Source organism: Agromyces agglutinans, assembly GCF_009647605.1.
GTDB lineage: Bacteria > Actinomycetota > Actinomycetes > Actinomycetales > Microbacteriaceae > Agromyces > Agromyces agglutinans.
Genome location: NZ_WJIF01000008.1, coordinates 114,044 through 168,772, shown reverse-complemented (window position 1 = coordinate 168,772; position 54,729 = coordinate 114,044). Strand labels below are relative to the sequence as shown.

At 71.9% G+C, this 54,729-nt stretch carries 58 protein-coding genes and 1 tRNA gene (1 of these 59 running past the window's edge); 21 read left to right on the top strand and 38 right to left on the bottom strand.

Annotated features, from left to right (window positions below; all coding sequences use genetic code 11):
- Positions 1-172 precede the first annotated feature (172 nt).
- Positions 173-832: a phosphoribosyltransferase gene (locus GE115_RS13935; protein WP_153685372.1), complete on the top strand. Its 660-nt coding sequence runs from the start codon at positions 173-175 to the stop codon at positions 830-832.
- Positions 833-853: 21 nt separating this feature from the next.
- On the opposite strand, the gene GE115_RS13930 is transcribed toward GE115_RS13935, so the two are convergent.
- Positions 854-1,654 (bottom strand): putative protein N(5)-glutamine methyltransferase, encoded by an 801-nt coding sequence (locus GE115_RS13930; RefSeq protein WP_153685371.1) that lies wholly within the window; start codon positions 1,652-1,654, stop codon positions 854-856.
- A gap of 132 nt (positions 1,655-1,786) precedes the next feature.
- On the opposite strand from GE115_RS13930, the gene GE115_RS13925 reads away from it, so the two are divergent.
- The gene (locus GE115_RS13925; protein ID WP_153685370.1) at positions 1,787-2,305 is read left to right on the top strand and encodes a hypothetical protein; all 519 of its coding nucleotides are present in this window, start codon (positions 1,787-1,789) and stop codon (positions 2,303-2,305) included.
- Between the two features lie 25 nt (positions 2,306-2,330).
- On the opposite strand, the gene GE115_RS13920 is transcribed toward GE115_RS13925, so the two are convergent.
- Together GE115_RS13920 and GE115_RS13915 are read right to left on the bottom strand one after the other, a co-directional pair.
- On the bottom strand, positions 2,331-3,209 hold the full coding sequence (locus tag GE115_RS13920) for an Fpg/Nei family DNA glycosylase (RefSeq protein ID WP_153685369.1): 879 nt from the start codon (positions 3,207-3,209) through the stop codon (positions 2,331-2,333).
- 33 nt (positions 3,210-3,242) lie between these two features.
- On the bottom strand, positions 3,243-3,968 hold the full coding sequence (locus GE115_RS13915; RefSeq protein WP_153685368.1) for a Pr6Pr family membrane protein: 726 nt from the start codon (positions 3,966-3,968) through the stop codon (positions 3,243-3,245).
- A 260-nt stretch (positions 3,969-4,228) separates the two neighbouring features.
- Here GE115_RS13915 and GE115_RS13910 point away from each other — a divergent pair, with 260 nt between their 5' ends.
- Positions 4,229-6,142 (top strand): anthranilate synthase family protein, encoded by a 1,914-nt coding sequence (locus GE115_RS13910; protein ID WP_246190793.1) that lies wholly within the window; start codon positions 4,229-4,231, stop codon positions 6,140-6,142.
- A gap of 54 nt (positions 6,143-6,196) precedes the next feature.
- Positions 6,197-6,412 (top strand): hypothetical protein, encoded by a 216-nt coding sequence (locus tag GE115_RS13905; RefSeq protein WP_153685367.1) that lies wholly within the window; start codon positions 6,197-6,199, stop codon positions 6,410-6,412.
- Between the two features lie 9 nt (positions 6,413-6,421).
- On the opposite strand, the gene GE115_RS13900 is transcribed toward GE115_RS13905, so the two are convergent.
- Together GE115_RS13900 and GE115_RS13895 are read right to left on the bottom strand one after the other, a co-directional pair.
- Entirely contained in the window at positions 6,422-7,327 is a 906-nt protein-coding gene (locus tag GE115_RS13900; RefSeq protein ID WP_153685366.1) for a DNA-formamidopyrimidine glycosylase family protein, read from the bottom strand.
- Between the two features lie 31 nt (positions 7,328-7,358).
- Positions 7,359-7,940: a GNAT family N-acetyltransferase gene (locus tag GE115_RS13895; protein WP_172979929.1), complete on the bottom strand. Its 582-nt coding sequence runs from the start codon at positions 7,938-7,940 to the stop codon at positions 7,359-7,361.
- Between the two features lie 107 nt (positions 7,941-8,047).
- Here GE115_RS13895 and GE115_RS13890 point away from each other — a divergent pair, with 107 nt between their 5' ends.
- The gene (locus GE115_RS13890) at positions 8,048-8,632 is read left to right on the top strand and encodes a 1-acyl-sn-glycerol-3-phosphate acyltransferase (protein ID WP_153685364.1); all 585 of its coding nucleotides are present in this window, start codon (positions 8,048-8,050) and stop codon (positions 8,630-8,632) included.
- A gap of 13 nt (positions 8,633-8,645) precedes the next feature.
- Here the strand turns inward: GE115_RS13890 and GE115_RS13885 are convergent, their stop codons facing one another.
- The 4 genes from GE115_RS13885 to GE115_RS13870 all read right to left on the bottom strand — a co-directional run bounded on the left by GE115_RS13885 (position 8,646) and on the right by GE115_RS13870 (position 13,109).
- Positions 8,646-9,962: a hypothetical protein gene (locus GE115_RS13885; RefSeq protein ID WP_153685363.1), complete on the bottom strand. Its 1,317-nt coding sequence runs from the start codon at positions 9,960-9,962 to the stop codon at positions 8,646-8,648.
- A 93-nt stretch (positions 9,963-10,055) separates the two neighbouring features.
- Positions 10,056-10,631, bottom strand: a complete 576-nt coding sequence (locus GE115_RS13880; RefSeq protein ID WP_312855184.1) for an RNA polymerase sigma factor — start codon at positions 10,629-10,631, stop codon at positions 10,056-10,058.
- Between the two features lie 94 nt (positions 10,632-10,725).
- The gene (locus GE115_RS13875) at positions 10,726-12,405 is read right to left on the bottom strand and encodes a substrate-binding domain-containing protein (RefSeq protein WP_153685362.1); all 1,680 of its coding nucleotides are present in this window, start codon (positions 12,403-12,405) and stop codon (positions 10,726-10,728) included.
- Positions 12,406-12,596: 191 nt separating this feature from the next.
- Positions 12,597-13,109, bottom strand: coding sequence for a winged helix-turn-helix transcriptional regulator (locus GE115_RS13870; protein ID WP_153685361.1), 513 nt, complete (start codon positions 13,107-13,109; stop codon positions 12,597-12,599).
- A gap of 88 nt (positions 13,110-13,197) precedes the next feature.
- Here GE115_RS13870 and GE115_RS13865 point away from each other — a divergent pair, with 88 nt between their 5' ends.
- Positions 13,198-13,851: a dihydrofolate reductase family protein gene (locus GE115_RS13865; protein WP_153685360.1), complete on the top strand. Its 654-nt coding sequence runs from the start codon at positions 13,198-13,200 to the stop codon at positions 13,849-13,851.
- Between the two features lie 47 nt (positions 13,852-13,898).
- On the opposite strand, the gene rhuM is transcribed toward GE115_RS13865, so the two are convergent.
- The 6 genes from rhuM to GE115_RS13835 form a co-directional block, all read right to left on the bottom strand.
- Positions 13,899-14,267, bottom strand: coding sequence for a RhuM family protein (rhuM, locus tag GE115_RS13860; RefSeq protein ID WP_312855183.1), 369 nt, complete (start codon positions 14,265-14,267; stop codon positions 13,899-13,901).
- Positions 14,268-14,371: 104 nt separating this feature from the next.
- The gene (locus GE115_RS13855; RefSeq protein WP_216648844.1) at positions 14,372-14,764 is read right to left on the bottom strand and encodes a VOC family protein; all 393 of its coding nucleotides are present in this window, start codon (positions 14,762-14,764) and stop codon (positions 14,372-14,374) included.
- 69 nt (positions 14,765-14,833) lie between these two features.
- Positions 14,834-15,907 (bottom strand): redox-regulated ATPase YchF, encoded by a 1,074-nt coding sequence (ychF, locus tag GE115_RS13850; protein WP_312855182.1) that lies wholly within the window; start codon positions 15,905-15,907, stop codon positions 14,834-14,836.
- A gap of 59 nt (positions 15,908-15,966) precedes the next feature.
- Positions 15,967-17,229 carry a glycosyltransferase gene (locus GE115_RS13845; RefSeq protein ID WP_172979928.1) on the bottom strand — a complete coding sequence of 421 codons (1,263 nt, stop codon included), beginning with the start codon at positions 17,227-17,229 and terminating at the stop codon, positions 15,967-15,969.
- Between the two features lie 2 nt (positions 17,230-17,231).
- Positions 17,232-17,822 (bottom strand): TetR/AcrR family transcriptional regulator, encoded by a 591-nt coding sequence (locus GE115_RS13840; protein WP_216648843.1) that lies wholly within the window; start codon positions 17,820-17,822, stop codon positions 17,232-17,234.
- A 76-nt stretch (positions 17,823-17,898) separates the two neighbouring features.
- Positions 17,899-18,630: a class I SAM-dependent methyltransferase gene (locus GE115_RS13835; RefSeq protein ID WP_153685358.1), complete on the bottom strand. Its 732-nt coding sequence runs from the start codon at positions 18,628-18,630 to the stop codon at positions 17,899-17,901.
- A gap of 65 nt (positions 18,631-18,695) precedes the next feature.
- Here GE115_RS13835 and GE115_RS13830 point away from each other — a divergent pair, with 65 nt between their 5' ends.
- Together GE115_RS13830 and GE115_RS13825 are read left to right on the top strand one after the other, a co-directional pair.
- Positions 18,696-19,313: a 3'-5' exonuclease gene (locus GE115_RS13830; RefSeq protein WP_312855181.1), complete on the top strand. Its 618-nt coding sequence runs from the start codon at positions 18,696-18,698 to the stop codon at positions 19,311-19,313.
- A gap of 98 nt (positions 19,314-19,411) precedes the next feature.
- Positions 19,412-20,830, top strand: a complete 1,419-nt coding sequence (locus tag GE115_RS13825) for a DNA recombination protein RmuC (protein WP_153685357.1) — start codon at positions 19,412-19,414, stop codon at positions 20,828-20,830.
- A gap of 70 nt (positions 20,831-20,900) precedes the next feature.
- Here GE115_RS13825 and GE115_RS13820 read toward each other — a convergent pair whose 3' ends face one another.
- The gene (locus tag GE115_RS13820; protein WP_153685356.1) at positions 20,901-21,386 is read right to left on the bottom strand and encodes a VOC family protein; all 486 of its coding nucleotides are present in this window, start codon (positions 21,384-21,386) and stop codon (positions 20,901-20,903) included.
- A 104-nt stretch (positions 21,387-21,490) separates the two neighbouring features.
- On the opposite strand from GE115_RS13820, the gene GE115_RS13815 reads away from it, so the two are divergent.
- The gene (locus GE115_RS13815; RefSeq protein WP_153685355.1) at positions 21,491-22,501 is read left to right on the top strand and encodes a helix-turn-helix transcriptional regulator; all 1,011 of its coding nucleotides are present in this window, start codon (positions 21,491-21,493) and stop codon (positions 22,499-22,501) included.
- Here GE115_RS13815 and GE115_RS13810 read toward each other — a convergent pair.
- From GE115_RS13810 to GE115_RS13795, 4 genes are all read right to left on the bottom strand, one after another.
- Entirely contained in the window at positions 22,488-22,877 is a 390-nt protein-coding gene (locus GE115_RS13810; RefSeq protein WP_153685354.1) for a VOC family protein, read from the bottom strand. The two genes, GE115_RS13815 and GE115_RS13810, sit on opposite strands and share 14 nt — an antisense overlap.
- Positions 22,878-23,000: 123 nt before the next feature.
- Positions 23,001-24,362 carry an MFS transporter gene (locus tag GE115_RS13805; RefSeq protein WP_153685353.1) on the bottom strand — a complete coding sequence of 454 codons (1,362 nt, stop codon included), beginning with the start codon at positions 24,360-24,362 and terminating at the stop codon, positions 23,001-23,003.
- A gap of 45 nt (positions 24,363-24,407) precedes the next feature.
- Positions 24,408-25,406 (bottom strand): class II fructose-bisphosphatase, encoded by a 999-nt coding sequence (gene glpX, locus GE115_RS13800; RefSeq protein ID WP_153685352.1) that lies wholly within the window; start codon positions 25,404-25,406, stop codon positions 24,408-24,410.
- 221 nt (positions 25,407-25,627) lie between these two features.
- On the bottom strand, positions 25,628-26,629 hold the full coding sequence (locus GE115_RS13795) for a fructose-bisphosphatase class II (RefSeq protein ID WP_153685351.1): 1,002 nt from the start codon (positions 26,627-26,629) through the stop codon (positions 25,628-25,630).
- Positions 26,630-26,753: 124 nt separating this feature from the next.
- On the opposite strand from GE115_RS13795, the gene fbaA reads away from it, so the two are divergent.
- Positions 26,754-27,785 (top strand): class II fructose-bisphosphate aldolase, encoded by a 1,032-nt coding sequence (gene fbaA / locus GE115_RS13790; protein WP_153685350.1) that lies wholly within the window; start codon positions 26,754-26,756, stop codon positions 27,783-27,785.
- Positions 27,786-27,793: 8 nt separating this feature from the next.
- On the top strand, positions 27,794-28,432 hold the full coding sequence (locus GE115_RS13785; protein ID WP_153685349.1) for a DUF6264 family protein: 639 nt from the start codon (positions 27,794-27,796) through the stop codon (positions 28,430-28,432).
- 58 nt (positions 28,433-28,490) lie between these two features.
- Here GE115_RS13785 and GE115_RS13780 read toward each other — a convergent pair whose 3' ends face one another.
- Positions 28,491-29,534 (bottom strand): 4-hydroxy-3-methylbut-2-enyl diphosphate reductase, encoded by a 1,044-nt coding sequence (locus GE115_RS13780; protein ID WP_153685405.1) that lies wholly within the window; start codon positions 29,532-29,534, stop codon positions 28,491-28,493.
- An 85-nt stretch (positions 29,535-29,619) separates the two neighbouring features.
- Here GE115_RS13780 and xseA point away from each other — a divergent pair, with 85 nt between their 5' ends.
- The 5 genes from xseA to GE115_RS13755 all read left to right on the top strand — a co-directional run bounded on the left by xseA (position 29,620) and on the right by GE115_RS13755 (position 34,028).
- Complete coding sequence (gene xseA, locus GE115_RS13775) at positions 29,620-30,951, top strand: exodeoxyribonuclease VII large subunit (protein WP_246190792.1); 1,332 nt, start codon at positions 29,620-29,622, stop codon at positions 30,949-30,951.
- Position 30,952: 1 nt separating this feature from the next.
- Positions 30,953-31,216, top strand: a complete 264-nt coding sequence (locus tag GE115_RS13770) for an exodeoxyribonuclease VII small subunit (RefSeq protein WP_153685347.1) — start codon at positions 30,953-30,955, stop codon at positions 31,214-31,216.
- Positions 31,216-31,857 carry a DUF4245 domain-containing protein gene (locus GE115_RS13765; RefSeq protein ID WP_153685346.1) on the top strand — a complete coding sequence of 214 codons (642 nt, stop codon included), beginning with the start codon at positions 31,216-31,218 and terminating at the stop codon, positions 31,855-31,857. Before GE115_RS13770 ends, GE115_RS13765 begins: the two co-directional genes overlap by 1 nt.
- Positions 31,858-31,881: 24 nt before the next feature.
- Positions 31,882-32,535, top strand: a complete 654-nt coding sequence (locus GE115_RS13760; protein ID WP_312855180.1) for a carbonic anhydrase — start codon at positions 31,882-31,884, stop codon at positions 32,533-32,535.
- Between the two features lie 80 nt (positions 32,536-32,615).
- Positions 32,616-34,028 carry a class II fumarate hydratase gene (locus GE115_RS13755; RefSeq protein ID WP_312855179.1) on the top strand — a complete coding sequence of 471 codons (1,413 nt, stop codon included), beginning with the start codon at positions 32,616-32,618 and terminating at the stop codon, positions 34,026-34,028.
- Between the two features lie 86 nt (positions 34,029-34,114).
- Here the strand turns inward: GE115_RS13755 and GE115_RS18400 are convergent, their stop codons facing one another.
- The 5 genes from GE115_RS18400 to GE115_RS13735 all read right to left on the bottom strand — a co-directional run bounded on the left by GE115_RS18400 (position 34,115) and on the right by GE115_RS13735 (position 39,229).
- Entirely contained in the window at positions 34,115-34,327 is a 213-nt protein-coding gene (locus tag GE115_RS18400) for a KTSC domain-containing protein (RefSeq protein WP_172979925.1), read from the bottom strand.
- 53 nt (positions 34,328-34,380) lie between these two features.
- Positions 34,381-35,463, bottom strand: coding sequence for a hypothetical protein (locus tag GE115_RS18395; RefSeq protein WP_172979923.1), 1,083 nt, complete (start codon positions 35,461-35,463; stop codon positions 34,381-34,383).
- A 186-nt stretch (positions 35,464-35,649) separates the two neighbouring features.
- Complete coding sequence (gene phoH2 / locus GE115_RS13745; protein ID WP_153685344.1) at positions 35,650-36,987, bottom strand: RNA 5'-3' helicase PhoH2; 1,338 nt, start codon at positions 36,985-36,987, stop codon at positions 35,650-35,652.
- 283 nt (positions 36,988-37,270) lie between these two features.
- Positions 37,271-38,389: an aminotransferase class V-fold PLP-dependent enzyme gene (locus tag GE115_RS13740; RefSeq protein ID WP_312855178.1), complete on the bottom strand. Its 1,119-nt coding sequence runs from the start codon at positions 38,387-38,389 to the stop codon at positions 37,271-37,273.
- 54 nt (positions 38,390-38,443) lie between these two features.
- Positions 38,444-39,229, bottom strand: coding sequence for an isoprenyl transferase (locus GE115_RS13735; RefSeq protein ID WP_312855177.1), 786 nt, complete (start codon positions 39,227-39,229; stop codon positions 38,444-38,446).
- A 59-nt stretch (positions 39,230-39,288) separates the two neighbouring features.
- Between GE115_RS13735 and trhA the strand changes: the two genes are divergently transcribed.
- Positions 39,289-40,095 (top strand): PAQR family membrane homeostasis protein TrhA, encoded by an 807-nt coding sequence (gene trhA, locus GE115_RS13730; protein WP_153685342.1) that lies wholly within the window; start codon positions 39,289-39,291, stop codon positions 40,093-40,095.
- Between the two features lie 13 nt (positions 40,096-40,108).
- Here the strand turns inward: trhA and GE115_RS13725 are convergent, their stop codons facing one another.
- Positions 40,109-40,459, bottom strand: a complete 351-nt coding sequence (locus GE115_RS13725) for a hypothetical protein (protein WP_153685341.1) — start codon at positions 40,457-40,459, stop codon at positions 40,109-40,111.
- Between the two features lie 90 nt (positions 40,460-40,549).
- On the opposite strand from GE115_RS13725, the gene GE115_RS13720 reads away from it, so the two are divergent.
- Positions 40,550-40,957, top strand: coding sequence for a DUF4307 domain-containing protein (locus GE115_RS13720; protein ID WP_172979922.1), 408 nt, complete (start codon positions 40,550-40,552; stop codon positions 40,955-40,957).
- Between the two features lie 74 nt (positions 40,958-41,031).
- On the top strand, positions 41,032-41,523 hold the full coding sequence (gene greA, locus GE115_RS13715; RefSeq protein WP_153685339.1) for a transcription elongation factor GreA: 492 nt from the start codon (positions 41,032-41,034) through the stop codon (positions 41,521-41,523).
- A 61-nt stretch (positions 41,524-41,584) separates the two neighbouring features.
- On the opposite strand, the gene ilvA is transcribed toward greA, so the two are convergent.
- Complete coding sequence (gene ilvA, locus GE115_RS13710) at positions 41,585-42,832, bottom strand: threonine ammonia-lyase (protein ID WP_153685338.1); 1,248 nt, start codon at positions 42,830-42,832, stop codon at positions 41,585-41,587.
- Positions 42,829-44,085: an AI-2E family transporter gene (locus tag GE115_RS13705; RefSeq protein WP_153685337.1), complete on the bottom strand. Its 1,257-nt coding sequence runs from the start codon at positions 44,083-44,085 to the stop codon at positions 42,829-42,831. Before GE115_RS13705 ends, ilvA begins: the two co-directional genes overlap by 4 nt.
- A gap of 87 nt (positions 44,086-44,172) precedes the next feature.
- Between GE115_RS13705 and GE115_RS13700 the strand changes: the two genes are divergently transcribed.
- A complete protein-coding gene (locus GE115_RS13700) occupies positions 44,173-45,396 on the top strand; it encodes a winged helix-turn-helix domain-containing protein (RefSeq protein ID WP_153685402.1) in 1,224 nt (407 codons plus the stop codon).
- On the opposite strand, the gene GE115_RS13695 is transcribed toward GE115_RS13700, so the two are convergent.
- The 6 genes from GE115_RS13695 to GE115_RS13670 all read right to left on the bottom strand — a co-directional run bounded on the left by GE115_RS13695 (position 45,393) and on the right by GE115_RS13670 (position 51,403).
- Positions 45,393-46,271 carry a M48 family metallopeptidase gene (locus GE115_RS13695; protein WP_153685336.1) on the bottom strand — a complete coding sequence of 293 codons (879 nt, stop codon included), beginning with the start codon at positions 46,269-46,271 and terminating at the stop codon, positions 45,393-45,395. The genes GE115_RS13700 and GE115_RS13695 overlap by 4 nt on opposite strands.
- 23 nt (positions 46,272-46,294) lie before the next feature.
- Positions 46,295-46,861 (bottom strand): LemA family protein, encoded by a 567-nt coding sequence (locus GE115_RS13690; protein WP_153685335.1) that lies wholly within the window; start codon positions 46,859-46,861, stop codon positions 46,295-46,297.
- A 126-nt stretch (positions 46,862-46,987) separates the two neighbouring features.
- Positions 46,988-48,301 (bottom strand): D-arabinono-1,4-lactone oxidase, encoded by a 1,314-nt coding sequence (locus GE115_RS13685; protein ID WP_172979916.1) that lies wholly within the window; start codon positions 48,299-48,301, stop codon positions 46,988-46,990.
- Positions 48,298-49,539 carry an amino acid deaminase/aldolase gene (locus tag GE115_RS13680; RefSeq protein WP_153685334.1) on the bottom strand — a complete coding sequence of 414 codons (1,242 nt, stop codon included), beginning with the start codon at positions 49,537-49,539 and terminating at the stop codon, positions 48,298-48,300. The genes GE115_RS13685 and GE115_RS13680 overlap by 4 nt, the downstream gene beginning before the upstream one ends.
- Positions 49,536-50,810, bottom strand: a complete 1,275-nt coding sequence (locus GE115_RS13675) for an MFS transporter (RefSeq protein ID WP_153685333.1) — start codon at positions 50,808-50,810, stop codon at positions 49,536-49,538. The genes GE115_RS13680 and GE115_RS13675 overlap by 4 nt, the downstream gene beginning before the upstream one ends.
- Entirely contained in the window at positions 50,807-51,403 is a 597-nt protein-coding gene (locus tag GE115_RS13670) for a TetR/AcrR family transcriptional regulator (RefSeq protein WP_153685332.1), read from the bottom strand. The genes GE115_RS13675 and GE115_RS13670 overlap by 4 nt, the downstream gene beginning before the upstream one ends.
- Before the next feature lie 86 nt (positions 51,404-51,489).
- Here GE115_RS13670 and GE115_RS13665 point away from each other — a divergent pair, with 86 nt between their 5' ends.
- Complete coding sequence (locus GE115_RS13665; protein WP_153685331.1) at positions 51,490-52,416, top strand: Ppx/GppA phosphatase family protein; 927 nt, start codon at positions 51,490-51,492, stop codon at positions 52,414-52,416.
- A 30-nt stretch (positions 52,417-52,446) separates the two neighbouring features.
- On the opposite strand, the gene GE115_RS13660 is transcribed toward GE115_RS13665, so the two are convergent.
- The 3 genes from GE115_RS13660 to GE115_RS13650 all read right to left on the bottom strand — a co-directional run.
- Positions 52,447-52,519, bottom strand: a tRNA-Leu gene (locus GE115_RS13660).
- A 100-nt stretch (positions 52,520-52,619) separates the two neighbouring features.
- Complete coding sequence (locus tag GE115_RS13655) at positions 52,620-54,062, bottom strand: NAD(P)/FAD-dependent oxidoreductase (RefSeq protein ID WP_312855175.1); 1,443 nt, start codon at positions 54,060-54,062, stop codon at positions 52,620-52,622.
- Positions 54,063-54,095: 33 nt separating this feature from the next.
- Positions 54,096-54,729 carry the 3' portion of a S8 family serine peptidase gene (locus tag GE115_RS13650; RefSeq protein WP_312855174.1) on the bottom strand. It continues 626 nt past the right edge of the window, so 634 of the gene's 1,260 nt are visible here — the last part of the coding sequence; the start codon falls outside the window, past its right edge; it ends in the stop codon at positions 54,096-54,098.

Genomic DNA, 54,729 nt, shown 5'->3' with positions numbered 1-54,729 from the left:
GCCGAGCCGGTCCCCCGACCGGCTGCCGCGGGCCTCGAGCGCCGATCGAACCCCCGTACGTTCGGCCTCTGGTGTCCACGTTCCGATTCCCGTGCTGTTGCGACATTACTCCGTCCGAGCGCGTGGCGACAGGGCCTTGACGATTCGAATCCGGTGGGGTCGGATGCCCCGCATGGAGCGGTTCCGAGATCGGCGGGAGGCCGGACGCCGGCTGGGCGCGACCCTGCGCGATCGCAGTTCCGAGCTCGGCCTCGACCGGCCCGTGGTGCTGGGACTGCCGCGCGGCGGCGTGCCCGTCGCGGAGGAGGTCGCACTGGCCCTCGGCGCCCCACTCGACGTGCTCGTCGTGCGCAAGCTCGGACTCCCCCACGCGCCGGAGGTGGCGATGGGGGCGGTCGGTGAACGGGAGGCGATCGTCTGGAACGAGGACGTACGCCGGCGATCGGATTCGGCGGCCGAGGTCGACCGGATCGAGCAGCGGGAGCGCGCCGAGGTCACGGCGCGCGTCGCGCGCTTCCGCGCGGGTCGCAGCGCGGTAGACGTCGCCGGCCGGACCGCAGTGGTCGTCGACGACGGCGTCGCCACCGGCGCGACCGCGCGGGTCGCGTGCCGGGTCGTGCGTGAGCTCGGTGCAGCCGCAGTCGTCCTGGCAGTGCCCGTCGGCCCGGCCGACGTGGTGGCCCACGTTCCGGAGGCCGACGCCGTCGTATGCCTGGCCACGCCGCCCGGGTTCATGGCCGTCGGCATGCACTACCGCGACTTCCGCCAGGTCGAGGACGACGAGGTCGTCGCGATCCTCGCCGGTACACGACCCGCGGCGGAACAAGGCTGAGGTCGGCGCCGCGCCGCGGGATCAGAAGGCGCGCCCGGCCCGCACACCGACGACATACGTGGAGCCGACTTCCTCGTCGCCCTCGATGCGCACCGCCAGGCCCGCGGCGCGCAACACCGCGGCCGTCGACGGGGCCTGGCGCTCGCTCGTCTCGATGAGCACGCAGCCGCCCTGGGCCAGCCATCGCGGGGCATCCGCGGCGATGCGGCGGTGCAGCCCGAGGCCGTCATCGCCGCCGTCGAGCGTGTGCCGGGGCTCGTGGTCGCGCGCTTCGCGCGGCATGAGCTCGATCTCGGCCGACGGCACGTACGGCGCGTTGACCGCGAGCACGTCCACCGAGCCCACCAGTTCGACGGGCAACGCCGCGTACAGGTCGCCCGCATACGCCCGCCCGCCGTATGCCGCGAGATTGCGTGCCGCGTATCCGACGGCGACGGGGTCGAGATCCGCCGCCACCACCCAGGCTGCCGGCACCGACGCTGCGACCACCGCCGCGATCGCGCCGACACCGCAGCAGAGGTCGACGACGACCGGGGCATCCACTCGACGGCTCGCCGCCCGTGCCGACTCGGCCGCGGCAGCGGCGAGCGCCTCGGTGCGCCGGCGCGGTACGAAGACGCCGGGGCCCACCTCGAGTCGAAGACCGGCGAACTCGACCCAGCCGAGCAGCGGTTCGAGGGGTTCGCCGGCGACGCGGCGGGCGACGAGCCGCTCGAGCGCGTCCGGGTCGGCGGCCGCTGCCCGGAGCAGTGCGGCCTCCTCCTCGGCGAACACGCATCCGGCCGCGCGGAGGCGGGCGACGAGTGCGTCGGCGCCGGTCATCGGCCTCGCCCGTCGCTTGATGCGGTCGGGCGCGCAGGATCATGGCGCGGGTCCGGCGATTCCGCAACCCGTTGCCGGCGACGCGCGGACTGCGCTCGACTGGGGCATCCCGACCGAGGAGGCGGACACCCCATGGACACCAGCACCGTCATCTGGATCATCGTGGCGATCGTCGTCGTGATCGCCGTCATCGCGATCGTCGTGGCCATGTCGTCGCGTCGAGCCCGCGAGGCTCGGGCGCAGCAGCAGCGGCATCGCGCCGCGGAGATCCGCGAGAAGGCCGAGGTCGGCCAGGAGCGGGCGGCCTCGCACGACGTCGCGGCCGCACAGGCAGCGGCGTCGGCCGCGCAGGCGGATGCCGACGCGCGAGCCGCCCAGGCGAACGCCGACCGCCTCGCCCGCGAGAGCGCCGCGCGCCAAGGCGAGGCGGACTCGCTGCGCGCCGAGACCGCCGAGCAGCTCCGCGAAGCCGATCGCGTGGACCCCGATGTCGACACGAAGGGCGATCGCATCGACCGCACGCCCGACGACCGCACCGCGGACCGTCCGGACGACGCGCGCACGACGGACGACCGCACCGGTGCCGACCGCACGGTCACCGACCCCGCGACCACGGATCGCCGTCCGCGCGACGACCGCCCGCTGACCTGACCCGCCGGCGCCGCGCCGCCGCGCCTCACTTGACGAGCCGCGACAGCACGCGATCGGCCAGCGGCTTGCCGCCGGTCTGGCAGGTCGGGCAGTACTGGAACGTCGAGTCCGCGAAGATCACCTGGCGCACCGTGTCGCCGCACACCGGGCACGGCTCGCCGGTGCGGCCGTGCACCTGCATGCCGCGCCGCTTGGCGTCCTTCAGGTCGGCGGGTGGGCGACCGGATGCCGCGTCGACGGCCTCGGCGAGGGTGTCGCGCATCGCCCGGTACAGCGTCTCCACCTGCTCGGGCGTGAGCTTCGCCGCGAGCGCGTACGGCGACATGCGCGCCGCGTGCAGGATCTCGTCGGAGTAGGCGTTGCCGATGCCCGCGAACACCGTTTGGTCGCGCAACACGCCCTTCACCTGGGTACGCCGGCCGGCGAGGATCGCCGCGAAGTCGTCGAGCGAGAACTCGGCGGCGGTGGGGTCGGGGCCGAGCCGTGCGATGCCCGGGACCTCCGCCGGATCACGGACGACGTAGACCGCGAGCGACTTCTTCGTGCCCGCCTCGGTCAGGTCGAACCCGGAGCCGTCGTCGAGCCGCAGCCGGAGCGCGAGCGGCGACTTGCCGGGCTTGACCGGGGTCTTGGGGACCTCGTCGTACCAGCGCAGCCAGCCGGCCCGGGCGAGGTGGAACACGAGGTGCACTCGGTCGCCCGGCGCCGGGGCATCGGTTGCGAGATCGACGAACTTGCCGTGCCGGCTCGCCGTCGCGATGCGCGCACCCTCGAGCGCCTGCACCGGAGGATCGAAGGTCTTCAGGGCCGAGATCGACGCGAGGCGCACCGACGAGATCGCGCGACCGACCGCGCGCTCACGCAGGAACCGCGTGAGCGCCTCCACCTCGGGCAACTCGGGCATGCCTCCATCCTGCACCCGCGCGCCGACATCCGGTCAGTCGAGTCGGCGGAGCATCCGGTCGACCGCGACGAGCACCGCACCGATCACCGCGACCCCGACGCCGAGCGCGAGTGCGCGCAGTCCGACGCCGACGAAGCCGGCGTCGCCCGGGTCGAGGAACCCGTACGGGAAGCGGTCGGGCGCCTCGGGCAGCAGCAGCGCGCGGCCGACGGCCATCACGACGTACCCCGCCGGGAACGCCAGCCACAGCGGCAGGTCGCGCAGCCGCGTCGCGCCGTGCGGCCGGAACACGACGAAGTCGACCAGTGCCAGGACGGGCACGGCGTAGAGCAGCAGGAAGACCGAGCGGTTCGCGAGCAGCTCGGCGGGGGTCGACGCATCGAGCAGCCCGGGGATCGGGTTCTCGCCGCCCCGGTCCACGACGTGCGAAACGAGCATCGTCGCGACGAGCCACAGCACGATCGCCCCGCGAAGGCGCGGCGCCGGCGCCGCGCCGGTGCGGCGGACGACCATCAGGTGAAGCGATACCGCGAAGTACCCGAGCGCGATCACGCTCACCTGGGTCGTGAAGAAGTGCAGCGGGTGCGCGTCGCTCACGAGCCCGGCGACGAGGGCGAGCACCATGACCAGGCGCCACGTGAACGCGGCGCGGCCGACCTCGTCGTCGGCGGCGATCGGCGCAATGCTCCCGGCCGCAGGCGCGGCGTCGATCGCGGACGGGGCATCCACGGAACCGGCGGCGGTCGGCGCGGCGCTCATCAGGGTCTCCTCGTCGGGCCCTCCCCCGCGGGCGCTCCTCGCCGGACCAGCCGGCCGCCCGCGATGCGGGCGCCACCATCGTAGTGACTTGACTCGCCCTCCTGCGCGTGCGTTACGCTGCTCAGCATGCAGACCTCGTCGACCCGCAGCTGGTGGCCCGCCTCCTAGGCGGACCGCTGCGACCTCGACGCACGACGACCGCCCCGTGGCGGTCGTCTCGTGTTTCCGGCGACTCCCTCGGGGCCCGACCGGAGAACGACATGACGATCAACGCCGGCCCGATGGGCCACCGCCCTGAGGCCACCCGCCCCGAGTCCACCCTCCTCGGCCGCTGCCTCGCGGGCGAGGCATCCGCGTTCGCGATCATCCGACGCGAACAGGAGCCGACGCTCGACGTGCTGGTCGGCGACATCGTCGAGGTCGATCGGCTCGCCGACATCCCGCTCGACGGTCGCGAGGTGCTGGCGCTCGTGCCGTTCCGGCAGGTGCGCGAACGCGGCTTCGACGCGCTCGACGACGGCGCCCCGCTGCGCTGCCTGGTCGTGCGCGAGCGCCAGGAGATCGAGGTCGAGCGTGCCCTCGAGCTCCTGCCGGGGCATCCGCCGGCCGTCGCCGATCTCGCGGTCGACCTCGACGACGACGCGTACGCCGACGTCGTGCGCCGTGTCATCGACGAGGAGATCGGGCGCGGCGAGGGTGCGAACTTCGTGATCCGGCGCGAGTTCACCGGCGTGACGGATGCCTCGCCCGCGGCCGCGGCGACCGCCTGGTTCCGGGCACTTCTCGAGTTCGAGCGGGGCGCGTACTGGACGTTCGCTTTCGTCTCGCCCGGCCTCGCCGCCGTGGGCGCGACGCCCGAACGGCACGTGAGCTCGCTCGACGGTGTGGTCTCGATGAACCCGATCAGCGGCACCTTCCGCCACGTCGACGGCGCGCCCGGCGCAGACGAGCTCGACGCGTTCCTCGCCGACGTGAAGGAGCGCGAGGAGCTCGTCATGGTCGTCGACGAGGAACTGAAGATGATGAGCGCGGTGTGCCCCGACGGCGGCCGCATCCGCGGCCCCTTCCTCAAGCGGATGTCACGGCTCACGCACACCGAGTACCTGCTGGAGGGGCGCAGCGACCTCGACCCGCGAGAGGTGCTGCGCCTGACCATGTTCGCGCCCACCGTCACCGGTTCGCCCATGGGCAACGCCTGCGCCGTCATCGCGCGTCGCGAGACCACCCCGCGGGGGTATTACGCCGGCGTGCTCGCCCGGTTCACGCCGACCGCGCGCGGGTACGACCTCGACGCGCCCATCCTGATCCGGACCGCGTATGTCGGCGACGCCGGCCACGTGCGCGTGCCGGTCGGGGCGACGCTCGTGCGCCACTCGTCGCCGGAGGCGGAGGTCGCCGAGACCCATGCCAAGGCGGCCGGCGTGCTCACGGCGATCGGCGCGCTGCCGCGGCAGGCGACGCCCGGCGCCCCCACGATCGAACCGGTCGACGCGGAGCATCCGCGTCTCGCCGATCGGAACGCGGGGCTCGCCGCGTTCTGGCGCACCCCGCAGGGCGGCGCCCGCGCCCCGCGCGCGACCGCGCTGCTCGTCGATGCCGGCGACGACTTCACGACGATGCTCGCCCACCAACTGCGCCACCTCGGCGTCGCGGCGCGCATCGTCGCCTGGTCGGATGCCCCGCTCGAGCCCGCTGAAGACCTCGTCGTCTTCGGTCCGGGCCCCGGGGATCCTCGAGCGATGACGGAACCGCGCATCTCGCGGCTGCACCAGCTCGTCGCGGCCCGGCTCGCATCGGGACTGCCGATGCTCGCGGTGTGCCTGAGCCACCAGGTGCTCGCCCGCACGGCGGGGCTCGCGATCGCGCCGCTGCCGGCGCCGCATCAGGGCGTGCAGCTCACGGTCGACCTGTTCGGCGATCCGCGCGTGGTCGGCTTCTACAACACGTTCGCCGCCTACGACGCCGGCCATCGCGTCACGCCGCGACACGACCTCGAGGTCGCCGCGGACCCGGTTTCGGGCGCCGTCCACGGCCTGCGAGGAGCGCGCGTCGCGTCGATGCAGGGGCACCTCGAGTCGGTCCTGTCGCTCGACGGGCTCGCGGTGCTGGAACGCCTCGTCGACGACGTCCTCGCGGATGCCTCCGCCGAGGTCGGCGCCTCGCTCTCGGCGTGAGTCGCGAGCCTCGATCCGGAACCGGATGTCGGTGGGTGCTGAGAGACTCTCAGCATGGAGGTCATCGAGCTGCGGCAGACGCGGCACCTGCGGGCGGGCGACACGCTGGTCAGCGCGAGCGGGCGCACCTACGAGGTGACCAAGGTCGCGCGCGTCGGGCGCGGCATCCGCGTCGAGTACCTGACGCCCGACGGCATCGCCGGCCGGTTCACCGCGGCCCCCGAGGCCATCAGCCGGGTTCGCGGCGGTGGCGAGTCCCGCGTGGCGTGAGGGGGCCGGTCAACCCTCGCCGCCCTTGAGCGGCAGCAGCTCGCCGCCGGTCTGGCAGGTCGGGCAGTACTGCGCCGTCGTGCTCGCGAACGAGAAGTCGCGGAGGTCGTCGCCGCACACCGGGCACGCCTCACCGGCGCGCCCGTGTGCACGCATCGCCGCGACCTTCGCGGCCTTCAGCTGAGCGATCGGCACCCCGCGGCGGGCCTCGATCGCTTCGCGCACCACGCCAGTCGTCGCCGAGAACAGTCGCGCCAGCTCAGCTTCGTCGAGCGCCGCCGCGTGCACCACCGGCGAGACCTTCGCGCGATGCAGCACCTCGTCGGAGTAGGCGTTGCCGATGCCGGCGAGCGATTCCTGCTCCTGCAGCACGGCCTTGACCTGCTTGCGCCGCCCGGCGACCGCCGCTTCGAACCGCTCGCGCGAGAAGTCGGCATCGGCCGGATCGGGCCCGAGCTTCGCGACCGCCGGAACCTCATCGGGGCGATCGACCACCCAGGTGCCGAGCGAGACCCAGTTGCCGGCATCAGTGAGCTCGAGGGTCGCCCCGTCGTCGAAGGAGAGCGACACGAGTGCCGGGGGTGGGTCGGCGGGAGCCGCGGCATCGGGAGCGGCCGATTCGGGGCCTGTCGCGGCCGCTGCGGCCGCTTCGGCTCCGCCGGAGGCATCCGCCCACCTGGCCCAGCCGTGTCGGCCGAGCGAGATGACGAGGTGGCCCGCGTCGCCGAACGCGAGGTCGACCAGCTTGCCGTGACGAGCGACGCCCGACACGGTCGCCGCGATGAGCGAGGCGGGCAGGCGGGATCGGCTCTTGGTCGTGCGGAACTCGAGCACGTCGACCCCGGTGAGCGCGCGGCCGGCCAGTCGGGCGTCGAGCTCTTCGACGAGTGCCTGCACCTCGGGAGATTCCGGCATGACGCCAGCCTCGCACAACCCGCCGACGTCGTCAGCCCAGCGCGATGAGTCGCTCGAGCAGATCGGCATCGACGGGGCGGTCGGTGAACACGAGCCGCTCGAGGTGCGTCGTGCGGCCGTCGCCCTCGGGGGTCTCGGCCGACCGGCCCCGCCATCGGAGTTCGAGCCCGATGCGCTCCAGCACGCGCACCGACGCCGGATTGCCCGCGAGCACGCGAGCGGTGACGGGCACCTCGGGGTGGGCCGTGCGCGCCGCGGCGAGCGCCGCCGCTGCCGCCTCGGTCGCGTACCCGCGACCCCACGCCCCGGGTGCGAACCGGTAGCCGAGGTTCCACGCCGGGAAACCGAGCATCGTCACGCCGGCGGTGCCGACGAGCACGGGCTCGCCGTCGGGCTCGGCAGGCGCGAGCACCGCCCACGTACCGAGGCCGTGTTCGCGCCGGCTCGCCTCGGAGCGCGCGATCATCCCGGCCGTCATCTCGGGCGAGCGGTGACGGCCCTGGGGCAGGTGCCGCCAGGTCTCGGGATCGGCGTAGATCGCGTGGACGGCGTCGAGGTCGGAGGGATCGAGCGGGCGGAATCGAAGGCGCGTGGAGGTCGAACCATGGTGCATCCATCCATCTTCGCCGCAGCCGGCGACATCGACCGCGGCCGGAATCGGTTGCGCCGTTCGTCCGACGTATGCATTCGAGTGCATCGAACATGACATACGGTGGCCGGATGCTTCGAGGACTCGTCTCCCGCGTCTACTGGACCTGCAGCCGCTGGACGCTCACCGGCGAGCCGGCGCCGACGCGCCCGACCGTGCTGATCGGCGCACCGCATACCTCGAACTGGGACTTCGTGCTCATGCTGGCCATCGCGTGGCGTCTCGGCATGGACTTCCGCTGGCTCGGCAAGAAGAGCCTGTTCGCCGGATGGCGGGGGCCGATCATGCGTGCGCTCGGCGGCATCCCCGTCGACCGCGCCGATCCCGGCCGCGTCGTGGCCGAGGTCGTCGAGCGGGTGCGCGGCGGCGAGGTCTTCGGCCTCGTCGTGACGCCTGACGGCACACGCGGGTCGAACGAGTACTGGAAGTCGGGCTTCTACCGCATCGCCCGCGAGACCGGGATGCCGGTGACCCTCGGCTTCGTCGACCGCACCACGATGACGACCGGGCTGGGCCCGACGATCGAGCTCACCGGCGACGTCGCCGCCGACATGGACCGTATCCGGGCCTTCTACGCCGACAAGGCGGGCCTGCGTCCGCAGTTCCGCACCGAGCCGCGCCTGCGCGACGAGAGCGGGTCGCAGGCGACCGCCTGACCTGGCGGCCTCTTCACTTCGTCGAGAGGTCGAGGTGCGAGTCGGCGATCGCGATCACCGACCAGGTGCCGCCGTCGGCGTCGGTGAATCGGTACGACGGCGCGATGATCACGCTGCCGTCGGGCTGCCACTGCGTCGACGGCATGAGCTCCGCCGCGACGATCTCGACGTCGTTCACCGGCCACGAGACCGGCGCGCCCGGCTGCGGAGTGGTCGGCGGCTCGGTCGGCGGCACCCACTCGACCGGGGCGTCGGCGACGTCGACCATCGCGTCCTCGGCCAGCGGCACCGGGCCGCCCGATATCCGGGCTCCGAACCGCGGGTCGGACAGGCGCTCGAACGCGGCCTGCGCACTCACCACGGGGTAGTCGCCGAGCGGAACGATCGGCGCGAGGTTGCCCGACGCGCTGTACACGCCCTCATCGGTCAACTCGAGATACCACGACTGGTCGAACCGGTGCCCGTCGAGCATCGGCCAGGCCTGGGCCATCCGCGTGACCGCACCCTCCCAGGTCTCAGACGTGTACTCGAAGTCGGCCGGGTCGAAGCCGGCACCGGCCACCAGCGCGCGGAGCGCGTCGACCGCCGCGGCTTCGTCGGGCTGGGTGCCCGTCGACGTGCACCCGTTCGGGTCGTCGCAGGACCACGGGTCGAGTGCCGGATTCACATACGAGAACGCCATGGTGCCGCTGAGCCCGACCGTCACCGACGGGCCGCTGCCGTCCTGCGGGCCGACGACCCAGGCCCCGTCTCGCAGTTCGGGTACACCCTCGACGCCGAGTGCGGCTGCCACGGCGCCCACCGACTCCGCGTTCGAGACGGCCCGCGCATCGTAGGTGTAGGCGGCTGCCGTGCCCTCGGCCGTGTCGAGACCCGCGGCGTGGAAGCTGTTGCCATTGCCGCCCCAGGGCATGGAATCGGCCGCGAACTTCGATCCACCGAGGTCAGGGGTGATCGGCACGGGCGACCCCGAGGCGTCCCGTGCCGCGCCGACCGCGCCGTCCTCCATCGTCTGGTTCGCGGGGGACGTCCGGCTCGCGGTGACGCCGCTTCCGGCGTTCGCGGCGCCGATGCCGTAGCCGACCGCGCCCGCCACGATGGTCGCGGCAGCCGCGGCCGCCGCGACGGGCAGCCATCGACGCCGGCGGCGCGCACGCTCGCCCGCCAGGTCGGCCACCGGCGCCGAGGCATCCGGCTGCTCATCGGTCGCCATGGCGACGACCTCGTCGGCGAACCCGGCGCGAGGCTCGACTCCGGCGGCCGGATCCGCGTCGCGGAGTCGTTCGACGGCGTCGCGTTCGGGCTCGTCGTGCCCGCTCTGGTCCTGCATGTCGTCCACCTTTCGAAGCACCGGTTCACCCTGCCTGTGTGGCGAGGCGGGCGCATCTTGCACCGCGGGCATCGGTGCGCTGCACGCCATCGCTCAGAACGTGAGCCGCTCGCCCCAAGCCTCGCGGAGGCGCTTGCGCGCCCGCGAGAGCGCGGCATCCGCCCCGGACCGGGAGATGCCCAGTACCGCCGCCAGTTCCGCGCCGTCGAGCCCCTCCCAGGCGTGGAGCAGCAGGATGCGCCGGTCGCGATCACCGACGCTCGCGAGCGCCCCGCGCAGTTCGGCGTCGAACAGCGCGCTCAACTCGGGATCGTCGGCGACGCGGGCCGGTCCCGAATCGGGCACGTGCTCCACGGGCACGTCGCCGAGCTTCCGGCGATGGTTGGCGAGGATGAAACCGGCCGTCCGGTACAGCCACGGCAGCACCGCCTCGCGTGGTACGTCGTCGCGGCGGCGCCAGGCCGTCGCGAACACGTCGGCCGCGAGATCCTCGGCATCCTGTCGCGGGCCGCGGCGGGCGAAGTAGCGCACGAGCGCAGTCGCGTGCTCGTGCACCACGTGCGTGAACCACTCGGCATCCGCGCCGGCGTCGGGCATCGTCACCCCCAGGGTCGGCTCGGCATCGGCGGCATCCGTCGCAGTCGTCACATCGAGTCTGTGTCGCGACATCCGCGAGTCTTGCAGGTGCGCCTGCATCCCGCTCGTCGACGAGCGCCCGCGGGCACGATCGCGGTAGCGGACGCGGGCGCCGTCGCCGAGGCGTTCACCCGCAGTCGGGTCGGCAGCCGCGCTGGAAGAGCGCGTCGACGAGCACCGCGCTGAGGTCCTCGGGCCGGTGCGCCGTGTAGGCGGCCCCTCCGGTCGCCTCCGCGATCCGCTGCATCGCGCCGAGGTCGGTGTCGGGGCCGAACCCGACGAGGATGACCGGTACGGGCTTCGCGGGGTCGGCCTGCTCGTTCAGCTTCGCGATCAGCGTGTCGAGGTCGATGCCGTTCTCGTCCTCGTTCTTGCCGTCGGTGATGAGCAGCACCGAGTTGACCATCTCGGGGTCGTACCCCTCGCGCACGCGCTGGACCGCCGCGAGCGTCGTGTCGTAGAGCCCGGTCGCGCCGCCGAGTCGGGCCGGCAGCGAACCCACGACCTGCATCACCTGGGCGGTGTGCGCGGAGTCCACCAGCGGGGCGATGGGCGCGGCCTCCTCCCAGTCCTGTTCGCCCGCCCTGGCGGTCGAGAAGAGCCAGACCCCGAGCTCGACCTCGCCCGACATCTGCCCGAGCGCGCCGCCGGCCGCCTGCTGGAAGATGTCGATGCGACGAAGTCCGTTGCCGGCGGGTTCCTCCATCGAGCCCGACACGTCGATGACGGCGAGCATGCGCGAGCGCAGCGTCATCGTGCCCCAGAGCCGGAGGATGTCCAGTTGCGCGGCGCCGATCTCCTGCGCCTTGAGCAACGTGGCGAGGGCATCGTCGGCGAACGGCAGGACCGCCATGACGCCGCCCGCGTTGGTGAGCGTGCCGGATCCGTCGGGTCGGCGCAGGCCGGCCTCGACGATCGGGTTCGCGTCGACGCGGAGCGCTCGTTCGAACGCGGTGACCAGGCGCGCGCGCGCCTGGCCGGCCTCGTCATCGGAGACCGGCATCGCGACGAACGGGTACTCGAGGGCGACCGACGCGTCACCGGGATACTCGGCGACGAGCCGGTCGTCGGGATTGTCTCGATTGTGCTCGACGATCTCCACCTCGGTGAGGATGACCGCCGTCGGGGTCTCGGCCGTGAGCGCCGACGCGATGGCGGCCTCGGTCGACGCCGGGATCTGCTTGCCGAGCGCCATCATCGCGCCCGCGAACTGTCGCGGGTCCGCCGTCGACGACACGCTGCGGACGGCGTACAGGCCCGCAACGCTCGCCGCGGATGCCTCGGGGTCGGGCAGGATCGTCGGCAGCTGCCGATCGCGCACCCGAGCCCAGGTGACCGGCTCGACCTCGACGGCATCGGCATGCTTCTCGGGCACGCCGAGCACCACCGGCGAGACGGCGATCGACCCGCGATTGTCGATCTCGGGCATGGACTGTCCCATGAACGAGGTCAGCGCGGCGAGTCGCTCGACCCAGACGCTCGAGCCCGGGATCCACGCGTCACCGTCGAAGGCCCCGGCTGCGATCTGGGCCACGCTGTCGGCCGACGCCTGTGTCACGACCTGGGCGTCGAGGCAGTCCTCGCCGCTCGCGGGCGACCTGAGGCGGTCGGCGATGACGCCGACCGCGGTGGCGATCGACGGGTCGACCACGACGACGAGCTGTTCGGTTTCCTCGCACGACGCACCGGAGGCCGCTGCGGGCTCGGAGCCGCCGGTGTTGCCGATCCAGACGATGCCGACGGTCACGAGGAGGGCGATGACCGCGGCACCGGCGGCGATGCCGATGATCGCGCCTCGACGGGCCATGAATTCGCCGACGGTCGGGAGTCGGCGGCCGGGCGATGGGGTCGGCGAAGGAGCCGGCGTGCTGTGTCGTCCCACGGGCACTCCAGGGTCGGGAGCGACGACAGCGCCATCGCTTCACGGAAACGGCCCCGGGGGTGGGCCGCCCGGTCAGTGTAGAGGGTTCGGCGTCCGCGCGCGACGCGAACGCGTGATCACCGCGGCCCGTGGGACCCGGTGCGACGCGTCGCGGCGTCGACCGCCTGGCGCAGGACCTCGCTCGGTCGCGGCGCATCCGGATCGGGACGAGGCACGCCGAGGTGACGCTCGCGCAGCTCGTCCATCATCGCGTCGACCAGTTCGGGGTCGCCATCGCGCAACACCTCCGCGCGAACGCGGAGCCGCGGCTCGCCGTCGCGGAAGTCGAGCCCCCAGGTGCCGAGCGCGACCATGACGGGCAGGGTGCGGATGCCGGCTTCCGTGAGCGCGTACGCGGCGCGCTGACCGCGCCGTGCCGTCGCGCGCGTGAGCAATCCGCCCTCGACGAGGCGCTTCAACCGGCTCGCGAGGATGTTGCTGGCGATGCCCTCCTCGGAGCCGGCGAGCAGTTCCCGGAAATGGCGCCGGTCGCCGAACATCACGTCGCGCAGCACGAGCATGGACCACGGGTCGCCGAGCACCTCGACGGCCGCGTTGATCGCGCATCCGGAACGAGGGGCGGCATCCATGTGGCTCAGCCTAGTGCTTGCGGATTGCAATCACTCGCGATACGTTCGCGACGGTCCCGAAATCGGGTCGCGAACACGAGGAGCATCCATGTCGCAGGTCGTCGTCCAGAACTTCTCCATCTCCCTAGACGGGTTCGGCACCGGCGAGGGCATCTCGTTCGACGCGCCGTTCGGACACGCCGGCGAGCGCCTGCACGAGTGGATGTTCGCCACGCGGTTCGGCAGCTCGATGTTCGGCACGCCCACCGGCGGCCAGGGCGTCGACCACGCCTTCGCCGCGCGGCACGACGTCGGCATCGGCGCCGAGATCATGGGGCGCGGCAAGTTCGACTACCGCACGGGCCCGTGGGAGGGGCTCGGCACCGACGAGGAGTGGCGCGGGTGGTGGGGCGACAACCCGCCGTTCCACACCCCGGTGTACGTGCTGACCCACCACCCGCGGCCGTCGATCGAGATGGAGGGCGGCACCGTCTTCCACTTCATCGACGCCGCACCCGAGGCCGCGCTCGAGCTCGCCCGCGAAGCCGCGGGCGACCTCGACGTGCGCATCGGCGGCGGCCCGTCGATGGTTCGCGACTTCCTCGCGGCGGGCCTCGTCGACGTCCTGCACGTCGTGATCGTGCCGATCGTGCTCGGCCGCGGCACACGGCTGTGGGACGGCCTCGAGGGACTCGAGCAGCGCTACGACGTCGAGGCGGTCTCCTCGCCGAGCGGCGTCGTCCACCTCGTGTTCAGCCGCTGAGCGGCAGGCATCCGATCAGTCGAGGATGCCGCGTCGGCGCCCTGCGGTCATCGCCAGGATGCCTCGTCGGTCAGCATGCTGACGAGCAGGGCGACCATGAGGTCCTTCTCCTTCGGGCGCTCCAGGGCTGTGCGCTGCGTTTGTTGCCGTCGGTGAGCGGCTGGTCCTTCACTGTGCTCGTTGAGAGCGTATCCGTTGAGCATGTAGCGCTTCACAACGTCGTTCGCCCACCGGCAGAGGTGCACGCCTTCGGCGGACTTGACGCGGTAGCCGACCGACAACACCATGTCGAGGTTGTAGTGCTCGGTCAGGTAGCTCTTGCCATCTGCGGCAGTTGTCGCAAATTTTGCGACAACTGGAATATCGACCAACTCCTCGCGTCGCGCGTTCGCAACGTGCTTGCCGATGGTCTTCACCTATACAAGTCGCGGCTGCCCTGATCCTGACATGCGTACTGACTCAGATACTGGGGCATCAGCGTTGCGTGACGGGCCGCCGTCGGGGCGGCAATGCCTCCCGGTCACGTGTCGGCGAACAGCGAGTGGATGTTCCCTTCCGGGTCGGCAAAGAAGCCGGCGTACTGGCCCCATTCTCTGAGCGCCGGTCGCCCCGCGGGCGTCGCTCCGGCCGCGAGAATCTCGTCGTACCGCCGCACAACCTCGACAGGATCGTCACACTGGAAGTTCAGCTCGAACGCCTGTCCGCTGAATCGAGTTGTGTAAGACGGGTGCCCGTCGGTGTTGCCACCCATGAGCGGGCGCGAGAATATCGCGAACCGAATGTCCTGGCCACCAAAAGCGACGTACGCCTCTTCGCGCACGATGACCTGGAGACCGAGCGCTCGTTCGTAGAAAGCGGCGAGCTCGGCGACGTCATCGGCGAGCACCGTGATTCCTTCGAGGCGAACCGTCACGTCATCAGGCTAGCGGCCAGCCCCGACACGATGGCAGACCCCGCTTACCCTTCGGCTCGGCGCAGCGCGTCACACGTTGAACCGGAACTCCACCACGTCGCCGTCCTGCATCACGTAGTCCTTGCCCTCCATGCGGGCCTTGCCCTTGGCGCGGGCCTCGGCGACCGAACCGGTTGCGACGAGGTCGTCGAACGAGATCACCTCGGCCTTGATGAAGCCGCGCTCGAAGTCGGTGTGGATGACGCCCGCGGCCTGCGGCGCCTTCGCGCCCTGCGGGATCGTCCACGCACGCGACTCCTTGGGGCCGGCGGTGAGGTAGGTCTGCAGGCCGAGCGTTGCGAATCCGATGCGCGCGAGCTGGTCGAGGCCCGACTCGTCTTGACCCGTCGACGCGAGCAGCTCGGCGGCGTCGGCGGGGTCGAGGTCGATGAGTTCCGACTCGATCTTCGCGTCGAGGAAGACGGCCTCGGCCGGCGCGACGAGCGCCGCGAGTTCAGCCTTCTTCGCGGCATCCGTCAGCACCGCCTCGTCGACGTTGAAGACGTAGATGAACGGCTTCGCGGTCAGCAGGCCGAGTTCCTTGATCGATGCGAGATCGAGGGATGCCGCCGACAGCGGCGTACCCGCCTGCAGCAGGTCGCGCGCCTCGATCGCGGTCGCGAGCACCTGCGGATCGAGCTTCTTGCCCTTGACCTCCTTCTCGTAGCGCGTGATGGCGCGCTCGAGCGTCTCGAGGTCGGCGAGGATCAGCTCGGTGTTGATCGTCTCCATGTCGGACTTCGGGTCGACGGCGCCGTCGACGTGCACGACGTCGGAGTCCTCGAAGCCGCGCACGACTTGAGCGATCGCGTCGGCTTCCCGGATGTTGGCGAGGAACTTGTTGCCGAGGCCCTCGCCCTCCGAGGCGCCCTTGACGATGCCGGCGATGTCGACGAACGACACGGTCGCGGGCAGGATGCGCTCGGACTTGAAGATGCCGGCGAGCGTCTCGAGCCGCGGGTCGGGCAGGTTCACCACGCCGATGTTCGGTTCGATCGTCGCGAACGGGTAGTTGGCCGCGAGCACCGTGTTCTTGGTGAGGGCGTTGAAGAGGGTCGACTTGCCGACGTTGGGAAGGCCGACGATTCCGATGGTGAGTGCCACGGGCGTCTAGCCTACCTTCCGCCTCGGGCGACGCCTGCGCCTCGGGCGACGCCTCCGCCTCAGGCCGCCGGATGCCCCGCTGCCGCCAGGGCTTCGAGCTCGTCGACCAGCGCACCCGACGCGATCTCGGCCCGGATCCGCTCGCCCATCGCGGCGGCTGCCTCACGGTACGAGGGCTCGAGCAGCACGTCGAACACCGCGCTCGCGATCGCCGCGACATCCGCCTGCTTCGACAGCACCGCGCCGACACCGTGGCGGGCGGCACGCGACGCGTTCTCGCCCTGGTCGCGACCGAGCGGGATGCAGAGCACCGGCACCCCGGCCGCGAGCGCCTTGATCAGCGTGCCGTGCCCGGCGTGCGTGATCACGAGGGCGGCCTGCGGGATGAGCGCCCGATGCGCCGCCGCGCGCACGACGACGACGTTCGGCGCCGACGGGACATCGGCCGGGTCGACGGCGGGCCCGGTCGTGATGACCCCGCGGACGGGCAGCGTCGCGAGCGCCCGGGCGATCCGCCTGAGCAGGTCCTCCTGCTCCATGTACGAACTCGAGAGGCCGACGACCACGAGCGGGGCGTCGCCGCGCGGCAGCTCGAGCGGCTCGTCGACGGGGATGTCCTCGAGCACGGGCCCGACGTACCGCACGTTCGCGGCGTCGGGCGGCGGGTCGTCGAAGGCCGATCCCGTGAGCACGAGCACCCGATCGGCGTGGTCCCACTGCTGCCAGAGGTGCCGGAGCGGGGCGAGCCCGTGCCGAGCGCGCGCGGCGTTCACGGGTCGCAACCCGGCGTCAGACATCAGGGTCACCAGCCCGTAGGCGGCGCGGTCGCGCGCGCGTCCGAGCCGGCCGCGCGCCGGCCCGAGTCCCAGCCCCACCGGCGGCCGCGTCCGGGACGGCACCAGGTAGACGCTGCCGACGAGCGCTGCAGACGGGATGCCCCTGGCCTCCGCGCCGACGAGCGCCCCGAGCAGCACGCCGTCGGCAAGGACGGCGTCGAAGTGCTCGGCGTCCAAGGCGTCGACCACGTCGTTCGCGAACCGGGCTGCGGGCCCCGTGATCAGGCGCTCGCGGACACGGTTCAGCGCGCCCATCTGCGTGCGGCACTCCCAGTCCTTGAACAGGTCGTCGTCGAGCGCGGTCGAGCGGCGCTGCGGCGCCGTCGGCCAGGTGCGATGGGATGCCCCGGTGCCGGCGATCGCGTCGGCGAGGGTCGGGTCGCCGCAGACCACCACGTCATGGCCGCGTTCGACGAGCAGTCGGGCGATGCCGAGGTTGGGCGGGGTCGCTCCCCCGCCGTCCCACACCGCCATCAGGTATCTCATGGTCATTCCTCCTCGAGTTGACCGGCGATCAGCCGGCGGAGTACTGCACGGGTCTCGTCAGCGGACAGAGCCAGGTCGCGCCGAAGCAGTTTCCACGTGCCGACGTCGGTGACGGCGTAGAGCGCGGCGATCGCGTCTTCGCGCTCATCGGATGCCTCGGGCAGTCGTGGCCCGAACACCGACTCGAGCCAGGCGCGGTGCCTCGCGCGGGCGTCGTCGAGCAGCGGTGCGAACGCCGCCTCGCCGTCGACCTCGGCGACGAACCGCCAGTTCGCGTCGCCGAGCACCTCGTAGTGGCGCATGAGCGAGTCGACCGCGCCGCCGACGTCGCCGGGCTCGACCTCGCCGCGGAGTTTCGCCACCTCGGCACCGATCGACTCGGTCGCCGCGAGCAGGAGACCCTCCTTCGAGCCGAAGTGGTTGAGGAGTGTCTGCACGCTCACGCCGGCATCTCCTGCCAGATCGGCGAGGGTGACGTCATCGATTCGGGCGCCGGTGAAGCGGGCGCGCGCCGCGTGGATCAGCCGCGTGCGCGTTCGGCCGGCCGCGACCGACCTGGTCGACATGTCGTACTCGCGTGCCGCGCTCGCCACAGGTGAAGCATCCTCGTGTTTGGACCGCGAGTCAATGCAAAACTTGACACCCGTCCAACTGGAATCGGGCCCGAGCTCAGTCGGCGAGCCGCGCGCGGAAGCAGCGCGTGAGGTACGGCACGGCGAGCTCGGCCGCGCCGGCGACATCCGGATGCCGGTCGAGCAGCGCGTCGATCGCCGCGATGGTCGCGCGCTGCTCGGATTCGGGCGCGGTGAGGTAGTACGAACGCGAGCGCACGAGATCGAGGAAGCGGGCGCGCGGCATCCGGTCGATCCACTCGACGGTGTGTTCCTCGACCGGGCCGAAGGGCGGCCCGACGTCGACGTAGGTCTCGAAGGTCGCGCTCGCGTCGTGCCGCTCGTGCATGATCTCGCCGGCCTCGTGCAGCCACCCGGCGCGCGTGTCGCGGCTGTTCCAGACGAGGCCCAGCGTGCCGCCGGGGCGCAGCACCCGGGCGATCTCGGGAATCGCGCGCTCGGGGATGAACCAGTGCCACGCCTGGCCCGCGACCACCGCGTCGACCGAGGCGTCCTCGATCGGGATGTCCTCGGCGGTGCCCAGGATCCGCGGCACGCCGGGCACCTGCACCTCGAGTTCGTCGAGCATCTCCTCGACGGGATCGACCGCGATGACCTCGCGATCGAGCGCGACGAGGGCCGCCGTGAGCTTCCCGGTGCCGGCGCCGAGGTCGAGCACGCGGGCGGCGTCGCCGACGAGCCACGCGACGGCCTCGACCGGGTAACCCGGTCGGGCGGCCTGGTAGATGGATGCCGCCAGCCCGAAGCTGCGCGCGCCCTCGTCGGTCATGCGCCCGTTGTACGCCCGCGGCGAGGCATCCGTCAACCGTCGGCGGGCCGTGACACGATGCTCGCGTGCCAGTGGACTTCACCGCGATCGACTTCGAGACCGCCAATTCGTCGGGGGCGTCCGCGTGCTCCGTCGGACTCGTGAAGGTGCGCGACGGCCGGGTCGTCGACCGCGCGTACCTGCTGCTGAAGCCGCCCTTCCCGCACGACGAGTTCTCCGAGTGGAACGTCCGCATCCACGGCATCACCGCCGAGATGGTCGCCGGCGCGACCACGTGGGCCGACTTCCTCCCCGACTTCCGCGCGTTCGCAGAGGCCGACTGGCTGGTCGCGCACAACGCCGGCTTCGACATGGGCGTCATCCAGAAGACGAGCGAGGCCTTCGCGATCGACGTGCCCGAGCACCCGTACCTGTGCAGCCTGCAGGTCGCCCGCAAGACGTATCACCTCGACTCCTATCGCCTGCCCTCCGCGGCGATGGCGGCCGGATTCGAGGACTTCTCCCATCACAACGCCCTCGACGACGCCGAGGCCTGCGCCGCGATCGCCGTGCACGCCGCGAAGCGCCACGAGGTCGACGACCTCGCCGCGCTGGCACGCCGCACGTCGGTGCGTCCGGGTGCGCTCGGCCGGCGCACGGTGCGCGAGCAGGCCGCGGCGCACGGCCCGATGGCGCTGCAGTAACCCGCCGGCGGTCGAAGAGCGAGCGCGCAGCGAGCGTATCGAAACCCCGCCGGGATGCCTCACCGCCGATGTCGGCGGCCGCTGCGACACTGTCGGACATGGAGATCCTGCTGCTCGTCATCGGCCTCGTGATCGGCGCCGCGCTCGGCGCCCTCGCCACGTGGTTCCTCGCGTCGCGCCGTGCCGAGGCGACCGTTGCAGACGCCCCGGTCGCCGAAGACCCGGCGCTGGTCGAAGCGCGACACCAGCTCGAGATCTCCGCGCTGGCCCAGCAGCACGCGAACGAGCAGGCCCGCATCCGCGCCGAGGAGCAGGAGGTGCAGGCGCAGCTGCGTTCCGACCTCGCGGGCCTCACCGCGACCGCGAACGGCCTGCGCGACCAGATCGAGGCGGCGCGTGCCCAGTACCGCGAGATCGTCGAGCGCCAGCACGCCGAGCAGCGTGAGCGCGAAGCGCGCGAAGCCGCCGACAGCAAGGTCCTCCAGGCGCTCGCCCCCGTCAAGCAGACGCTCGCCGACATGCAGCACAAGGTCACCGCGCTCGAGACGCAGCGGCACCAGCAGCACGGGGAGCTCAGCCAGCAGCTGAAGATCGCCGCCGAGAGCGAGGAGCGGCTGCGGTCGACCGCCGAGTCCCTCGCGAGTGCGTTGCGCTCCAACAGCACCCGCGGCGTCTGGGGCGAGACCCAGCTCCGCAGCGTGGTCGAGGCTGCCGGCCTCCTCGAGCGGGTCGACTTCGACACCCAGCGGTCGATCACGACCGACGCCGGCGCCGGTCGGCCCGACATGGTCATCCACCTCCCCGGCGGCAAGCACATCGCCGTCGACGCGAAGGTGCCGTTCAACGCCTACCTCGAGGCGAGCCAGATTCCGGCGACGGCCACGGGCCCCGAGGGCGCCCAGCGCGAGCAGCTGCTGAAGCACCACGTGAAAGCGGTACGCGACCACGTGACCGCGCTGGGCTCGAAGACCTACTGGGCGGGCCTCGGCGCCTCACCTGAACTGGTGATCGCGTTCATCCCGAGCGAGTCGCTCATCTCCAGCGCGCTCGAGGCCGACCCGTCCCTGCTCGAGTTCGCGTTCTCGAAGAAGGTCGCCCTCGCCTCGCCGGTCACCCTGTGGTCGGTGCTGAAGACCGTCGCGTTCAGCTGGCAGCAAGACGTGCTGACAAAAGAAGCGAAGACGCTGTTCGACCTCAGCCGCGAGCTGTACTCGCGCCTGTCGACGACCGCCGGCCAGATCGAGAAGCTCGGCCGCACCATCGAACGCAGCGTCAAGGACTACAACGCCTTCGTCGGTTCCCTCGAGACCCGAGTGCTGCCGACCGCTCGCAAGCTCAAGGCGCTTGACGAGACGAAGGTGCTCGCCACGCTCGAAGGCATCGAGGAGAGCCCGCGCGAGCTCGCCGCCTACGAATTCACGGCGACCGCACCTGAGACGGCAACGCCCGAACTCGAGCCGCTTGCGGGCGACGAGCACCTCATCGCCGACATCGACCCCGAGATCCGCCTGGTCTGAACCCGCTCCGTCGAGCGACGGCCGGTCGGCCCCACGCTCGATCGCGCGAGGGCCGACCGGCGCTCGGTGTTCATGCGTTCGAGGGCGCCTCGACGTCGATGACCCACGTCACACCGAAGCGGTCGGTGAGCATGCCGAAGCCCGGGCTCCAGGCCGATGCGGCCAGGGGCTCGATGACGTCGGCGCCGTCGGCGAGGCCGTCCCAGACCGCGGCGACCTCCTCGAGGGTCCCGCCGCGCACGGACTGGAAGAACGCGCGGTCGGTGATGGTCGCGCCGTTCTCGCGGCGCGTCGTGCCGGCGGTCGCGACGACGTCCCCGCCGTCCGCGACGTCCGTGCCGTCCGCGCCCGGGATGTCGTAGGCCATGATGCGGAACCCGCTCGGGGACTCGACCCGGCCGAAGACGATCTTGTCGGCGCCCGGGGCGCCCTCCGGCATGCCGAAGTCGCCGTACGTGGCCGACGACAGTTCTCCGCCGAAGACCGATCGGTAGAACTCGAGGGCCTGCCGGGCGGTGCCCCGGAAGTTGAGGTGCGTGGTGGTGGTGATGCTCATCTGCCTGTCCTTCGTCTCAGCAACGGTCACGGCGTGTCGCCGTAGTTCGAGCTTGGACGGGGTAGCGGACAGTTGCGGTCCTGTACTTCGGCGATACTCGATCCATGTCCGCCACCTCGTCTCGCCTGCTCGCACTGCTTTCGCTCCTGCAGTCCCGACGCGACTGGCCCGGTCAGCTCCTCGCCGACCGCCTCGAGGTGACCTCGCGCACGGTGCGGCGGGACATCGACCGATTGCGCGGCCTCGGATACTCGATCACCGCGGTGAAGGGCCCGGACGGCGGGTACCGGCTCGCCGCCGGATCGGAACTGCCGCCGCTGCTCTTCGACGACGAGCAGGCGGTGGCGATCGCGGTGGCCCTGCAGAGCGCGCCGTCGACGGGGATAGACCTCGACGAGGCGGCCGCCCGGGCGCTGACCACCGTGCGACAGGTCATGCCCTCGCGACTGCGACATCGGATCGACGGCATCCGCTTCGCCGACGCGGGCGCTCCGACGCAGGTCGACCCGGGCGTCCTCGAGGCGGTCAGCACCGCGACCCGGGAGCGACGGATCCTCCGCTTCGACTACGGCGACGACGAAGGGCGTCTCCCGAGGCTGGTCGAACCTCACGCGATCGTCGCGCGGAGCGGCCGCTGGTATCTCGTCGCCTGGGATCTCGACCAGCACGACTGGCGAATCCATCGGCTGGACCGGATGTCCCCGAGAATCCCCGGAGGCGCGCCGTTCACTCCGCGGCCGATCCCCACGGGCGATGCCCGCACGTTCCTGGCTGCTCGATTCAAGGGCTCGGACGACGCGGACCGGTGGCCGTGCTCCGGCGAGTTCCTGCTCGGCCTTCCTCCCGAACGCATTGCGCCATGGCTCGGCGATGGCGAGATGGCACCGGTGTCCGAGACCACCTGCCGCATTCGGGTCGGGTCGTGGTCATGGGCGGGCCTGATGTCGTGGATCCTCCGCTTCGACGCCCCCTTCACGATCCTCGGGCCCGAGGACTTCAGGGATTCGGCCGCCGCCTTCGCCGCACGCATCAGCGCCGCTGGAGCCGGCGCCCCGGAGGAGCGACCGCCGGAGCGACTGCCCGGAGACGACCCGAGCCGGCTCAGTCGCCGATGAGGCTCAGCACGTTGCCCGAAGGGTCCGTGAACCAGCAGATGTCCGGCCCCTGCCCGGTGCGCGACCCCCAGTTGATGCCTCGTTCATCGGTCCCGAACGAGTGGGGCTCCGTGTAGATCTTCGTCACCACCCCGGCGGCGTTGAGGTCGTCGACCGCCTGCCCGAGGTCGGGTACCGCGAAGTTCAGGATGGTGAAGGACGCCGGCTCGTGGTCGTCCTTCGGGTAGGCGAACACGCCCTGCCCCGACGGCAGCACGATTCGCAGTCCGCCCATCTCATCGCTCACCTCGAGGCCGAGGATCTCGCCGTAGAAGCTGCGCGCCTCGTCGATGTCTCGAACGCTGAACCCCGGGAACGCGTCGCGGATCCGGACCATTGCGGATACCCCCATCTCGCTCGGTGGCGTCAGCCTTCCACGAGCCGCCGGCATCCGCCACCCCGGCGGCTCGCGACCGCACCGCCCCGGCGGCTCGCCACCGCGCCGCTTCGGCGGCTGCGGTCAGGGCTCCGTGGACTCCGCACGTCGCTCATCGGCCGGGAACTCGAATCCCGCGACGGCCTCGGCACCGGTCACGGTCGTCGGATCCGCCGCAGTCGGCTCGAGCGGGTGCGCCAGTTCGTCTTGGCCCAGCCGGGCGAACGCGAGCGTGGCGAGCGCGAGGAACGGCGGTACGAGTCCCGCGATGAGGAACGCCGGTGCCAGCCCGATCGCCTCGCCGACCGGACCTGCGACCGCCATCGAGATCGGCATCAGCGCCAGCGACACGAAGAAGTCGAGGCTCGACACCCGCCCGAGCATGGCGGGCGGCACACGCCGCTGCAGCAGCGTGCCCCAGACGACCTGGGCGCCGTCGAACAGCACGCCGACGATGAACACGGCGACGACCATCACCCAGAGCCACGAGGTGAACCCGATGATCGCGAGTGGAACGCACCCGACGCCCCACGCGAGGATCATCAGCGTCAGGTAGCGGCGCGGCAACGGCAGCGAGGCGACACCGAGCGAGCCGACCGCTCCGCCGACGCCGAACGCCGCGAGCACGAGCGCGAACGCGCCGGCCCCGCCGCCCGTCTGGTCCTTCACGGCGAACGGCAGCAGCACCTCGATGGGTCCCATGATGAGGAACACGAGCACGATCGAGAACACGAGGGTCGCGAACAGCCATCGCGTGCGCAGCAGGTACGCGAAGCCGTCCCTGAAGTCGACGAGCACCTGCCGGAACGGGTGGAGGTCGGTCGCCTCGAACTCGCGGCGCACCGCGGTCGTGCGCATCAGCGCGAGCACGACCGCCGCCGCTGCCTGGAGCACCGCGACCACGGCGAACGCGAGCCACGGGGCCTGGATCGCGATCAACGCGCTCGCGAGCGCGGGGCCGGCGGCCTGCATCACCGCGGGGCGCAGCACTCCCTCGACGCCGTTGGCGGCGAGCAGTTGGTCGGCCGGCAGCAACGACGGCAGCCAGGCCGAGTAGGCCGGGTAGAAGAACCCGTCGGCGATGCCGAGCACGAACGAGAGCACCGCGATGTGCCACACCTCGATGACGCCGCTGCCCGCGAGCAGCGCCGCGACGGCGAACGTGAGTCCCCTCACGATCTCGACGACGAAGAGGATGCGACGCTGCGGGATGCGGTCGGCGGCGACCCCGCCCACGAGCACCGCGGCGACCAGGCCGAGCGCCGAGCCCGTGGCCACGAGGGAGAGGTCGATCGGCGAGCCGCCCAGCTCGACGACCTGCCAGACCGCGGCGACCAGCCAGGCGCCGGCCGAGAGCAGCGACGCGGCGAGCGCGGCGACGAGCAGGCGGTATTGCCCGAACGCGAACGGTCGGAGGGCGCGCGGCAGTCGCTCGGCGCGGGTCATCCCTCAATCATGGTCGACGCGACCGACATCGCCGCAGAGGAACGGTCAGCGGTCGGACTCGTCCAGCCACTTCTCGACGAGGTGGTCGGCCACGATGCGTCGGATCGTGCCCGAGCGCCCGCGCAGGACGATCGACTCGGTGCGGATGATCGGGCCCTTCTTGCGCACGCCGTCGACGAGCTCGCCGTCGGTGACGCCCGTCGCCACGAAGAACGTGTTGTCGCCGCGCACGAGGTCGTCGAGCTCGTAGACGCGGTCGCAGTCGAGGCCTGCCGCCTCGCCGCGCTCGCGCTCGGCGTCGTCGCCCGGCGCGAGCCGGCCCTGCATGAACCCGCCGAGCGCCTTGATCGCGCATGCCGTGGTGATGCCCTCGGGGCTGCCGCCGATGCCGACGCACATGTCGATGCGCGACTCGTACCTCGCCGCGTTGATGCCTCCGGCCACGTCGCCGTCGCTGATCAGCCGGGTGCCGGCACCGGCCTCGCGGATGTCGGCGATGAGCTGCTCGTGGCGCGGCCGGTTGAGCACGGCGACCCGCAGCTCGCCGATGTGCTTGCCCTTCGCGGCGGCGAGGGCACGCAGGTTCTCGCCGATGGGCTTGCGGATGTCGACGACGCCCTTGCCCGTGGCATCCGTCACGATCTTGTCCATGTAGAAGACGCTCGACGCGTCGAGCATGGTGCCGCGGTCGGCGACCGCGATGACCGAGAGGGCGTTCTGCCGGCCCGCCGCGGTCAGCGAGGTGCCGTCGATCGGGTCGACGGCGATGTCGCAGGCCGGGCCCTTGCCGCTGCCGACGCGCTCGCCGTTGAAGAGCATGGGCGCGGCGTCCTTCTCGCCCTCGCCGATGACGACCACGCCGTCGAAGTTCACCGTGCCGAGGAAGGCGCGCATCGCGTCGACCGCGGCGCCGTCGGCGCCGAGCTTGTCGCCGCGGCCGATCCACGGGTACGCGCGGATGGAGGCCGCCTCGGTCGCGCGCACGAGTTCGAGGGCGATGTTGCGGTCGGGGTGGAGGTAGAGGCTGTCGTCGGTACTCACCATCGGGTCCTTCCGGGGCCTGGCAGCGGGGATCGTCCCGCTGCTTCGAGCCTAGCCACGACGGGTTCGCGATCCGGGAAACCGGCGAACCTGTCCACTGCAAGATCGTGCGTTCTTAACCCACCGGCAAGACGGATGCCCCGCCGGCAGCCATCTCACCGCCGAGTGATGACGATTCGTCGTGCGAGCGGGTTCTGATCGTCATCACTCGGCGCAGATCGTCATCACTCGGCGTCGAGCAAGCGGAGCCGGGCGGGGGCAAGAGGCGCGAGGGTCGACCACACGGCGATGCGGATGCCTCCCCCCGGGGCCGGGGCATCGACCGGCCCGGGCGCCGGGAGCGGCACACTGACGTCGCACGCCGTGACGGCCGCGCAGAACGTCGCGACCTCCGCGGCGTTCGCGGCGCACAGCGCGTGGAGGCCGAGCACGTGCGCTGCGTCGACGCCGAAGCCCGCGGCTGCGACCCGGGCCGCCTCGGCGTCCGACTGCGGGGCGGGGCGCGCGCGCAGATCCCCGCCGAGCGCGCGCACGGCCACCGCGGTGAGCACCCCCTCGGGCGCCCCGCCGATGCCCGCGACGACGTCGATGCCGTGGCCGCGCCGGGCGGCCCGGAACGTCCGCTCGACGTCGCCGTGCTCGAACAGCTCGACGCGCGCCCCGGCCGCGCGGGCGGCCTCGACGTAGGGGGTGTTCCGGGGGCGGTCCTGCACGGCGACCACGACCTCGCCCGCCGCGACCCGCCGCTCCGCGGCGATGCGGCCGACCAGCCACGGCAGCCGCTCGATGATCGCCGGAGGGCCTGAGCCCGAGGCATCCGTCTGCCGCTCCGCCGGCAACCAGGTCGCGAGCTTCTCGAGGTAGTGGGCGGCGCCGAGTCGCGCGAGCGCGCCGCGAGGCGCGACCGAGACGACGACGAGGGAACCCGGGCGCCCGGCGGCGGCGAGCCGAGTGCCGTCGACCGGGTCGATCGCGAGGTCGAGGGCCGGGGCGTCTGCGCCGCGGCGGCCCAGCCGCTCGCCCGGCGCGAGCATGGGTGCGTCGTCCTTCTCGCCCTCGCCGACGACGACCTCGGCGTCGACCGGCAACCGGTCGAGCGCCGACCGCAGTGCACGCACCGCGGCCTCGTCGACCGCGTGTCCGTCGCCGCGCCCGACGTGCGGAGCCGCGGCGGCGGCGGCCTCCGCGCACGCGAGCAGGAACCCCTCGGCCAGTCGCTCGTCCACCCCCTCATCCTGCCGTGCCGGGGGTCTCGCACCGCGCCGCGGCGGCCGCCGTCCGATTCGAGGCCTGCTCGGAACTGGCTAGACTCGTGCCCGAACCCACCTCGTCTTCTTCGAAGGAGCGTCCATGCCCATCGCCACCCCCGAGCAGTACGCCGAGATGCTCGACACCGCCAAGTCGAAGGGCTTCGCGTTCCCCGCGTTCAACGTCTCGTCGTCGCAGACGCTCAACGCGGTGCTCCAGGGCCTGACCGAGGCGGGCTCCGACGGCATCATCCAGGTGACCACGGGCGGCGCCGACTACTTCGCCGGCCACACGGTCAAGGCGCGCGCCACGGGCGCCCTCGCGTTCGCGCGCTTCGCGCACGAGGTCGCGAAGTCGTACCCGATCACGGTGGCCCTGCACACCGACCACTGCCCGAAGCCGGCCCTCGCCGACTTCGTGTTCCCGCTCATCGAGGCCTCCGAGGCCGAGGTCAAGGCCGGGCGCAACCCGATCTTCCAGTCGCACATGTGGGACGGCTCGGCCGTGCCCCTCGACGAGAACCTCGAGATCGCGAAGGAGATCCTGCCGCGCATGAAGGCGATCAACGCGATCCTCGAGGTCGAGATCGGCGTCGTCGGCGGCGAGGAGGACGGTGTGCAGCACGAGGGCTCGAACGACGCCCTCTACACGACCCTCGATGACGCGATCGCGACCGTCGAGGCGCTCGGCCTCGGCGAGCAGGGCCGCTACATGGCCGCGCTCACCTTCGGCAACGTGCACGGCGTGTACGCGCCCGGCAACGTGAAGCTGCGCCCGGCGCTGCTGAAGGAGATCCAGGACGGCCTCGCGGCGAAGTACGGCACGGGCGAGAAGCCGCTCGACCTCGTCTTCCACGGCGGCTCGGGCTCGACCGACGCCGAGATCGCCGAGGCGGTCGCCAACGGCGTCGTCAAGATGAACATCGACACCGACACGCAGTACGCCTACACGCGTGCGGTCGCCGGCTACATGCTCTCGAACTACGACGGCGTCCTGAAGATCGACGGCTCGGTCGGCAACAAGAAGCAGTACGACCCGCGCGCCTGGGGCAAGGTCGCCGAGTCGGCGATGGCCGTCCGCGTCGGCGAGTCGACCCGCCAGCTCGGGTCCGCGGGCCAGTCGATCACCGCGTAGGGCACCGGATGTCACGCGACGAGGCCGCTCGTTCCGGCGCGGAGGGAGCCGAGGGCTCGGCGCCGAAGGACGAGCGGCCGCGCCCGCGGTACGGCGAGTACGCCCCCGAGGGCTGGACCTGGCAGCCGCCAGCCGAGTCGACCGCCGATCCGGCGCCCGACGCGTCGCCGGCGACGCCGTCTGGCGGAGCGCAGCGCGGGCCGGGTGGCGCGCCGGGCGCGCCCGTGGCGTTCGGCACCGGCGCGCCGGCCGCCGCGCACCCGGTCGACCGGGGCTGGACCCTCGCGCTCCTCGTGTTCGGCGCCATCGGCGCGGTGTACAACTCGCTCACCATCCTGGCGATGCCCGACACCGCACTCGAGTCGGCCCAGCTGTCGGCGCAGATGCTCGGCACCGAGCCGCCGACCGCCTTCGAGCCCGGCCCGGGCGTGCCCGCCCTCATCGCGGTCGGCATCGCCCTGCAGCTCGCGCTGTGGGTGGGCGCCCTCATGTGGTCGCGGTCGCGCCTGCGCGCGGGCCGCATCACCTGGTGGGTGCCGGTGGTCGCCGGCGTCGCCGCCTTCATCGTGGTGATCGTCGTCGGCATGCTCGTGTTCGCGAGCGACCCGGGATTCCTCCCGGCCGTCGGCTCGCTCACGTCGACCTGACGCACGTTCAGACGCGATCGGATGCCGCGGGCCCCCGGGGACCGCGGCATCCGCCGTCTCAGGCCTGTGCTGCCCGCGTGCGCCCGCCGAGCGCGCGCTCGTCGCGGTTGCCGGCGAGGTCGCGACGGAGCTCCTTCGGCAGCGAGAACATCAGGTCCTCTTCGGCCGTCTTGACCTCGGCGACGTCGGCGTAGCCCGCGTCGGCCAGGTCGAGCAGCACCTCCTGGACGAGCCCCTCGGGCACGGATGCCCCGCTGGTCACGCCGACCGTCGACACGCCGTCGAGCCACTCCTGGCGGATCTCGGTCGCGTAGTCGACCCGGTAGGCCGCCTTCGCGCCGTACTCGAGCGCGACCTCGACGAGGCGCACGCTGTTCGACGAGTTCGCGGAGCCGACGACGATCACGAGGTCGGCGTCCTGGGCGACCTTCTTGATGGCGACCTGGCGGTTCTGCGTGGCATAGCAGATGTCGTCGGAGGGCGGGTCCTGCAGGTTCGGGAACCGCTCGCGCAGGCGCCGCACGGTCTCCATGGTCTCGTCGACCGAGAGCGTGGTCTGCGAGAGCCAGACGACCTTGTCGGGGTCGCGCACCTCGATGTTCGGGACGTCGTCGGGGCTGTTCACGAGCGTGACGTGGTCGGGCGCCTCGCCCGCCGTGCCCTCGACCTCTTCGTGGCCCTCGTGGCCGATCAGCAGGATCTCGAAGTCGTCGCGCGCGAAGCGCACGGCCTCGCGGTGCACCTTCGTCACGAGCGGGCAGGTCGCGTCGATCGCGTGCAGCCCGCGGTCGGCCGCCGCGTGCACCACGGCCGGCGAGACGCCGTGCGCGCTGAAGACGACGTGGGCACCCTCGGGCACCTCGTCGACCTCCTCGACGAAGATCGCGCCCTGCTTCTCGAGCTCGGTCACGACGTGGATGTTGTGCACGATCTGCTTGCGCACGTACACCGGGGCGCCGTAGTGCTCGAGCGCCTTCTCGACCGCGATGACGGCCCGATCGACGCCCGCGCAGTACCCGCGGGGCGCGGCGAGCAGCACCCGCTTGGTGCCGGCGACCGGGTTATCCTTGAGCCGGCCTCGCACGCTCGGGATCCTCGGCATGCCGAGGTCGATCCGCGGGGCTTCAGTGGTGCTCGTCACGTCGCCCATCCTACGCGGCGACGCCCGACCGACTGCTGGGAGACCCATGGCCGACGGCCCCACCACCCGCGAGACGCCGTGGAGCGTCTCGATGCTCTCGGGCAAGCTCAAGGAGTACCTCGACCGGCTCGGCACGGTGTGGATCGAGGGCGAGGTCACCCAGTGGGGCGTCTCGGCGGGCAACGTCTACGGCAAGCTGAAGGACGTCGACGGCGACGCGACGGTGTCGTTCACGATCTGGTCGTCGGTGCGTGCGCGCCTGTCCGAGCAGTTCAAGGCGGGCGACCGCGTCGTCGCCCTCGTGAAGCCGAACTGGTGGGTGAAGGGCGGCTCGCTCACGATGCAGGTCTTCGACGTGCGCCACGTCGGGCTCGGCGACCTGCTCGAGCGGCTCGAACGGCTGCGCGCGCAGCTGGCGGCCGAGGGCCTGTTCGACGTGTCGCGCAAGCGCCGGCTGCCGTTCCTGCCGGGTGTCGTGGGCCTCGTCACCGGGCGCGACTCCGACGCCGAGCAGGACGTGCTGCGCAATGCCCGCCTCCGGTGGCCGGCCGTGGAGTTCCGCACCGTGTACGCCGCGGTGCAGGGCGACCGCACGGTGCCCGAGGTCGTGCGCGCGATCGAGCGGCTCGATGCCGACCCCGAAGTCGAGGTCATCATCGTGGCGCGCGGCGGCGGCGACTTCCAGAACCTGCTGGGCTTCAGCGACGAGCGCCTGGTGCGCGCCGCGGCCGCGGCGACCACGCCCATCGTGAGCGCGATCGGCCACGAGGCCGACCGGCCGCTGCTCGACGAGGTCGCCGACCTGCGCGCCTCCACGCCGACCGACGCCGCGAAGCGGGTCGTGCCCGACGTCGCCGAGGAGCTCTCGCGGGTCGAGCACGCCCGCGCCCGGCTCGGCATGCGCCTGACGGCGATCCTCACGCGCGAGGCCGACCGCATCGAGCACCTCCGCTCGCGGCCGTCGCTCGCGACGACGTCGTGGATCGTCGACCGCCGCGCCGAAGAGGTCACCCGCTGGGTCGCCCGCGGCACCGACCTCATGGAACGCCTGCTCGAGCGCCAGCATGCCGCGGTCGGCTCGCTGCGCGCCCACGTGCGCGCCCTGTCGCCGCAGGCGACGCTCGACCGCGGGTACGCGATCGTGCAGGATGCCTCGGGCCATGTCGTGCGCGATGCGCACGCCGCACCCGCGGGCACGGCGCTCACGCTCACGCTCGCGACGGGCACGCTCGCGGCCGAGGCCCTCGGCGGGGCATCCGACCCGCGGCGGAGCCGCCCGAACGAGGCATCCGGATCGCAGGAGGGCCGCCCGAACGAGGCATCCCTCGCGCATGACGGCGATGCGAACGCGAATCTGCGCGTCGGCGACGCCGAATAGAATGGCAGGCATGCCCACCCCCACGGATGTCTCCGCGCTGAGCTACGAGCAGGCGCGAGACGAGCTCGTGCAGGTCGTCGCCGAGCTCGAGCAGGGGTCCGCGACGCTCGAGCAGTCGCTCGCCCTGTGGGAGCGCGGCGAGGCCCTCGCGGCCCGTTGCGAGGAGTGGCTGATCGGCGCGAAGGCGCGCCTCGACGCGGCGCGCGCGGGCGATCGCGACGGCAGCCGGGCCGCTGGCCGTCCCGCCGACGGGTCGGGCGCCTGATGGCCGAGCGCCCGCCGCGGGTCGTCGCCGAGCTCGGTCGACCCGAGACTCCCGAGGAGACCGCGGCCCGCAAGGCCGAGAACAGCCGGCTCTACCGCCAGCGCAAGACGGTCATGAACCTGATCTACGCGCTCGTCGCGAGCCTCGCGCTCGTGCTCGTCATCGTGCTGGTCGTGCCGCGCAGCGATACCCCGATCGAGCCCGACATCGATGTGGCCGCAACCGCCGAGCAGGCGCAGGTCGCGATGGACGACCCGCTCGCGGTGCCCGACCTGCCTGAGGGCTGGCGCGCGAACGCGGCCGAGATCCGCCGCAGCGACGTCGACGAGATCACCGCCTGGTACGTCGGCTACCTCACGCCCGAAGACGAGTACATCGGCATGTACCAGGGAGCCGACGCCAACGCCACGTGGGTCGCGAACCTCCTCGCGCGCACCCTCGCGACGGGAACCGTCACGATCGACGGCGTCGAGTGGACCGTCTACGACAACCGCGAGTCCGACGACGACGTCGGCAACGCCAGGTACGGGCTCACCACCGAGGCGGGCGGCACGACGTTCGTGCTGCTCGGCACCGCGACTCCCGAGGAGTTCGCGACGCTCGCCGCGGCGATGACCCCTGCCATCGAGGCGCAGCAGTAGCGCCTGCCACCGAGAGGAGCTCCCGTGAGCGAAGCGAAGCCGTCCGTCGCGACCCCCGCCGAGGCCTGGCGCGAACTCCGCCGCGGCAATGAGCGCTTCGTTGCGGGGCAGCCCTCCCACCCCCACCAAGATGTGGAGCGGCGCACCGACCTCGCGAACGGGCAGACGCCCCGGGTCGCGATCTTCGGCTGCAGTGACTCCCGCCTCGCGGCCGAGATCATCTTCGACCTCGGGCTCGGCGACGCGTTCGTGGTGCGCAACGCCGGCCAGGTCATCTCCGAGTCCGTGCTCGGCTCGCTCGAGTACGCGGTCGGCGTGCTCGGCGTGCCGCTCATCCTGGTGCTCGGGCACGACGCGTGCGGCGCCGTGCAGGCCGCGATCGACTCCCAGGCGGCGGATGCCGCTCCCCTGCCCGCGCACATCCGCTCGCTCACCGACCGCATCGTGCCCGCCGTTCGGCGCGTCGCCGGAGTGGCCGCCGACGCCGCGATCAGCGCCGCCGATGTCGACGCAGGCTACGTCGGCCGCGAGCACCTGCGCGATACCGTGCACAAGCTCGTCGAGGGCTCCGAGATGATCTCCGACGCGATCGCCGAGGGTAGGCTGGCTGTCGTCGGCGCGAACTACCGGCTCCGCGAGGGTCGCGCCGAGACCGACGTCGTCGTCGGCCGGATCTGAGCCCCGCCGGCGACCCCGGCCGGGGCATCCGGCAGCAACCGGCGCAGACCGCGCCCGGCAGGAACCGAAGGGAACACACCGTGGTGGACAACGCCGCCGACTACCGTATCGAGCACGACACGATGGGCGAGGTGCGGGTCCCCGCGTCGGCCCTCTACCGTGCGCAGACGCAGCGCGCCGTCGAGAACTTCCCGATCTCCGGCTCCGGCCTCGAGCCCGCGCAGATCGCCGCGCTCGCGCGCATCAAGAAGGCCGCCGCGCAGGCCAACGCGCAGCTCGGCGTGCTCGACCAGGGCATCGCCGACGCGATCGTCGCCGCGGCCGACGAGGTCATCGCCGGTCGTCACGGGTTCGTCGAGCACTTCCCGGTCGACACGTACCAGACCGGCTCGGGCACGTCGTCGAACATGAACATGAACGAGGTGCTCGCGACCGTCGCCACGCAGAAGCTCGGCGCCGACGTCCACCCGAACGACCACGTCAACGCGTCGCAGTCCTCGAACGACGTCTTCCCGACCTCGGTGCACATCGCGGTCACCGCCGCGCTCATCGACGACCTCATCCCCGCACTCGACCACCTCGCGGTCGCCCTCGAGGCCAAGGCCGAGGCCTGGACCGGCGTCGTGAAGTCCGGTCGCACGCACCTGATGGACGCGACCCCGGTGACGCTCGGCCAGGAGTTCGGCGGCTACGCCCGCCAGGTCCGCCTCGGCATCGAGCGCGTGCGCACGGCGCTCCCCCGCGTCGCCGAGGTGCCGCTCGGCGGCACCGCCGTCGGCACGGGCATCAACACGCCGGCGGGCTTCCCGCAGCTCGTGATCGAGCTGCTGCAGCGCGAGACCGAGCTGCCGATCACCGAGGCGGCCGACCACTTCGAGGCGCAGGCGAACCGCGACGGCCTCGTCGACGCGTCGGGGGCCCTGCGCACCATCGCGGTCAGCCTCACCAAGATCTGCAACGACCTGCGGTGGATGGGCTCCGGCCCGAACACCGGCCTCGGCGAGATCTTCATCCCCGACCTGCAGCCCGGCTCCTCGATCATGCCCGGCAAGGTGAACCCCGTCATCCCCGAGGCCGTGCTCATGGTCGCGGCCCGCGTCATCGGCAACGACGCGACGGTAGCCTGGGCCGGAGCATCCGGCTCCTTCGAACTGAACGTGCAGATCCCGGTCATGGGCACGGCGCTGCTCGAGTCGATCCGACTGCTCTCCAACGCGTCGCGCGTGCTCGCCGACAAGACGATCGACGGCCTCGAGGCGAACCACGACCGCCTGACCGCGCTGGCCGGCATGTCGCCCTCGATCGTGACGCCGCTGAACAAGCTCATCGGCTACGAGGCTGCGGCGAAGATCGCGAAGCACTCGGTCAAGCAGGGCATCACCGTGCGCGAGGCCGTCATCGACCTCGGCTACGTCGAGCGGGGCGAACTGACCGAGGAGCAGCTCGACACCGCGCTCGACCTGCTCTCGATGACCAAGCCGCCGCAGGGCTGACCGGTCGCGCGCGCCATGTCGCGCCCGTAGCGCCAGTTCGACTGGCGCGACGGGCCACAAGTGGCGCCACGCGCACGCCCGAACGCTCACCGCAGCCGGCGGTAGTCGTGCTCCTTCACGCGAGCCCCGACGACGCGCCAAGGATGCGGCTGCGCCGCCTCGAGGTCGGCGTAGAGCTCGGGCTCCACGTCGAGGTACTCGTACACCGAACCCGACTCGAACTCGATCGTGAGCACGCGCCGGTCGGGGTCGTAGGTGGCGCCGTTCACGGCGTCGGAGTGGATCCTCGGGATTCTCACGCGGTCAGGCAACCACGCCCGTCGACCCTGCGGAAGCCCCTTGCGGTGCCGGCTCAGGCCGAGATCCGCAGGGGCGGAGGCAGGATGCGTACCGCCGCGGCGAGGCCGGCGAGTATGCCGATGCCGATGAGCACGGCGCCGCTCGCCGCGGCGTCGCCTCCGCCGGTCGCGAAGGCGTCGGCGAGCGACATCCCCATCGAGAATCCGGCGAGCCAGCTCGTGAGCCCGATCCCCGCGAGCGCGACGAGGGTCGCGCGGGCGATGCGGCGTGCGTCGAGCCGCCGCAGGATGCCTCGCTGCCCCACGATCCCGGCGGCCGCGAGCACGAGCGCGAGCACGACCCATCCGACCGCCCAGACCGCGACGAGCCTGGCCGCCCACGTCGCGGGTTCGCCGCGCGCGGCCATCGTGGTGTAGATCTCGGCCAGCCCGACGCCGGGCACCTTCGCCTGCGGGTTCCACACGAGCACGTGGAGCGCGACCGCCGCCGTCGCCGCGAGCACCACGGCCGCGCCGAGGAGCCCGGTGGTGCGCTGCCCGAGGCGGGCGGGTACGCCCGGCCAGGTCGCCCGCGCACCGGGTCCGGATGAGATCGGCACCGCGAGCGCGACCCCGAGCACGACGAAGCCGAGGAGCATCCCGCCCGCGAAGAGCATCGACAAGCCGGTGACGAGCAGTACGCCGAGAAGGATCGGCGCGGCGAGCACCGCGAGCACCAGCATCCACGGCCTCCGCCCGTCACCCTTCGCGAGCATGCTCACGCCCATGGCCACGCCGACGGCGCCGAGTACGCCGAGCGCCGCGGCGGCGTCGAGCAGCAGGAGCCGGAGGAACGCGGCCCACTCCTCGGGCCGGCCGGTGCCGAGGAACGCCGCGAACGCGAACAGTGCCGCGATCACGAGGGCGGTCGCCGACCATCGCAGCCGGCGTGCGGCCGCCGCGGCGGCGGGCAGTCGCCGGATCGCCGAGCGGCGAACGTCGGCGGCCCCCCGGAATGCGGCGAACACGACCTCGCGGCGCCGGAGCCCGCGCGACTCGGCGCCCGCCAGTTCGGCGTGCCAGGCTTCCCGGCGGCGACCGGTCGGGTCGCCCGACAGCGCCGCCGCGAGGTCGACGAGCCGTTCCGCCGCCGTCATGCCCCGACCATCCCGTGCCATCCGCTCATGCGCCCATCCGTTCGGTCGTCCTCCGGCTCATCCTTCCGCACCGCGGTTCAGGAGAGAACGCCCGGATCAGGACGATTCCGGCGAAATCGTCCGGATCCGGCGTCGTTCTCCTGAATCGACGCAGCGCAGCTCGCGTCAGACGGCTGCCGAAGGGCGCTACGCCAGCTCGTTCCCGTCGAGCATCTCCGAGACGAGTGCCGCGATCGCCGAGCGCTCGCTGCGGGTCAGCGTGACGTGCGCGAACAGCGGATGCCCCTTCAGCGTCTCGATGACGGATGCCACGCCGTCGTGCCGCCCGACGCGGAGGTTGTCGCGCTGGGCCACGTCGTGGGTGAGCACGACACGGGAGTTCTGGCCGACGCGGCTGAGCACGGTCAGCAGCACGTTGCGCTCGAGCGACTGCGCCTCGTCGACGATCACGAACGCGTCGTGCAGCGATCGACCGCGGATATGCGTGAGCGGCAGCACCTCGAGGATGCCCCGGTCGACGACCTCGTCGAGCACGTTGTCGGAGACGACCGAGCCGAGGGTGTCGAACACGGCCTGCGCCCACGGATTCATCTTCTCGACCTGGTCGCCCGGAAGGTAACCGAGCTCCTGCCCGCCGACGGCGTACAGCGGCCGGAACACCATGATCTTCTTGTGCTGCTGGCGCTCCAGCACCGCCTCGAGGCCCGCGCACAGCGCGAGCGCCGACTTGCCGGTACCGGCCCGCCCGCCGAGCGAGAGGATGCCGATCTCGGGGTCGAGCAGCAGGTCGATCGCGAGGCGCTGCTCGGCCGAGCGTCCGTGCAGGCCGAAGGCGTCGCGGTCGCCGCGCACGAGCCGCACGCCGCCGTCGTCGCTCGAGACGCGGGCGAGCGCCGAGCCGCGGTCGGAGTGCAGCACCAGGCCCGTGTTGATCGGGAGACCGCGCGCGTCGGGCACGACCAGCGCCTCATGCTCGTAGAGCTTCGCCATCTCGTTCGAGCCGACGGTGAGGTCGGCCATGCCGGTCCAGCCGGAATCGACCGCGAGCTCGGCGCGGTACTCCTGCGCGTCGATGCCGATCGCCGCGGCCTTCACCCGCAGCGGCAGGTCCTTCGAGACGACGGTCACGGCGACGCCGTCGTTGGCGAGGTTGGCGGCGCACGCGAGGATCCGCGAGTCGTTGTCGCCCAGCTGCAGACCGCTGGGCAGCACGGAGGGGCTGGAATGGTTCAGCTCGACCCGCAGCGAGCCGCCGTCGCCGACGGGGATCGGGAAGTCGAGTCGTTCGTGCTCGATGCGCAGTTCGTCGAGGATGCGCAGCGACTGCCGCGCGAAGTACCCGATCTCGGGGTCGTTGCGCTTGGCCTCGAGTTCGGTGATGACGACCACGGGCAGCACGACCGCGTGCTCGGCGAACCGGAACAGCGCCCGGGGATCGCTCAACAGCACCGAGGTATCGAGCACGTACGTCCGTTCGGACTGCGCCGCCGCGACCGGCGACGCGGCGCCGGGCTGCGCCTGCATGCGGCCCTGCTGCCGACCGGACTGGGAAGTTGCACCTGTTGCCACGACCACTCCCGCCCCGAGCGCGTGCGCTCGGTTCCTCGGGCCGGCCGGCGATCCTCCCACGAGCGGTTCACGAGCCGACTCGATCGGACACCTTGTCCGATGCCCCGAACGTACGTCCGCCGCGCCGGATCCGCGGCAGCGACACGCGGCGGGTCACACGCCGTTCACCGGGCCGCCGACGACCACCGGATGCCTCCGGCGCGGCCGACGCGGCCGATCCGGCCGACCCGCCGCCGACTCAGTAGCTCGCGGCCGTCGAGTACGACACGAAGGCCGCGCGCAGCATCTCGAGCGTCTCGGTGCTCGTGGCCGCGTGCACGCTCAGCCGCACGGTGCCGAGCCGCGTGGTCGCGGTGAGCCCGTGGTTGTGCAGCGACGCCGTGAGCAGCGTCACCTGCTCGGCGAGCGGCTCGAACACCACGATGCCGGCGCGCTCCTGCTCGCCGCGCGAGCTCACGACCGGGATGGCGAACTCGTCGGCGAGCTCGATGACCCGGCTGACCCGCTCGGCGACGGCCGCGCTGATCGCGCCCGCTCCGGTCGCGGCGATCTCCTCGAGCGCTGCCGCGAACCGCGCCTGCGCGATCGGGTCGGGGTTCGAGACGCGGTACGCACGTGCCGACGGCGCGGGCGGCGGCACGTGGCCCCACGGCTCCGCCTCCTCGGTGCCGCTGAACCCCGAGAACACCGGCGTGAGCCGCTCGAGCGCGCGGTCGGAGAGCGCGAGCAGGCCCGTGCCCCAGCCGGCCCGGCACCACTTCTGGCCGCCCGTGGCAATGACGTCGGCGACCTCCCAGGGGGCATCGACCACCCCGAAGCCCTGGATCGCGTCGACGATGAGCAGTCGGTCGCCGATGACCTGGCGGATGCCGTCGAGGTCGACGAGGTACCCGGTGCGGGCGTCGACGAGGCTCACCGCGACGGCGGCGACGTTGTGCTCGAGCTGATCGCGGATGCGAGCCGGGGTGATCTTGCCGTGGTCGGTCTCGAGCCAGGCGGGCTGCACCACGTGCAGTGCCTCCTGCGCGCGCACGGCGGCGATCGGCAGCGTCGGGAACTCGTCGGGCGAGAGCAGCACGGTGCCGGTGAGCCCGAACATCGCGTGCATGAGCCCCGTCGACGTGTTCGGCTGGAACACGACGTGGTCGGCGGGGAAGCCCGTCACGGCCGAGGCGGCGGCGCGCATCCGCGCGTCCTGCTCGCCGAACGCGTCCATGCTGCCGTGCCTGGCCCGCTCGAGCACCAGCCCGAACGCGGTCGACTCCTCGAGCACCGACCGCGAGAGCGGTCCGACCCGGGCGTAGTCGAGGTATCCGGGCTCTTCGTCGAACCCCGCCTGAAAGTCTTCGATGGTCACCGTCGAGGGCCCCCTTCTTCGAGGCATATCTTGACAGACTCGGGCGTGCGGATGTCAGCCGCCGAAGCGGCGATGGCGCTTCGCGTAGTCGCGGATGGCCCGCAGGAAGTCGACGCGCCGCAGGTCGGGGCCGAGCGCCTCGACGAAGTAGAACTCGCTGTGAGCAGCCTGCCAGAGCATGAAGTCGCTCAGCCGCTGCTCGCCCGACGTGCGGATCACGAGGTCGGGATCGGGCTGCCCGCCCGTGTAGAGGTGCTCGCCGATGAGCTCGGGCGTGAGCCGCTCGGCGAGATCCTCGAGGCTGCGCCCCTCGGCGTGATGCGCCGCGACGATCGCGCGCATCGCGTCGGTGATCTCGGTGCGGCCGCCGTAGCCGACGGCCAGGTTCACGTGCAGGCCGCGCTTGTCGGCCGTGCGGTGCTCCGCGGCGTCGAGCGCGGCGACGAGCGGCTCGGGCAGGCCCTGGTCGCTGCCGACGTGCTGCACGCGCCAGTCGCGGTAATGGCTGAGCTCCTCGGCGAGCTCGGCGATGATCTCGATGAGGTCGGTCAGCTCGTCGGAGGCGCGGTTGACGAGGTTGTCGCTGGAGAGCAGGTAGAGCGTGACGACCTGGATGCCGAGGTCATCGCACCACTCGAGGAACTCGCGTACCTTCGCGGCACCGGCCCGGTGGCCGTGCGCCGCGGTGTCGTAGCCGAGCTGCTTGGCCCACCGCCGGTTGCCGTCGATGATCATCGCGACGTGCTTCGGCGTCGCGGCCTCATCGAGACCGCTGCGGAGCCGCCGTTCGTAGACGCGGTAGAGGATGCCGCGACCTCGGGATCGATCGCTGTTCTGCACGCGACTACGCTACCGCCGCCTCACAGCATGATGTGACCGCGAGCGCCTACGCTTGGCCCATGGTTGCCTCCGAACGCCGCGAGCCCGAAGACGTCGCCGAGCACCTCGCGCACCCGGCCGCCGATCTCGACGCCGCCGACGCCGCGGTCGCGAGCGACGACCGCGAGGGGCCCGACCTGCCCAACATCCCGCTGCTGGATGCATCCGTCGCCGACGCCGCCGACGTGAAGCCCACCTGGCGGGGCTGGATCCACGCGGCGACCTTCCCGCTGACGATCGTCGCGGGCATCGTGCTCATCGTGCTGGCCGAGGGCGCGCCCGCGAAGTGGGCGTCGGCGGTGTTCACGCTCACGTCGATGCTGCTGTTCGGCAACTCGGCGCTCTACCACCGGTTCGACTGGAAGCCGACGACGAAGGTCGTGCTCAAGCGCATCGACCACGCCAACATCTTCCTGCTGATCGCGGGCACCTACACGCCGCTGGCGATCCTCGCGCTTCCGCCCGACAAGGGCTGGCTGCTGCTCGCGGTCGTCTGGGGCGGAGCGCTGCTGGGCATCGGCTTCCGCGTGTTCTGGATCACGGCGCCCCGCTGGCTGTACGTCCCGCTGTACCTGCTGCTCGGCTGGGCCGCGGTCATGTACCTCGGCGACCTGCTCGCCGCGAGCGTGGCGATGATGGTCCTCGTGATCGTCGGCGGCGTGCTCTACACGATCGGCGCCGTCGTCTACGGCCTCAAGCGCCCGAATCCGTGGCCGGGGCACTTCGGCTTCCACGAGATCTTCCACGTGTGCACGGTGCTCGCGTTCATCTGCCACTGGACGGCGACGCTGCTGATCGCGATGGACCCGGTCTACCACGTGGGCTGACCGGCTGCCGGTCTCACCGGGTCGGTGCGTCGGGCCGGGTCGGTGCGTCGGGCCCGGATTCGCCGTCGGGCGCCGCATCTCCGGATGCCCCGCCGTCGACGGCCTCGCCGTCGGCGTCGCTCGCCTCGGCCGTTGCGGCGGCCTGCTGCTCGGCCTCGATCTGCGCGCGCGCCTCGGCGCGGTAGTTCACGCGGCGGATGCGGCGGACCATGTCGAGCACGAGCAGCAGCACCGCGAACATGACGAGGATCGTCAGCACGAAGCCGATGACCCCGGGCGTGACGTCGTTCGGGTCGAACTCGTCTTGGTTCGCGGCTCCGAGGATCGTTGCTCCGGCGTTCGAGGCGGCGGCGAGATGGTGCACGAGCGGGCGTCCTTCGGCTGGGCGGCGGCCTTCACGGGGCGGGTTAGGCTGGAGGAAAGCCTAGTCGATCCGATCCGGAGGGAGCCGGGAGTGAACGCCGCACCCGATGCCCTCGCCGCCCGCTACGGCCGCACACGGCAGCATCGCCGCCGCGACCGCCGGCTCCTCATCGGCGCCGCGATCGCCTTCGCGGTCGTGCTCGTCTCGTGGGTCGTCTGGGCCGGGCTCGACGGGCAGCGACCCTCGCTCGAGGTCGCCGGCACGGGGCACACGCTCCACAACGACGAGCGCATGGTCGAGGTCACCTGGCGCCTCTCCGTGGCACCCGGATCCGAGACGGCGTGCGTGGTGCAGGCGTACAACGACGAGTTCACGGTGGTCGGCTGGAAGGTCGTCGAGATCCCGGCCTCCGACACGTACACGCGGAGCTTCACCGAGACCGTGAGGGTCGCGCAGGAGGCGAACACGGGTTTGGTGGAGCACTGCTGGCTCACCTAGACTGTGAGCTTCGCCTCGCCATTCGCGGGGCGACACGTCTATCCGGACACGTCTGAATCACTGGAGTGTGCACCATGGCTCAGGAAGCCACCGTCACCTGGCTGACCCAGGAGGCCTACGACCGGCTCGCGGGCGAGCTCGAGCAGCTCTCGACGACGGGTCGCGAAGAGATCGCCAAGCGCATCGAAGCCGCGCGCGAAGAGGGCGACCTCAAGGAGAACGGCGGCTATCACGCGGCGAAGGACGAGCAGGGCAAGCAGGAGGCCCGCATCCGCCAGCTGAAGGAACTGCTGCGCACCGCCCAGGTCGGCGAGGCGCCCGCGTCCAAGGGCATCGTCGAGTCGGGCACCGTCATCACCGCGGTCATCGCGGGCGACGAAGAGACCTTCCTCATCGGCAGCCGCGAGATCGCCGGAGACTCCGAACTCGACGTCTTCAGCGAGCAGTCGCCGCTCGGCGCCGCGATCCTCGGCCTCAAGGTCGGCGACCGCGCCACCTACACCGCCCCCAACGGCCGCGAGATCGCCGTCGAGATCGTCAAGGTCGAGACCTGGGGCGGTCAGTAGCCCTTCGATTCGACGAACGGCGGATGCTCCGGACGGGGCATCCGCCGTTCGCGTCTGCCCTTCAGTCGTCGAGGACGACGGGCTCGTAGCCGGCCTGCCGGAGGATCTCGACGACCTCGGCCCGGTGCCCAGGCCCGCGCGTCTCGACCGAGATGTCGATTTCGACCTCGGAGATCTGCATGCCCCGCCCGTGCCGGGTGTGCATGACCTCGACGACGTTCGCGTGCGTGCCGGCGAGGAGCTCGGCGACGCGTACGAGCTGGCCGGGCCGGTCGGGCAGGCCGAGTCGCACGGTGAGGTACCGCCCGGAGGCGGCGAGGCCGTGCGCGATGACGCGCTGCATCAGGAGGGGGTCGATGTTGCCGCCCGACAGCAGCGCGACGATCGGGCCGTCGCTTCGGACGGCACCCGTCATCAGGGCCGCGACCGATACCGCGCCGGCGGGCTCGACGACCAGCTTCGCGCGCTCGAGCAGCACGAGCAGCGCGCGGGCGATGTCGTCTTCGGACACGGTGACGATCTCGTCGACGGCAGCCCGGATCACCTCGAAGTTCAGCACGCCCGGCCGGTAGACGGCGATGCCGTCGGCGATCGTCGGAACGATCGGCACCTCGCGCGGGCCGCCCGCGGCGATCGACGCCACGTAGGGCGCCGCGTTCGCGGCCTGCACGCCGACGACCCGGATCTCGCGACCGAGCTCGGCAGCGCGCTGCTTGACCGCGCTCGCGATGCCGGCCGCGAGGCCGCCGCCGCCGATCGGCACGACGATGGTCGAGGCATCCGGCACCTGCTCGAGGATCTCGAGCCCGAGCGTTCCCTGGCCGGCGATCACGTCGTGGTGGTCGAACGGAGGGATGGGCACGGCGCCGGTCTCGTCGGCGAACGCGGCGGCTGCGGCCATCGTCTCTCCGACCGACTCGCCGCGCAGCACCACGTCCGCGCCGTAGGCGCGCGTGGCCTCGAGCTTGGGCAGCGCGACGCCCACGGGCATGAAGATCGTCGCGCGAATGCCGAGCTCGCGGGCCGCGAACGCGACGCCCTGGGCGTGGTTGCCCGCGGAGGCCGCGACCACGCCGCGCTCGCGCTCCTGCGGGGTGAGGGCGCTCATGCGGTTGTACGCGCCGCGCAGCTTGTACGACCCCGTGCGCTGGAGGTTCTCGCACTTGAGGTGCACCGGCACCCCGAGTTCGCGCGCGAGGTACCGCGAGGACTCCATCGGCGTGCGCCGCGCGACGCGCGCGACGGTCTCACGGGCCTGCTCGTACTCGGCCAGCGAGGGCCCCGGATACACCTGCGTCACGACGGTCATGCTCCTCGTCCGAACTTCGGTCGCTCCTGCGGGACCGTGCGCCAGAGCGGCGATTGGAGGCCCGGCGCCGGTGGTGGGGCCTCCGACTTCCAGACGCCGCTCGCGACGTAGCCGACCATGACGTTCACGACCGCCGCGATCGGCACGGCGAACAGCGCGCCGGGGATGCCCGCGAGCAGCGATCCGGTCGCGACCGCGACCACCACGCCGAGCGGGTGCACCTTGACGGCGGTGCCCATGATGAGCGGCTGCAGGATGTGCCCCTCGACCTGCTGCACGAGCAGCACGATCCCGAGCATGATGAGCGCGATCACCCAGCCGTTGTAGACGAGCGCCACGAAGACCGCGAGCGCGCCGGTGGCCACGGCACCGACGATCGGGATGAACGAGCCGAGGAAGACGAGGATGCCGATCGGCACGGCGAGCGGGACGCCGAGGAGGGCCGCGCCGACGCCGATGCCGATCGCGTCGATCGTCGCGACGAGGATCTGCACCTTCGCGAAGTTCTGCAGGGTGTTCCATCCGGCCGTGCCGGCGCCGTCGACGGCGGCCCGTGCGCGGCGGGGGAAGATGCCCACGATCCAGTTCCAGATGCCGCGGCCGTCGATCAGGACGAACAGCGTCGCGAACAGCGCGAGCAGCATGCCGGCGAGGAAGTGCCCGACGGTGCTGCCGACCGAGAGGGCTCCGCTCCAGATGAGGCTGCTCTCGGCCTGGATGGTCGCCACGGCCTGCGCGAGCCAGTCGTTCAACTGGTCTTCCGTCAACTGCAGCGGGCCGTCGAGGAGCCAGGCGCGGAACTCGTCCCACGCGACGAGGGACTGGGCGGCCAGTTCGTCGGAGCCGCGCACGATCTGCGTGATGCCGAGGGTCAGGAGGCCCCCGACGACCGCGAGCGCCGTGAGCATCGCGACCGTGACCGCCAGCCATTTCGGCCAGCGATGCCGCTGCAGGAACTGCGAGAACGGCACGAGCAGCGCCCCGACGAGCACGGCGACGAGCAGGGGGATGACGATCAGGCGCAGCTGGATGATCAGGAACACGACCACCGCGAGCACGCCGCCGACCAGCAGGAGCCGCCACGACCAGGCGGCCGCGAGCCGCATGCCGTAGGGCACCGCCTCGGCGACGTCGCTGTGCGGCCGGTCGCCCGTCGCGGCCTCGGCACCCTCCGGCGCCTCGGGAGCAGTCGATCGCACCCTGCCGCGTCGCCTCGGGAACCCGGCTCGAGCCCGCCCCTTCGAGTCCGTCATCCGACCAGTCTAGGACGCATGGATTCCGCGACCGGCATGCGATGCGGCGGTGCGATGTCGGGGGGCTCCGGTAGCGTCGGCGACGCCATGGATGCCTCCCGCCGAATCGACACCGTCAGTCCCGCGCTCGCGCGCCGCATCGCGCTCGCGGCGCAGGGATTCGGTCGCCCGCCCGCGACCTCGCCTGCAGGTACGCGGCAGGTGGCCGGCGTGGTCGACCGCCTCGGGCTGCTCCAGATCGACTCCGTCAACGTCTTCGAGCGCAGCCACTACCTGCCGGCGTTCAGCCGCCTCGGATCGTACGATCGAGCCCTGCTCGACCGGCTCGCGAACGGCGGCCGCGGACGGCTCATGGAGTACTGGGCGCACCAGGCCGCGTACGTGCCGCGCGAGCTGTGGCCGCTGTTCGCGTTCCGCCGCGACGAGTACCGCAGCAAGGGCAGCGACTGGGGCGGCTGGGTCGCCGAGAACCGGCAACTCGCGGCATGGCTCGTCGACGAGCTCGCCGCGAAGGGTCCGATGCGCGCGAGCGAGATCGAGCACGACGCCAACGAGCGGCGCGGGCCGTGGTGGGGCTGGTCCGACGTCAAGCGCACGCTCGAGTGGATGTTCCGCACGGGCGAGGTCGTCTGCGTCGAACGCCGCCGGTTCGAGCGGGTGTACGCACTGCCCGAGCAGGCGCTGCCCGCGGCGGTGCTCGAGCGCGAGGTGCCGGTCGCCGACGCGCTCCGCGAGCTCGTCGAGCGCGCGGCATCCGCCCTCGGCATCGCGACCGAGGCCGACCTCGCCGACTACTGGCGCATGACCCGCGCGCAGGTGAAGCCCGCGATCGCCGACCTCGTCGACGCGGGCACGCTCGTGCCGGTCGCCGTGCCCGGCTGGCAGACCGGCTCGCGGGCGACCCCGGCCTGGCTGCACCGCGACGCGCGGCGGCCCCGCCGGATGGAGGCTGTCGCGCTGCTCTCGCCGTTCGACCCCGTGGTGTGGTTCCGGCCGCGCACCGAGCGGCTGTTCGACTTCCACTACCGCATCGAGATCTACACGCCCGAGCCGCAGCGCAAGTTCGGCTACTACTCGCTGCCCGTGCTCATCGACGACGACGTGGTCGGCCGCGTCGACCTGAAGAGCGACCGGCAGGGCGGGGTACTGCGAGTGCAGTCCGCATGGGCGGAGGCCGGGGCGCCGGCCGACATGGCGGCACGGCTCGTGCCCGTGCTCCGTGCGGCCGCCGCGTGGCAGGGTCTCGACGACGTGGTCGTCGCCGGTCGCGGCGACCTCTCCCCCGCGCTCGCGGCCGAGCTCGTCGCCTAGAAGGCGCCGCCCATCTCCTGCAGCCGCTTCACGCGGTCGGGGATCGGCGGGTGCGTCGCGAAGAGGCGGTCGATGACGCCCGGCTTCAGCGGGTCGGCGATCCAGAGGTGCGCCATCGACGAGTTCTGCCGCTTCATCGGGCGGCCGTACGCCTCGAGCTTCAGGAGGGCGCGGGCGAGCGCGTCGGGGTGACGGGTCGTCATCGCGCCCGTGGCATCCGCGAGGTATTCGCGCTGGCGCGAGACGGCCAGCTGCACGAGGCTCGCCACGAGCGGCGCGACCAGCATCGCGACGATGCCGAAGATCAGGACGATCGGGTTGCCGTTGTTGTTGCGGTTGCCGCCGAAGAACGCCATGCGCACGAGGAGGTCCGAGATGAAGCCGATCGCGACCACGAGGCCGAACACGACCATCGACAGCCGGATGTCGTAGTTGCGAACGTGCCCGAGCTCATGCGCCATGACGCCCTCGAGCTCGGCGTCGTCCATGATCTCGAGCAGGCCCGTCGTGGCCGCGACGATCGCGTGCTCGGGGTCGCGCCCCGTCGCGAACGCGTTGGGCGCCTGGTCGGAGATGACGTATACCTTCGGCATCGGCGTGCCGGTCGCGATCGAGAGGTTCTCGACCGTGCGCCAGAGCCGCGGGTGCTCGGCCTTCGAGGTGATCTCGACCGCACCCGACATCGCGATGGCCTGCTTGTCGGCGGTGAAGTACTGGATCAGCGCGTAGCCGATCGCGATCACGACGGTGACGATCACGATCGTCAGGTCACCGTAGATGGATGCGGCGAGCCAGCCGAGCCCGCCGATGATCAGCAGGAACAGCAGGATCGTGAAGAAGGTGTTGCGCTTGTTCTTGGCGATCGCGCGGTACATCGGGTGGTGTCAGCGCTCCGACGTCAGAACTGGACGCGCGGCGGCTCGGCGATCGCCGCCGCCTCGGTGACCTCGAAGAAGTCGCGCTCGTGGAAGCCGAGGCCCCGCACGAACAGCGTGTTCGGGAACACCTTGATCTTGGTGTTGAGCTCGCGGACGCCGCCGTTGTAGAACCGGCGAGATGCCTGGATCTTGTCTTCGGTGTCGACGATCTCGGCCTGCAGCTGCAGGAAGTTCTGGCTCGCCTGGAGCTGCGGGTACGCCTCGGCGACGGCGAAGATCGACTTCAGCGCCTGCTGCATGTGGTTCTCGGCGGCGGATGCATCGGCCGGGCCCTGCGCCTGCAGCGTCTCGGCACGCGCCCGCGTGACGTTCTCGAAGACGGCCTTCTCGTGCGCCGCGTAGCCCTTGACCGTCTCGATGAGGTTCGGGATGAGGTCGGCACGGCGCTTCAGCTGCACCGTGATGTCGCTCCACGCCTCGTCGACCCGCACGTTCAGCGTGACCAGCGAGTTGTACGTCGCCCACAGGTAGATGCCGATGATCACGACGAGCGCGACGACGATGAGGACGGGGATGAGCCATTCCATGGCGGGGCTCCTTGCTGGGGCGCGAAGGGATTCGGACGGTCTTCTCATGCTACCGGCGGGCGACGCGTGCGCCCTGCCTTTCCCATGGGACTGGCAGGAACCGCACGGGGCATGCCGGGTCGGTGCTCAGGCGCCGAGCACGCGCTCCAGGTACGCGTTCTGGAAGCGCCGCTCGGGGTCGAGCTCGTCCCGCACCGCCAGGAAGTCGTCGAATCGCGGATACCGCCCCCGCAGGGCCTCGGCGCCGAGCGTGTGCAGCTTGCCCCAGTGCGGTCGGCCGCCGTGGGCGAGCAGGATCTGCTCGACCGCGGCGAAGTACTCGGTCGGATCCTCGCGGAAGTACCGGTGCACGGCGATGTAGCCCGACGGCCGGCCGTACGCGGTCGAGAGCCAGTTCTCGTCTCGCGCGGCCGCCCGCACCTCCACCGGGAAGCTGATGCGCCAGCCGCGTCGCTCGATGAGCCGGCACAGCTCGTGGAACGCATCGGGCACCGCGTCGAGCGGCACCGCGTACTCCATCTCGCGGAACCGCACCGTGCGGTGCGTCGTGAACACGCTCGGCGAGTGGTCGGTGAACTCGCGGTCGCCGGTGAGCTTGTCGACCTGGCGCGCGAAGAACGGCGTGACGCCCGGCGCGACGCGGCCGAGCGCGCAGATCGCCCGGTAGGCGCCGTTCGCGAGCAGCTCGTCGTCGATCCAGCGCGAGACGGGCCCGATCGGGTCGCGCGGGGCGTCGCCGGGCAGGCGCGTGTTCGTCTTGGTGAGCGCCGTGTCGGTGTGCGGGAACCAGTAGAACTCGAAGTGATCGGCGCCGGCGACCCGCTCCTGCCAGTTCTCGAGCACGCCTTCGAGCGGCTCCGGCTGCTCCACGGCGTGCAGCACGAAACGCGGCACGAGCTGGAGCGTCACGTCGACGAGCACCCCGAGCGCCCCGAGCCCCAGCCGCACGGCGGGCAGCAGCTCGGGCCGGCTGGTCTCGCTCACCTCGATCAGTTCGCCGTTGCCGGTGACGAGCCGGGCCGCGACGACCTGGGTCGCGAGCCCGCCGAAGCGCAGGCCCGTGCCGTGGGTGCCGGTCGAGATGGCACCCGAGATGGTCTGGCGGTCGATGTCGCCCATGTTCGGCATCGCGAGGCCGTAGGGGGCGAGCAGCCTCGGCAACTGGTGCAGCCGAGTGCCGGCGGCGAGCCGAACGCGACCGGTCGCGGCATCCGCCTCGATCACGCCCGAGAGGTCGGTGAGGTCGAGCTGCACGTCGGGTGCGACGGCGATGCCGGTGAAGCTGTGGCCCGAGCCGACCGGCTTCACGCGCAGGCCCGCCTCGGCGGCGGCGACGACCGCGCGCTGCACGGCGCCGGCCGAATCGGGCCGCTCGACGCGTCGTGGTCGAACCTGTTCGCTGCGGCCCCAGTTGCGCCAGACGGCGCCGCTGGCTGTCACAGGAACGCCCTCCCCTGGCCGCGGTAGGTGGGGATCTCGTCGACGACGGTGCCGGCGTCGACCAGCCGGAAGGCGTCGAGGTGCTCGGCGAGCTCGCCCGACTTGGTGTGCCGGAACCAGACCCGGTCGCCGACCCGCAGGGCGTCGGACCCTGGGCCCGCGAGCGGGCTCTGCACCTCGCCGGCGCCCTCGCGCGGGAGGTACACGAGCCCATCGGGCCACACCGGCCGCGGCATCCGGTCGTCTCCGGGCGGCCCGGAGGCGATCCATCCGCCGCCGAGGACCGTCGCGTGCCGGCTGCTCGGCCGGCGTACGACGTCGAGGCCGAAGGCAGCCGCCGGCGCGGGCGTGAAGTGCGCGTACCCGTCGAAGAAGTGCCCGCCGAAGATGCCCGAACCGGCGCCGATCTCGGTCACCGACGGATCGGCGGCCGTCGACTCGAGCGAGCCCGTGCCTCCGCCGTTCACGAACTCGAGGTCGGCGTGCTCGCGGATCGCGGCCACGGTGCGCGCCCGCCGCTCGGTGAGCTCGGGTCGGGACTGCGACTGCATCCACCGGTTCATCGCACCCTCGAGCGGCCGGCCGACGGGGCGGTTGCCGACTCCGGCGATCTGCGCCTCGTATGCCATCACGCCCACCAACCGGAAGCCCGGCCGGTCGGCGATGTACGCCGCGAGGGCCGCGGCATCCTCCGGCGCGTGCACGGGCGACCGGCGCACGCCGAGGTGACCGAGCACCGGCGCCTTCCACGACGCGTCGAGCTCCAGGCACACGCGGATCTCCTCGCGACGCCCCGGCGGAAGCACCGCGTCGACGAGGTCGAGCTGCGCCGGCGAGTCGACCATGATCGCGATGCGCGAGGCGAGTGCCGGGTCGCTCGCCAGCCGCCGGATGCCCGCGCGTTCCGCGGTCGGGTAGCCCACGACGAGGTCGTCGACGGTGTCGGCGAGCCAGATCGCCTCGGCGAGCGTGTACGCGAGCACGCCGTGGTACGCGGGCCGGCGCAGCAGCGCCTCGATCACGCCCCGCACGCGGATCGACTTCGACGCGATGCGGATGGGCGTGCCGCCGGCGCGGCGCGCCATGTCGGCCGCGTTGTGGCGCAGGGCGCCGAGGTGCAGCACCCCGACGGGTGCGTCGAGATCGCGGGTGGCGGCGGTGAGCTCCGGCCAGTAGACGTCCGGTCGGGTCCAGGGCGCGGCATCCGCACCGGGGGCCTGCGCCAGGTCGAGGCTCATCGGACGCTCCTCACTCGCGACACCGCGATCGATCCGCCGACCGCACACGCGGCGCTCAGCAGGAAGACGAGCATGAACGATCCGGTCGCGACCACCGCGATCGCGCCGATCAGCGGGCCGAGCGCCTGCGGCACGGCGGTGGCGATGTTCATGATGCCGAGGTCCTTGCCGCGGGCGGCGGGGTCCGGCAGCACCTGCGTCGCGAGCGCCTGGTCGACCGAGAGGAAACAGCCGTAGCCGAGGCCGAGGATGCCGGCGGCGATCATCGCCGCCGTGAGGTCGGGCACGAACGCGAGCAGCAGCGCCGCGACGGCCTGCAGCAGCGAGGCCGCGAACACGAACGACTTCCGGCGCGCGAGCCGGTCGGAGAGCCGCCCGAACACGAGCGACGCGATGATCACGAACACCATGTAGATGAGCGTCAGCACGAGCAGGTCGTCTTCGGCGTTGCGGTCGTTCAGCCCGAACATGAGGAAGTACAGCAGCAGGCTGGTGCCGAGCGCGTTGCCGATCGAGACGAGCACGCGACTCGTGAGCGTCCAGGCGAAGTCGGGGTGGCGCCGCGGGCTGATCCAGAGCGTGGCGAGGATGCCCCGGGCCGTGACCCGTTCGCGTTCGCGCGTGCCCAGCACCTGGTCTGGCAGGCGCAGGAACGGCAGCACCAGCATCACGAGCAGCAGCGCGAGCACGGCGTAGCCGGCCTCGGTGCCGGTCACGAGCATCGTCACGATGACGAGCCCGAGGATGATGCCCACCGACTGCGGCGCCGACATCCACGCCGAGACGAAGCCGCGCTGGTCGACCGGCACCCGGTCGGAGATCGTCGCGGTGAGCGCGGCGGTCACGATGCAGAATCCGATGGATGCCACGACCCATGCCGCGCCGATCGCGACGATGCCCGTCTGGAACCCGAGCACGACGAGCGCGATGGCGAAGACGACCGCGCCGATCGCGATCCAGGGCCGGCGCCGGCCGAAGCGCGAGGCGGTGCGGTCCGAGAGGGCGCCCGTCACGGGGTACGCGACGATCGTGAAGAGCGCGGCGATGCCCGAGACGATGCCGAAGGCGAGCACGCTGTCGGTCCAGTGCTCGGGTTGGAGCACCCGGTCGATCTGTGCGGGCAGCAGCAGCTGCACGGGGGCGAGCTGCGCCATCCAGATGCCCAGCCACGCGGTGGCGAAGCTCGCGATCCAGCCGGCGCCGACGCGGCGCGTCGGCTCGGCGAACGCGCCCCCGGCCGCCGGGGCGGTCGCGGCATCGAGGTGGGTCATCGGGCGTCCGCCAATCTGGAGAGGGTGTCGGCGGCGATGCCGATGTAGCGCAGCGCCGCCTCGTCGTCGCGGTCGACCAGCCAGGTGGTCGTGAGCCCGTCGGTGAGGGCCACGAGCACCTGCGCGACCTGGTCGAGCGGCAGGGTCCACGTGATACCGGAGTCGGTCGTCGCGCGCTGCAGCGCCGCCATCGCGAACTCCCGGTAGCGCGCGTACTGCGAGACGGCGAGGGGATGCCGCTCGGGGGCGCGAAGCGCGTACCAGGTGAGCTCGAGCATCGCCTGCTCGTGCGACGGACGCGCCTTCAGGTGCCCGAAGTAGCGGAGCAGTCCGGCCTCGATGCGCTCGCGCACCGAGAGGTGCGGGTCGAGCGACGGGACGACCTCGTTCTCGGCGCGCTCGACGACGGTGCGGATGAGTTCGTCGATCAGCTCGTCGCGCGAGGCGAAGGCGTAGTGGAAGCTGGCGAGGCTCATGCCGGCCTCGGCGACGATCGCCCGGGTGGTCGCATGCGAGATGCCGTCGCGCGCGACGACGCGCAGGGCGGCGTCGATGAGCGCTTCGCGGCGCTCGGGCGCGGGGATGCGGGCCATCTCGCTCCTTCCGACCTCGCCGTCGTCAAAGTGGGACGATCGTCCCAGTCGCACCAGTATGCCCGAATCGCGGATACCCTCGCATCATGCGCCTGGGAGTCCTCGACGTCGGCTCGAACACCGTCCACCTGCTCGTCGTCGACGCGCATCCGGGCGGTCGTCCGATCCCCGCCGCCTCGCACAAGTCGGTGCTGCGGCTGATGCGCTACCTCGAGCCCGACGGCTCGATCAGCGACGTCGGCGTGCGCGGCATCGTGGAGGCCATCGGCACGGCCGTCGCCGCGGCGCGCGCCGACGGCATCGACGAGCTGCTGCCCTTCGCGACCTCGGCCATCCGCGAGGCGGCGAACGGCGAGGAGGTGCTCGCCCGCATCACCCGCGAGACCGGTGTCGAACTCCGGGTGCTCTCGGGCGACGACGAGGCCCGGCTCACGTTCCTGGCCGTGCGGCGGTGGTACGGCTGGTCGGCCGATCGCATCCTGCTCTTCGACATCGGCGGCGGTTCGCTCGAGATCGCCCAAGGGCTCGACGAGGACCCCGAGATCGCCCTGTCGGTGCCGCTCGGCGCCGGACGATCGACGATCGAGTTCCTCCCCGACGACCCGCCCACGCCCGAGCAGGTCGACCGGCTCCGCGCACACGCCCGCGAGGTGCTGGCCGACGTCGTCCGCAGCTTCCCGCTGAAACCGCGCGCCGACCACATCGTCGGCTCCTCGAAGACGATCCGCTCGCTCGCGCGGCTCGCCGGGACCACGAGCGCGGGGCCCGGGGCATCCGAACGCGCGGTGCTGCCGCTCAAGGGACTCGACGACTGGACCCCGCGCCTCGCGCGGATCCCCGCCGACGCGCGACCCGCCCTGCCCGGTATCACGCCAGACCGCACGTTCCAGATCGTGGCCGGCGCGGTCGTGCTCAGCGAGGCGATGCGAGCGTTCAAGGTCTCCGAGCTCGAGGTCTCGCCTTGGGCCTTGCGCGAGGGGCTGATCCTGCGCCGGCTCGACCGCCTCGGCTGAGGCGAGCGACGCCGGCGACGCACCGTACGGTGCTCCCGCTGGGATTCGAACCCAGACTGAAGCGAGTTTAAGTCGCCTGCCTCTGCCGTTGGGCTACGGGAGCCGTCAGCGCCCGCCCGCCTCCGAAGGTTCGAAGCGCCGCAGACGCGGAACGCGGCGGCGCCCCGAGGGGCACCACCGCGTTCCAGACTACTGAGCGGCCGCTACTTCGCGCCGACGGCCTCGGCCTTCGCGCCCTCGGCCGGCTTCGCGGTGACGGGCTTCGCAGCCTTCGCGTCGGCCTTCTGCGCAACCGGGGCGGCCGGAGCCGGGGCCTCCGCTGCCGGCGGCTTCGGGCGGGCGGCGAACGCCTCGAACTGGGCGCGCGGTGCCTGGAGGGCCGACAGCGAGACGATGTCGCGGCCGAGCCAGAAATTGTTCCACCAGCCCCAGAACACGCGGAACTTGCGCTCCCAGCTCGGCATGGCGAGCCCGTGGTAGCCGCGGTGCGCGAACCAGGCGATGAGGCCCTTGATCGCGATCTTGCCCGACTGGAACACGCCCGAGCCGAGGCCGAGGCCGGCGACGGCGCCGAGGTTCTTGTGGAAGTACTCCTTGGGCTCCTCGCCGCGCAGCACGGCGACGATGTTCTTCGCGAGCAGCTTGCCCTGGCGCACGGCGTGCTGGGCGTTCGGCACGCAGTAGCCGCCGACGCCGCCGCCCGACAGGTCGGGCACCGCCGCGATGTCGCCCGCGGCCCAGGCGTCGGGCACGAAGTCGTCGTCGTCGCCCACGCGCAGGTCGGCGCGCGCCTTGATGCGGCCGCGCTCCTCGACGGGGAGGTCGCTCGTGCGCACGATGCCCGGGTTGGCCATGACGCCCGCCGTCCACACGATCAGGTCGGACTCGAAGCTCTCGCCGGTCGACAGCTCGATGCGGCCGTCGAGGGCGCTCGTGAGCTGCGTGTCGAGGTGGATCTCGGCGCCGCGCTGGGCGAGGTGCTTGATCACCCAGTGGCTCGTCGGCAGCGAGACCTCGGGCATGATGCGGCCCATCGCCTCGATGAGGTGGAAGTGCGTCTCGTCGAACGTGATCTGCGGGTAGTACTTCAGCAGCGCGCTCGCGAACGAACGCAGCTCGGCGAACACCTCGATGCCCGCGAATCCGCCGCCGACGACGACGAACGTGAGCAGGCGGTCGCGCTCGGGCCCGGGGGGCAGCGAGGCGGCCTTGTCGAAGTTCGAGAGCACGCGGTCGCGGATGGCGACGGCCTCTTCGATGGTCTTGAGGCCGATCGCGTTGTCGGCGATGCCCGGGATCGGGAACGTGCGCGAGACGGCGCCGCCGGTCACCACGACCACGTCGTAGTCGAACTCCCACGGCTCGCCCACCTCGGGCGTGATCGTGGCGGTCTTCGACGCGTGGTCGATGCGGGTGACCTTCGCCGTGATGACGTTCGTCTTCGTCAGGTGCCGACGCTGCGAGGTGACCGCGTGACGGGGCTCGATCGAGCCGGCCGCGACCTCGGGCAGGAACGGCTGGTAGGTCATGTAGGGCAGCGGATCCACGACCGTGACCTCGGCCTCACCGGGGCGCAGCCACTTCTCGAGCTTCCACGCCGTGTAGAACCCCGCATAGCCGCCACCGACGATCAGAATCTTGGGCACGGTGAATGGACTCCTTGAATCTCAGAAACGCGATCACTCCGCGCGAGTACGCGCAGTCCGCCTGGTATGCCGAGTGGCGCCGATGCCCAACAGCGCTCCTAGGATACCAAACCCGGCGACGAGCGAGAGCGGCACGGTGATGTAGGCCAGCGTCCACGGCGTCGGGAAGAGCGTCATCGCGCTGTCGGACCGCGGCGGCAGCGGATCGGCGATCGGCACGATCGGCTCCTGCGTCGCGGGAGTCTCGGGGGCCTCGCCCTCGGCGCGGCGGTGCACGCGGATCCACTCCGAGAGTTGGGCGGCCGGGTTGTCGTCGACGAGCGGCACGTCGGCCGTGAGCGCCGCGACCGGGTCGATCAGGCCGTACCCGTAGAGCGGGCTCGGCACCGTGTCGCCCTTCGGCTTCGCGGTCTGGGTGATGCGGTTGATGACGTTGCCGGCGTCGAGGTCGGGATACTCGGCCCGCACGAGGGCGACGAGCCCCGAGACGATGGGCGCCGCCCCGCTCGTGCCGCTCCAGATGGCGTAGCTGCCGTCGGGCTTGACGCTCACGAGTTCCTCGCTCGGGGCCGCGACCGAGATCGTGATGCCCTGGGAGCTGGCGTCGAAGCTCGCGTTCTCCTCGCGGTCGACGCCGGCGACGGTGAGCACGCCCGGGATCGTCGCG

Excerpts from the sequence above, each read along its gene's own strand:
- GE115_RS13935 (WP_153685372.1), top strand. The coding sequence starts at position 173 with ATGGAGCGGTTCCGAGATCGGCGGGAGGCCGGACGCCGGCTGGGCGCG.
- GE115_RS13930 (WP_153685371.1), bottom strand. The coding sequence starts at position 1,654 with ATGACCGGCGCCGACGCACTCGTCGCCCGCCTCCGCGCGGCCGGATGC.
- GE115_RS13925 (WP_153685370.1), top strand. The coding sequence starts at position 1,787 with ATGGACACCAGCACCGTCATCTGGATCATCGTGGCGATCGTCGTCGTG.
- GE115_RS13920 (WP_153685369.1), bottom strand. The coding sequence starts at position 3,209 with ATGCCCGAGTTGCCCGAGGTGGAGGCGCTCACGCGGTTCCTGCGTGAG.
- GE115_RS13915 (WP_153685368.1), bottom strand. The coding sequence starts at position 3,968 with ATGAGCGCCGCGCCGACCGCCGCCGGTTCCGTGGATGCCCCGTCCGCG.
- GE115_RS13910 (WP_246190793.1), top strand. The coding sequence starts at position 4,229 with ATGACGATCAACGCCGGCCCGATGGGCCACCGCCCTGAGGCCACCCGC.
- GE115_RS13905 (WP_153685367.1), top strand. The coding sequence starts at position 6,197 with ATGGAGGTCATCGAGCTGCGGCAGACGCGGCACCTGCGGGCGGGCGAC.
- GE115_RS13900 (WP_153685366.1), bottom strand. The coding sequence starts at position 7,327 with ATGCCGGAATCTCCCGAGGTGCAGGCACTCGTCGAAGAGCTCGACGCC.
- GE115_RS13895 (WP_172979929.1), bottom strand. The coding sequence starts at position 7,940 with ATGCACCATGGTTCGACCTCCACGCGCCTTCGATTCCGCCCGCTCGAT.
- GE115_RS13890 (WP_153685364.1), top strand. The coding sequence starts at position 8,048 with ATGCTTCGAGGACTCGTCTCCCGCGTCTACTGGACCTGCAGCCGCTGG.
- GE115_RS13885 (WP_153685363.1), bottom strand. The coding sequence starts at position 9,962 with ATGCAGGACCAGAGCGGGCACGACGAGCCCGAACGCGACGCCGTCGAA.
- GE115_RS13880 (WP_312855184.1), bottom strand. The coding sequence starts at position 10,631 with ATGTCGCGACACAGACTCGATGTGACGACTGCGACGGATGCCGCCGAT.
- GE115_RS13875 (WP_153685362.1), bottom strand. The coding sequence starts at position 12,405 with ATGGCCCGTCGAGGCGCGATCATCGGCATCGCCGCCGGTGCCGCGGTC.
- GE115_RS13870 (WP_153685361.1), bottom strand. The coding sequence starts at position 13,109 with ATGGATGCCGCCCCTCGTTCCGGATGCGCGATCAACGCGGCCGTCGAG.
- GE115_RS13865 (WP_153685360.1), top strand. The coding sequence starts at position 13,198 with ATGTCGCAGGTCGTCGTCCAGAACTTCTCCATCTCCCTAGACGGGTTC.
- GE115_RS13845 (WP_172979928.1), bottom strand. The coding sequence starts at position 17,229 with ATGAGATACCTGATGGCGGTGTGGGACGGCGGGGGAGCGACCCCGCCC.
- GE115_RS13835 (WP_153685358.1), bottom strand. The coding sequence starts at position 18,630 with ATGACCGACGAGGGCGCGCGCAGCTTCGGGCTGGCGGCATCCATCTAC.
- GE115_RS13825 (WP_153685357.1), top strand. The coding sequence starts at position 19,412 with ATGGAGATCCTGCTGCTCGTCATCGGCCTCGTGATCGGCGCCGCGCTC.
- GE115_RS13820 (WP_153685356.1), bottom strand. The coding sequence starts at position 21,386 with ATGAGCATCACCACCACCACGCACCTCAACTTCCGGGGCACCGCCCGG.
- GE115_RS13815 (WP_153685355.1), top strand. The coding sequence starts at position 21,491 with ATGTCCGCCACCTCGTCTCGCCTGCTCGCACTGCTTTCGCTCCTGCAG.
- GE115_RS13810 (WP_153685354.1), bottom strand. The coding sequence starts at position 22,877 with ATGGTCCGGATCCGCGACGCGTTCCCGGGGTTCAGCGTTCGAGACATC.
- GE115_RS13805 (WP_153685353.1), bottom strand. The coding sequence starts at position 24,362 with ATGACCCGCGCCGAGCGACTGCCGCGCGCCCTCCGACCGTTCGCGTTC.
- glpX (WP_153685352.1), bottom strand. The coding sequence starts at position 25,406 with ATGGTGAGTACCGACGACAGCCTCTACCTCCACCCCGACCGCAACATC.
- fbaA (WP_153685350.1), top strand. The coding sequence starts at position 26,754 with ATGCCCATCGCCACCCCCGAGCAGTACGCCGAGATGCTCGACACCGCC.
- GE115_RS13785 (WP_153685349.1), top strand. The coding sequence starts at position 27,794 with ATGTCACGCGACGAGGCCGCTCGTTCCGGCGCGGAGGGAGCCGAGGGC.
- GE115_RS13780 (WP_153685405.1), bottom strand. The coding sequence starts at position 29,534 with ATGCCGAGGATCCCGAGCGTGCGAGGCCGGCTCAAGGATAACCCGGTC.
- xseA (WP_246190792.1), top strand. The coding sequence starts at position 29,620 with ATGGCCGACGGCCCCACCACCCGCGAGACGCCGTGGAGCGTCTCGATG.
- GE115_RS13770 (WP_153685347.1), top strand. The coding sequence starts at position 30,953 with ATGGCAGGCATGCCCACCCCCACGGATGTCTCCGCGCTGAGCTACGAG.
- GE115_RS13765 (WP_153685346.1), top strand. The coding sequence starts at position 31,216 with ATGGCCGAGCGCCCGCCGCGGGTCGTCGCCGAGCTCGGTCGACCCGAG.
- GE115_RS18395 (WP_172979923.1), bottom strand. The coding sequence starts at position 35,463 with ATGACGGCGGCGGAACGGCTCGTCGACCTCGCGGCGGCGCTGTCGGGC.
- phoH2 (WP_153685344.1), bottom strand. The coding sequence starts at position 36,987 with ATGCAGGCGCAGCCCGGCGCCGCGTCGCCGGTCGCGGCGGCGCAGTCC.
- trhA (WP_153685342.1), top strand. The coding sequence starts at position 39,289 with ATGGTTGCCTCCGAACGCCGCGAGCCCGAAGACGTCGCCGAGCACCTC.
- greA (WP_153685339.1), top strand. The coding sequence starts at position 41,032 with ATGGCTCAGGAAGCCACCGTCACCTGGCTGACCCAGGAGGCCTACGAC.
- ilvA (WP_153685338.1), bottom strand. The coding sequence starts at position 42,832 with ATGACCGTCGTGACGCAGGTGTATCCGGGGCCCTCGCTGGCCGAGTAC.
- GE115_RS13705 (WP_153685337.1), bottom strand. The coding sequence starts at position 44,085 with ATGACGGACTCGAAGGGGCGGGCTCGAGCCGGGTTCCCGAGGCGACGC.
- GE115_RS13700 (WP_153685402.1), top strand. The coding sequence starts at position 44,173 with ATGGATGCCTCCCGCCGAATCGACACCGTCAGTCCCGCGCTCGCGCGC.
- GE115_RS13695 (WP_153685336.1), bottom strand. The coding sequence starts at position 46,271 with ATGTACCGCGCGATCGCCAAGAACAAGCGCAACACCTTCTTCACGATC.
- GE115_RS13690 (WP_153685335.1), bottom strand. The coding sequence starts at position 46,861 with ATGGAATGGCTCATCCCCGTCCTCATCGTCGTCGCGCTCGTCGTGATC.
- GE115_RS13680 (WP_153685334.1), bottom strand. The coding sequence starts at position 49,539 with ATGAGCCTCGACCTGGCGCAGGCCCCCGGTGCGGATGCCGCGCCCTGG.
- GE115_RS13675 (WP_153685333.1), bottom strand. The coding sequence starts at position 50,810 with ATGACCCACCTCGATGCCGCGACCGCCCCGGCGGCCGGGGGCGCGTTC.
- GE115_RS13670 (WP_153685332.1), bottom strand. The coding sequence starts at position 51,403 with ATGGCCCGCATCCCCGCGCCCGAGCGCCGCGAAGCGCTCATCGACGCC.
- GE115_RS13665 (WP_153685331.1), top strand. The coding sequence starts at position 51,490 with ATGCGCCTGGGAGTCCTCGACGTCGGCTCGAACACCGTCCACCTGCTC.